Origin of the sequence: Gordonia alkanivorans NBRC 16433 (genome assembly GCF_000225505.1) — a bacterium.
Taxonomy (GTDB): domain Bacteria; phylum Actinomycetota; class Actinomycetes; order Mycobacteriales; family Mycobacteriaceae; genus Gordonia; species Gordonia alkanivorans.
Map to the genome: position 1 here is coordinate 1 of NZ_BACI01000089.1, position 49,022 is coordinate 49,022.

The following is a 49,022-nucleotide window of genomic DNA, read 5'->3' on the forward strand; positions in this document are numbered from 1 at the left end:
CTCCTCGTGAGCAAACCTCGCCAGAGCAACAGCCACCTCAATGTCCGAGCGGTCCGGGAGCGTGCCACTCGCGATTCTCCGTACAAGCAGGTGGTCCATCACCCGCTTCTGGCGGACGGTGCCTTTCCACGGGTCACGGCCGGGCACCGTGCGGTCGGTCCAGAAATCGACCGACCTCATCAGCTACCGGCCGCCGATCCCGGCCTGTTCACGGCCCTCATGCCCCGTCGACCAGCTGTGCAGGCAGCGCGACCTCGACGGTGCGGTCACCGAGACGGGCGGTGATGGTGACGTCGGTGGCGCCGGCGGCGGCCAGGTAGTTGGCCAGCGTCGACAGCAACAGGTCCTCACGTGCCTCCAACCCCGACACCGCAGCCTGCTTGATACCCATCCGCTGGGCCAGCTCGGTCTGGGTCAGCTGCGCAGCCTGCCTGATCGCCGCCAACCCCATCGCATGCGCCCGGTCGGCCTGGGCCATCTCCGCGCGGATCGTCTCGACCCGCGCCGCGGTATCGGGATCGGCCAACAGCTCCGCGATCCGCTCATTGCCGCGCCGGAACGTGGCCCGCTTCTCCTCACTCATCAGCCCTCACCTCTCTCAGTCTCGGTTTGCCGTTTCCACGCCTCGATCGCGACATCCGCGCGCGGTCCGACGCTGTCGTAGAACACATCACCCATGCGCGCCTTGTCCCCGGAAAACAGGGCCACCACCACATGCGCGTCGTCGGGAAACCACACGATCAGCCGCACCGCCACACCCTCGCGATACGGGTGCGACACCCGCCACACCACATACCGCTTCGACTGCCGCACCCGCTTGAGCGTCGCCGATTCCACCACCGGCGGCTCCTCGAGGTCAGCGAGCACCTGCAACTCCGCCAGCAGCAGATCCAGCCGCAGCCGATCCACGGCATTGCCCGCCGCAGCCGACTCCTCCAGCCGGGTCAGGAAGTCGTCGAACTCGCTCGACCAGTCGATCAACACACGCTAGATATTACTCCAAAGCAATATCGCTCACAAGCGATACGGCCAGGCCTCTGGCCTACACAAGTCACGATGCCCCCGGCTCCATTCCCCACCCTGGCTACCAACCTGTCTCACGACAAGGCTGGCAGCCAGCGTGCAAAGGTGAGCGGGAACGGAACTGGTGCGCGGGGAATCGCTTACACACCGTGGACTGAGTGACGTTGGCGTGGATGTCGACGCGACTGTCATCAGTCAGGTGGTGGGACAGGGTGTCGAGGGATCGGTCGTCGCAGGCGGGGAGGCCATCCTGATCGTCGGCGATGGTGTTTCCGATCGTCTGCGCATGTTTCTGTATTTCACGCCTCGACCTTGCCCAGCGTGCCGAGGCGGTCGGCGATGCGGGCGGCGCGGGTGGCGACTGCGGGCGGGAATCCCATCTCGATCAACAGTTTCTTGGTGGTCGACCCGGCTTTTCCGCAACGCCCAGCGAGTCGAGAGTCGCTGCGTGGGTGGCGATCTGGTGGCCGGCGACGTTGCGGATCAGTCGCCAGAACTCCAACTGTGCGTACGTCGTGCGGCCGGTGGGGTCGTCGGAGGGCGCGGTGATCTCGACGAGTTGGTCGAAGTGTGCGTCGAGTGACGTGGTGTCGGTGTCGATCATGACGGCAGCCGTCCCTCTCATGGAGGTAATGCGGTTGGTTGGGACCGTCGTCGACTACTGCTGTGTCATCGAATTCCTGTGTCTTCAGTTGTACCCCGGGGGTCTGACAAACCTGCGGACCGGCTCCGCCAACCGATCTGATCGGCAAAGGGATCCCACTACGGGAAACGAGACGTAGGCCTCAATCGAACCACCGGCCTGCGAACATCGTCGACCCGTGTGAACATGGTTGGAATTACTCGGGAAAGCGCAGGTGACGCCGATGAAAGAACGGTTTGTCGGTTGCATCGTGGGGGGTGCGGTCGGCGACGCACTCGGGGGATCGGTCGAATTCATGTCGCGCTCGGCGATCATGGAGCGGTTCGGCCAGACGGGCATCACTTCCTACGCGCCGGCATACGGCGGAACCGGAACCATCACCGACGACACCCAGATGACCCTTTTCACGGCCGAGGGACTGCTGCGCGCGTGGCTACGGGATTGCGACGGCGGGATCTCGTGCTTTGCGGCGTCGACGGCCCGCGCCTACCTGCGCTGGTTCATGACACAGGGGGAGCACCCCCGGCACGGCGTGCTGCCGATGGGCGAGCGCGCCAGCTGGCTGACCGAGCACCGGGAGCTCCACAGCCAGCGCGCCCCCGGCACGACCTGCCTGAGTACGCTGCGTTCCACGACGCGGCCGGGCACTCCGGCAGACAATGACAGCAAGGGCTGCGGCGGGGTCATGCGTGCCGCGCCGGTCGGGTTGTTCGCCGCTCGCGCGGAGTGGTCAGCGATGGGAACCTTCGATCTCGGAACCGCGATCGCCGCGCTGACCCACGGGCACCCGTCGGGCTCGCTGACCGGCGGCGTCCTCGCCCTGATGGTCCGTGAGCTCGCCGAAGGTGCCCCTCTCGAGGACGCGCTCGCCGCGGCAAAGAACATCCTCCGGACCAAACCCGAGCACGAGGAGACCCTGGCCGCCGTCGAACTCGCCGAGCGGCTCGCCGGTGAAGACGTCGCGCCGGAGGAAGCGATCTCCCGACTCGGCGAGGGTTGGGTGGCCGAGGAAGCGCTCGCGATCTCGATCTATTGCGCGCTCGTCGCAGGCGATTTCGAGCAGGCCATCGTGCTCGCGGTGAACCACGACGGTGATTCGGACTCGACCGGGGCGATCACCGGCAACCTGCTCGGCGCGCGCGAAGGGGCCGGCGTCATCCCGGAACGCTGGCTCGAGCAGCTTGAACTACGCGACGTCATCACCGAGGTGGCGACCGACCTGTACGAGTTCACCGACTGGGAGCTCGACGCCCCGGGCGTCGCCGACAAGTACGTGGGACTTCAGCCGACGGGCTGATTCGAGAGTCTGAGGCCGCCGCCTTCGTGGCTCGTCGCTAACGCTCCTCGCACCTCAGGCAGCAGTGATGCTGATCCCGGCGTGCTCGAGGAATCGTTCGACGAGTCGGTCGCAGCGGGCTGCGGTCTCGGGTGCGGCAGAATCGATCTCAACGGCGAGGGCCCGGGTGTCGATCTTCCCATCGTCGCTGCCCGACCGGGCGCTTGTGAATCCCTTGCGCCACCCGGAGAAGCAGTCCGGTGTGATCTCCGGGTGGAACTGCACGCCCAGATGTGGGCCGGAGACGTAGGCCTGCACCCCCGCGTCGTTGACCGCGATCACCTCGGCGACATCGGACACGGTGATGGTGTCGTGGTGGAATTCCATCCACGGGCCCGCTTCGACCAGATCGGGACGGGTGGTGCTGACGGTGACGAATCCGTGCTCGGGACGCGTGCTCGGCGCCACCGAACCGCCGAGAGTTCGCGCGAGGATCTGGGCGCCGAAGCAGATACCGAAGATCGGGATCTGTCGGCCGACCGTGTGGGAGAGGTACCGCAGTTCGGGTTCGACCCACGGCAGTGCGGCGTCGAAGGCCGAATCCGGGGAGCCGGTCACGCATACCAGGTCGAATCCGGTTGACGGGGGCGGGGGCCCGTCCTCGACGTCGTGGATGACGACGTCGAATCCGCGGTCGACGAAGGCGGGCAGCAACGAACCGAGCACCGTTTCGCGCCACTCCGGCCGCACACCGTGAACCAGTGCGAGAACCCTGCCGCCCACTTGAACTCCTTCCGAACATCTGTGTCCGGTCAGGTTAGTCGTTCGCGCGGCCGAGAAGATGCTCGGGGCGGCCGCCGCAGCGGTCCTGTTCGCCACCTACTTCTTTGCACTCATCGTGATCCTGCTGATCTCGGCTCGCGGTCCGCTGATCCGGCACACGCGCAAGGTCCTGCCCATCGCGTTCATCACGGCGATCGTCGGCGACCTCGTGGAGGTCGTCGGCGCCTGGTACCCGCTGGTGCTGTTCCCCGGCCGGTTGATGACGGGCGCGTCGGTGGCGCTGAGCACCGGTGCGGCGGCGGCGATGATGGTCGCCGACCGAGGTGAGAAGGGCCGTGCGTTCATGGCGACCGGCTCGCTCATCGGTGCCGGTACCGGTCTCATCGCGGGGATCCTCATCGCCGTGTATCTGCCCTGACAGTTGGTGACGGTCTACGCCATCCACGCGGTCGCGATGACGATCTGTCCCGAGTTCCTGTTCGCCGGATTGCGGGCGGCACCGGACCTCCTTGCGCCGGACCATGACCCGGTTCCAGCTATCGTCGAGCCAGGGTTCGCGGACGTACCGTCGGCACGCACCGGTGATCTCGACGTGGTGGTCGAGGAGTCCCGATCCCGCGACCCCGGTGCGTACCTCGTGGGGGCGCTCGGTGTCCGTCGTCTTCGCGCTCGCAGTGGTGTGGAAAGGTGCGACGGGGACCGCAGATCCGCGTCGCCTGCTGATCGATCTCGAGATAGCCTTCGCCGGCGCGGCCATCTGGATTCTGGTGTCCGCGGCGGAATGGACGTGGGTCACGCCGATCGTGCTGACCGTCATGACGGTGGTGCTACTCGACGCCGCACGCATCGCGGCGCGCCCCGCCGACGACGCGGCACCAGGCTGGCTGCGGGTCCTTGGCCGCGTCCTGGTCGGCATCTACGTCGCGTGGGCCACCGCGGCGGTGTTCCAGAACTGGGCGGCCGCGATCGGCACCGACCTCGCCGATTCGCAGTCCCTCGGCTGGCAGCTCATCATTCTCATCGTGTGTGCAGTCTTCGGACTCACTGTCACCGCCGCGGTCGGGTCCGTCCTGGTCGCCTACCCGGCTCACGCTGATCTGGGCGTTCCTCGGCATCCTGGCCACGGCGCAGGGCGAGACGACCGGCATCGTGGGCGTTGCCATCGCAACGATCGTCGCGCTGGTGGTCACCACGGGTGTCGTGTTCGTGTCGCGGCGTCGAGGTGCTGGTGCCGTCTCGACTCCAAAGCCGGTACGGCACTAGTCTTCGCGGGTCCGCCGACTGCCGGCGTGCCAGTCCTCCTGCTCGGGCGTCTCGTCGGCGGTCACGCCGAAGGCGCGCAGTTGCGGCTTCTCCCGCAGGCTCCGCTTGAGTTCGGCGAATCCGGGGAAGCTCGCCAGCCCGATCACGTGGTCCCACAACGTGACTGCGTCCTCGTCGCTCGGCAGGCGGCTGATGACCGGGCCGAAGAAGGCGACGCCGCTCGGCGGCTGGAAGTGGATGATCGGTGTGCCGACGTCACGGCCGGTCAGTGCGAGCGCCTCCTCGGTCTCGGCTCGGATCTCCGCGTCGAAGTCGGTGTTCTCGAGTGCGTCGACGTGATGGGTGGGCAACCCGAGCCCCTCCAGTACCGGGGTGAGGAAGCCGGCGGTGCCGCGGTGGTCGGTGTTGTCGACGGTGTACGTGCCGGTGTGTTCCTCGAAGAACAGCGTGCCGAGGGCCGTGTAGAACGGATCGATGGCGGTGCGGCCGTGCTCGCGACGGATGCTCGCGGCGACGCGGAGCAGCCGGAGACCGGCGGTGTGCCCGGCCTCGTACTCGGGTGGAAAATGCGCGGCGTAGTCGATGTGTGCGTTCAGCAGACGCAGCGAGATGAACCGCCAGTCGACGCTGTAGTCACGTTGCGCCTGGACCTTGCGAACCCATTTGCTCGTCATCCACGCGAACGGGCACACGGGATCGAAATAGAAGTTGATGTCGGCATCGGCCATGGTGTCGACGGTAGTGCCGAAAAACGCCCCGGGTGAACGGATCACCCGGGGCGTTCTCGATCGGTGCGGCGAGAACTAGAGGTCGAGCGAAGCGAGTGCCTCGTTGAAGGTCTTGCTCGGACGCATGACGGCAGCGGTCTTGTCCCAGTCCGGGTAGTAGTAGCCGCCGATGTCGACCTGCTGACCCTGCACGGAGTTCAGCTCCTCGACGATCTTCTCCTCGTTCGCGGCGAGGGTCTCGGCCAGCGGCGCGAACTGCTTGGCCAGCTCGGTGTCCTCGGTCTGGCCGGCCAGCTCCTGGGCCCAGTACAGAGCGAGGTAGAACTGGCTGCCGCGGTTGTCGAGCTCACCGGTCTTGCGCGACGGGCCCTTGTCGTTCTCGAGCAGCTTGCCGGTTGCGGCGTCGAGCGCCTTGGCCAGGATCACCGCACGCTGGTCGTCGAACTTCTTGCCCATGTCCTCGAGGCTGACCGCGAGGGCGAGGAACTCACCCAGCGAATCCCAGCGGAGGTGGTTTTCCTCGATGAGCTGCTTGACGTGCTTCGGTGCCGAACCGCCCGCACCGGTCTCGTAGAGACCGCCGCCGGCCATCAGCGGCACGATCGACAGCATCTTCGCGCTGGTGCCGAGCTCCAGGATCGGGAAGAGGTCGGTGAGGTAATCGCGGAGGATGTTGCCGGTGGCCGAGATGGTGTCCAGGCCGCGGACGACGCGCTCGAGGGTGTACCGCATGGCGCGGACCTGCGACATGATCTGGATGTCCAGGCCCTCGGTGTCGTGCTCGGGAAGGTACTTGTGCACCTTCTTGATCAGCTCGTTCTCGTGCGGGCGGTACGGGTCGAGCCAGAACAGGACCGGCATGCCCGAGTCGCGGCAGCGGTTGACGGCCAACTTGATCCAGTCCTGGATCGGGGCGTCCTTCACGATGCAGAGACGCCAGATGTCACCCTCTTCGACGGTCTGGGTCAGCAGGACCTCACCGGTCTCGATGTCGGTGATGTTGGCGGTGCCGCCGACCGGGACCTCGAAGGTCTTGTCGTGCGAGCCGTACTCCTCGGCCTTCTGCGCCATCAGGCCGACGTTGGGAACGGTGCCCATCGTCGTGGGATCGAACTGCCCGTTGGTCTTACAGAAGTTGATCATCTCCTGGTAGATGCGGGAGAAGGTCGACTCCGGGTTGACCGCCTTGGTGTCCTTGAGGCGGCCGTCGGCGCCGTACATCTTGCCGCCGGCGCGGATCATCGCGGGCATCGACGCGTCGACGATGACGTCGCTGGGGGAGTGGAAGTTCGAGATGCCGCGGGCCGAGTCGACCATCGCCAGCTCGGGACGGTGCTCGTGGCACTTGTGCAGGTCGTCGATGATCTCCTCGCGCTGGGCGCTCGGGAGCGACTCGATCTTGCTGTAGAGATCCGACAGGCCGTTGTTGACGTTGACGCCGAGCTCGTCGAACAGTTCGCCGTGCTTCTCGAAGGCGTCGCGGTAGAAGACCTTCACCGCGTGGCCGAAGACGATGGGGTGCGAGACGCGCATCATCGTCGCCTTGACGTGGAGCGAGAACATGACGCCGGTCTTGTAGGCGTCCTCGATCTGCTCTTCGTAGAACTTGATGAGCGCCTTCTTGCTCATGAACATGCTGTCGATGACGTCGCCGTCGGTGATGTCGACCTCGGGCTTGAGAACCAGGGTCTCGCTGCCGTCGTCCGGGATGAGTTCCATCTTGACCTTGCGGTCGCCCTCGACGGTCATCGACTTCTCGCCGTGGTAGAAATCGCCCTCGCGCATGTGCGCGACGTGGGTACGCGACGCCATCGACCACTCGCCCATGCTGTGCGGGTGCTTGCGCGCGTACTCCTTCACGGCCTTCGGCGCGCGGCGATCGGAATTGCCCTCACGCAGAACCGGGTTGACCGCGCTGCCCAGGCACTTGGTGTACCGGTCGCGGATCGCCTGCTCTTCCTCGTTCTTCGGGTTGCCGGGGAATTCGGGAAGGTCGTAGCCCTTTTCCCGGAGTTCCTTGATCGCGGCGAGGAGCTGCGGCACCGAGGCACTGATGTTGGGGAGCTTGATGATGTTGGTGTCGGGATCCTGGGTGAGCTTGCCCAGTTCGCCGAGGTTGTCGGTGACTTTCTGATCTTCGGGGAGGAGATCGGAGAACTCGGCGAGGATGCGCGCTGCGACCGAGATGTCGCTGGTCTCGACTTCGATGCCGGCCGCTCCGGCGAACGTGCGCACCACCGGTAAAAACGCGTGGGTGGCGAGCATGGGGGCTTCGTCGGTCAACGTGTAGATGATGGTCGGCTTCTGGGTGCTCATGCCTGATGTTCTCGATTCTGTCTGTATTAACCGGTGTCGCCGGCGACCTTGTGAGTCAGGCTTCACCGATACCACGCTTGCGGTGTGCTTGTGTGACAACTACTCCCCGATTCTGCCCCCTGTGATCAGCCTCGCGTTCAGGGGCCTCGGGTCTTGTGGTTTGATGCCGCCGGAGACGGGTCGTCCCGGTGCTCTTGAAACCAGCGTCGATGCAGGTAGTTCACATCCTCTCGCGTTCGACGTGACTTCGCGCGTGGGCGATGGCCTCGTCGAGGGTGTCGACGAGATGGTTGTCGTGGCGCAGGGAGTCGACGACGCCGACACCTTCGAGCAGCGCGAGGTGCTCGGGTTGCACCCCCTTGATGATCACGGTGACGCCGCGCTTCTCGAGATCGGCCACGATCTCGGCGAGCGAGCGGGCGCCGGTGGCGTCGAGCATGCCGAGGTGCGACATCCGGATGATGACGACCGACACCGACTCGTTGCGGTCGGCGCCCGCGGAGATGGTGGTCGAGATCTTCTCGGCAGCGCCGAAGAACATCGCGCCGTCGAGCCGGAGCAGGGCGATGCGCTCGTCGCCGGGTTGCGCGGGACCCGGCAGCGGCTCGCGGGTCACGCTCGCCCGCTGGGCGACCTGGCGCAGCGCGAAGAACGCCGCTACGACGATGCCGATCTCGACGGCCTCGATGAGGTCGAGCGTCACGGTGATGATCGCGGTGACGACGAAGATCAGGGCGTCCGAGCGGGTCGACCGCAGGATCGCGCGGACGGTCCCGACGGATACCATGCGGAACGACGTCACCATGAGCACGCCGGCGAGCGCGGCGAGCGGGATCTCCGACACCGGGCCGGTGGCCAGGTAGACGACGCCCAGGAGCAACAGCGAGTGCACGATCGCGGCGACGCGGGTGCGGGCGCCGGACCGGACGTTGACCGCCGTGCGGGCGATCGCGCCCGTCGCGGGCATGCCGCCGAAGAGACCCGACGCGATCGACGCCAGGCCCTGCCCGGACAGCTCGCGGTCGGGTTCGTACGGGCCGGTGGGCGACATGGTCGCCGCGACCCGAGCCGAGAGCAACGACTCGATGGCCGCGAGCGCGGCGATCGCCACCGCCGCGCTGAACATCGCCCGCAGTGCCTCGGAGTCGACGTGCGGGATGGAGGGCGCGGGCAGCGACGACGGCAGTTGCCCGATCGTCGCCACGTCGAAGACATCGGTGAAGTAGACGATCAGGGTGACCGCGATGACCGCGGTGAGAGATTCGGGAATGGAAGCATGGACACGCGGCAGCACCACCATGATCACCGCGACCATCGCGACGACGGTCAGCGTGGACCAGGCCTGCGACCAGTCGGCGTGGACGACGACGTCGATCGCGGCGTTCAGGGTCCGCATGCCCGCCGGGGCTGCCGTGTTGAACGCGGCCGGCACCTGTTGCAGGAAGATGATTGCCGCGATGCCGAGGGTGAAGCCCTCGATGACCGGCCACGGGATGAATGTCACGGCGCGTCCGAGTCCGAGTACGCCTGCGATCAGCACCAGCAAGCCCGCGAGGACGGTGACCATGGCGATGCTGCTCAGGCCGTGTTCGGCGACGATCGGCGCCAGGATCACCGCCATCGCGCCGGTGGGCCCGGACACCTGGACGTGCGAGCCGCCGAAGACCGCGGCGACGAGACCGGCGACGACCGCGGTGATCAGGCCCGCGGCGGCGCCGACGCCGGAGCTGATGCCGAAGGCGAGCGCCAGGGGGAGGGCGACGATGCCCACGGTCACGCCGGCGAGGATGTCGGTCTTCCAGCTCCGGGGGAGGTCGGCGTAATCGCTGCGTCGGGGGGCGAAGCCCTTGATCCGGGCGAGCGTGCCGGTGACGGCGTCGGTACTCACCGGCGGGTCACCGGTGGAAGTGACGAGATGGCGTCGAGGTGCTCACGCTGAGCGTCGAGGGTGTCTATCAGGAACGTGCGCGCGATGACCAGGAGATCGGAGATCTTCGGGTGGGCGAGTTCGTAGAAGACGGCGTTGCCGACGCGGTTGGCGGTGACCACCCGGTGCCGCTTGAGGACGCCCAGATGCTGCGACAGCAGCGTCGGCTCGAGGTCGGTGGCGGCGAGGAGTTCACTGACCGGCGTCGGATCACCGTTGGCGCTGAGCACCTCGAGGACCCGGATGCGAGCGGGGTGCGCGAGGGCCTTGAACAAGTTGGCCTTGATCTCGTACAGCGGCTTGTCGGGGCCGGGATCGGTCACGGGTCACTCCAACGGCGGTCGGTAGGCAGGCAGTGCCAGTTGATGACTTGACGGATTGAGAAATTCATCAATCCATACTATAGCTCGTCCCTGAACACGGAAGCACCCCGCGGCCCTGGTCCGCGGGGTGCCCCCGATCGATCAGGCTGGATCAGCCCAGATCGAAACGATCGTTCTCGGCAACCTTCACCCACGCCTTGACGAAGTCGTTGACGAACTTCTCGGCGTTGTCGTCCTGAGCGTAGACCTCCGACAGCGCGCGCAGTTGCGAGTGCGAACCGAAGGACAGGTCGGCGGCGGTCGCCGTCCACTTGGTCGCGCCCGACGAGCGGTCGACGACCTCGTAGACGTTCTCGTCGGTGCCCGACTTCCACTCGTAGTCCATGCTGACGACGTTGCGGAAGAAGTCGTTGGACAGCACGCCCGGGCGATCGGTGAACACGCCGTGCTTGGAGCCGCCGTAGTTCACGTCGAGGGCACGGAGTCCGCCGATCAGCACGGTGAGCTCCGGAGCGGTGAGGCCGAGCATGTAGGCGCGCTCGAGCAGCAGCTGCTCCAGCGGGGCCTTCTCACCGCCACGGCTGTAGTTGCGGAAGCCGTCGGCCGCGGGCTCGAGCACCTCGAACGAGTCCACGTCGGTCTCCTCCTGCGAGGCGTCCGTGCGACCCGGGGTGAACGGTACGGTGACCGGGAAACCGGCGGCCTCGGCGGCCTTCTCCACGGCGGCGGCGCCACCGAGGATGATCAGATCGGCCACCGACACCTTCTTGCCGCCGGACGCCGAGTCGTTGAAGTCCTTCTGGATCTGCTCGTAGACCGGCAGGGCCTTGGCGAGTTCGCTCGGCTCGTTGACCTCCCAGTTCTTGATCGGTTCGAGACGGATGCGTGCACCGTTCGCGCCGCCGCGCTTGTCGGTGCTGCGGAAGCTCGCCGCCGACGCCCACGCGGTCTTGAGCAGCTGGGAGGGCGATAGCGCCTCGAGCAGCTTGCCCTTCAGCGACGCGATGTCGGAGTCGTCGACGAGCTCGTGGTCGACGGCCGGCACCGGGTCCTGCCAGATCTGCGGCTCGGCAACCCACGGTCCGAGGTAGCGGGTGACCGGCCCCAGGTCGCGGTGGAGCAGCTTGTACCAGGCCTTGGCGAAGGCCACCTCGAGTTCCTCGGGATGGTCGAGCCAGCGGCGGGTGATGTCGGCGTAGATCGGCGACTCGCGCAGGGCCACGTCGGTGACCAGCATCGTGGGTGCACGTCCCGGTCCGCCGAACGGATCGGGGATCGTGCCGGCTCCCGCACCGTCCTTGGCGACGTACTGCCATGCGCCTGCGGGACTCTTCTGCAGCTCCCACTCGTAGCCGTAGAGGATCTCGAGGAAGCTGTTGTCCCACTGGGTCGGCGTGTTGGTCCAGACGACCTCCAGACCCGAGGTGATGGTGTCCTCCGCCTTGCCGCTGCCGTAGCTGGACTTCCAGCCCAGGCCCTGCTGCTCGATCGGTGCGGCCTCGGGCTCGGGGCCCACGAGATCGGCGTCGCCGGCACCGTGGGTCTTGCCGAAGCTGTGGCCGCCGACGATGAGGGCTGCGGTCTCCTCGTCGTTCATCGCCATCCGGGCGAAGGTCTCCTGGATGTCGTAGGCGGCCGCGATCGGGTCCGGCTTGCCCTCGGGCCCTTCGGGATTGACGTAGATCAGGCCCATGGTGGTGGCGCCGAACGGCTTTGCCAGTTCGCGTTCACCGGAGTAGCGCTTGTCGGTGCCGAGCCACTGGTCCTCGGGGCCCCAGAAGACCTCTTCCGGCTCCCAGATGTCCTCGCGACCGAAACCGAAGCCAAAGGTCTTGAAGCCCATGGATTCCAGCGCGACGTTGCCGGCGAAGACCAGCAGGTCCGCCCACGAGAGCTTGTTGCCGTACTTCTGCTTGATCGGCCACAGCAGGCGTCGGGCCTTGTCGAGGTTGGCGTTGTCCGGCCAGCTGTTGAGCGGGGCGAAGCGCTGCGCACCCTGACCGCCGCCACCGCGGCCGTCGAAGATGCGGTAGGTGCCGGCGGCGTGCCAGCTCATGCGGATGAACAGGCCGCCGTAGTGGCCGTAGTCGGCGGGCCACCAGTCCTGCGACTGGGTCATCAGCGAGACGAGGTCGGCCTTGAGTGCCTCGACGTCGAGCTTCGCGAATTCCTTCTTGTAGTCGAAGTCCTCGCCCAGCGGGTTGGACAGCGGGGAATGCGCATGCAGGACCGACAGATCGATCTGCTCGGGCCACCAGTCCTTGTTGGTCAGCGGCGCATGCGCTTTGGGCTCCGGCGACGGGATCGCCGGGTTCTCGCTCTCGCTGTTGCTCCGGGTGTCTTCTGCGGAATTCGGTGGGCGGCTGTCGGAGGTCACGACATTCCTTTCGATGGTGGAACCGATTGGGCTGCGATCACGGGCGTGATCAAATCGGGGCTGAACTGACGCAATCCGGGCAGAGTCCCCAGTAGATGACCTCAGCTTCGTCGAGGACGAAACCGTGATCGTGGGAGGCGGTGAGGCACGGTGCCTCGCCGACCGCGCAGTCGACGTCCTCGACGGTTCCGCAAGAGCGACAGACGACGTGGTGATGGTTGTCGCCGGTGCGGAATTCGTAGAGCGACACCGAACCCGACGGTTGGATCCGCCGGATGAGACCGGTTTCGGTCAGCGCCCGCAGGACGTCGTAGACGGCCTGGCGGGACACGTTGGGCAGCGTCTGGCGAACGATGCCGTAGATGGTCTCGGTGTCGGTGTGGGGATGTTCGTCGACGGCATGCATGACCGTCACCCGTGGTTGGGTGACTCGAAGGTCCGCGGCCCGGAGTTGCTGGGCATAGTCCGATGTCGATGCCACGCGACCACCTTAGGCACACCGTCTACGCGTTCACGTCGTTTTTCTGGATCTGATCAAAACTCCGTGGGAACAGCGGATTGACGGGTCAGCTGAGAGGGAGCGTGACGCGGTCGTCGTACACGACCACGGGAGACGCAGGGCCGCTGCCGGAATGGTGACAGTAGCTGTCCTAGAGGCCTGGCAGCCTCGTGACGTGACGACGAATGAGAGCAACCCACCCATCATCCTGATCGCCGGACATTGGCTGGGGGCGTGGGCATGGGACGAGGTACTGGAACACCTGACCGCGGCGAGTCGGCGGGCCATTCCGATGACGCTTCCCGGCCTCGACGAGCAGGACTGCGGACGGGCCTCCAGGACGCTCGACGACCAGGCGAAGGCGATCGGACAGACGCTCCTCGGAGCAGGGGCATCCGAGTCCGTGCCGGTGGTGATCGTGGCGCACAGCGGGGCAAACGCGCCGGTGAGTCTGGTGCTCGATCGGCGGCCGGAACTCATACGCCGCGTGGTCTGGGTTGACAGCGGTCCCGTCGCGTCGGGGAGCGTGTTCGCCCCGGATGCGCCGGAGGATCTGGACGAGCTTTCGCTGCCGCCCTTCGATGTACTCGGGGAGCAGGCGAGCTTCGAGGGGCTGAGCACCGAAGCGCTCCAGCGATTTCGGGCCAGGGCCGTTCCGGAACCCGGGCTCGTGCTCCGGCAGCGGGTGGAGCTCACCAACGACGCGCGTCTGGCGGTCCCGACCACTCTGGTGTGCTGCTCGATCCCGAGCGCGCGGATAACGGAGCTGGCCGACGCGGGTCACCCGATGTTCGCCGAGGTGTCGAGGCTCGAGCAGGTCGACTTCGTCGACCTGCCGACCGGGCACTGGCCCATGTGGAGCCGACCCGGCGACCTGGCGCACATCATCACCGAGGCGGCGGGTCTCCCGGTCGGTTGAGTTCGGTGCGTCGGAATGCTACGGCGCGAACGTCTACGGCTGCGCGCAGGCCGGTGCGTCGGCGTCCTCCGACAACGGCTTGCCGGGCGGCATCACGTAGAGGACGTCGAGGATCACCGGAACGGTGCCGAGGTTGGTGCCCTCGTGGGTGTTGACCTTCCCGCCGGGCTCTTCGATGATCTGGCCCGCCCGGTAGACGACCGGCTTGCAGTCCGCTCCCGGGTGGGTGAGAGTGCCCTGCCGGACGAAGCCGTAGATCTGGGCGTCGTGGTAGTGCCAGCCGGTGGTGCCGCCGGGGGCGATGGTGATCTCGCGGACCTCGACGTGAGCGCCCTGGGGGATGAACGGCAGCAGTCCGGCAGGGATGTCGGTGTGGGCGAGGGTGACCGCTGAGATCCCCGACGAGGGAGTCGCATTCGCGAGGGCCGGCCCGAGGAGGCCGGGCGTGAGGAGCGTGGCCGCGGCGAGGGCGGTGATTGTTGCGGTGCGGAAGGTCATCGCGCGAGATTACGACGCGACTGGGCGCGTGAGCTGCGATTTCGACGAATCGGTCGCGATTCTTCGCTCACTTCGTCCGTTCGCGCTCACGCGATATCGATGAGCGCGAACGGATCCCGTGATCGCGACGTCAGACGCGCGCGGTGCGGACACACGACGACGGCCGCCATCCGAAAAGGATGACGGCCGTCGTGTTGTCTTGTGCCAGATCAGCTGTCGATGCCGACCAGTTCCTTGGCGAGCTCGGCGAAACGGATCTCGATGGCCGAGACCACCCGCTGGCGGTTCTTGTGGGTCTCCTCGTAGGCGAGGGTCACCCGCAGATCGGCCGGCGTGGTGAGGTCCTTGACCGCGGCCACGGCATCGCCGACGTTGAGGTCGGTGTAGCCCTCGATCGGCAGGTCCTCGGCCTCGACAGTCCCGGTGATCGCGCGGAGCTGGTGGAGTGCGTCCGCGGCACCCTTGGCGCCGTTGTCGCGGGCACTCTCCTCGACAGCCTCGAGGGCTGCGTCGCGTCCGGCGGCGACGGTCTTCGAGACAGCGGTGCCCGCGTTCTCGATGGCGTCACCGGCGCGTGAGGCGGCAACCGCGGCGTCGTCTACGGCGCTCGCGAAGCGGCTGCGTACCAGCGCGACCGGATCGGGGATCTGTCGGGCGAAGTCGGCGGTCCGGTCGATGGCCCACGAGGCGCCGTTGGCCGGTGCGGCGAGCGCACGCGCGGCGAGTCCGCTGACCCACTGGGTCGGGCCACGACGCAGTGCGGTCGGCCCGCCCAATGCTTCTTCGGCGAGAACGGTGGTCAGCCAGTCGGCCGTCGCGGTGTGGGCGACGATCAGCTTCTCGGCGAGATCGACGAGTGCCTTGTCCTCCTGACCGGTGGCGAGGGCCTTGAGGTACGTCGAACGTGCGAGGAGTCGCTGCTCGAGGGCGAGATCGTCGAGGAGTGCCTCGTCCAGCGGCTGGGCCTGCTCGACGACGGTCTTGGCCAGGGCGCCGACCCGGCCGATCACGGGACGGATCACGTCGACGAGTCCCCCGCGTTCGCGGAGGGCTTCCTCGATCGCGACGGCGCGCAGCCGGGCGTTCTCGGCGTTCTCGGCGAGCTCCTTGCGGATCGCGTCGGTCCGGGCCTGGGCCTGACGCGTCTCGGCGATCTGGATCTCGGTGTGGGTCATCGCGAGGATTGCACGAAGTTGCTGGTGGACGGTGGTGGTCGAAACAGTCATTCGGTCTCGCTCCCTTCTCATCCGCGACGGGATGTGTACGTCCAGAGTGTTGCCACGACGACCGGGTACGTAACCTCCCTCTCGATATCCGCCGCAGTGTTGATCCGAAAACTGTTATGCCACAGTCGCCTACGTGGTTGGTGAGGTGGGTCACAGCCGGGTTTCGTGCACCGGGGGAAAAGCGCGAAGACGACAAAACGCCCCCGGTCGACGCATGGTGCGTCGTCGGGGGCGTTCTGCCGGGATCGTCCCGGCTCGATCAGTAGGAGTAGAAGCCGCGTCCGGACTTGCGGCCCAGGTGACCGGCGTCGACCATGCGGCGCAGCAGTGCGGGCGGCGCGAAGTGCGGCTCGGCGAACTCGTCGTACAGCGACTCGGCGGCGGCAAGGGTGATGTCGAGGCCGATGGTGTCGACGAGGGTCAGCGGTCCCATCGGGTAGCCGCAACCGCCCTTCATTGCGGTGTCGATGTCCTCGGCCGAGGCGTAGCCGGAGTCGTACATCCGGATGGCCTGACAGAGGTATGGGATGAGCAGAGCGTTGACGATGAAGCCCGAACGGTCGCCGGCGTTGACCGGGTTCTTGCCCAGAACGTCCTTCACATAGGTGCTGACCGCTTCGGCGGTCTCCGGCGAGGTGACCAGGGTCGAGATGATCTCCACCAGCGGCATCACCGGGACCGGGTTGAAGAAGTGGACACCCACGACGCGCTCGGGACGCTTGGTCGCGGTGGCGACCTTGATGATCGGGATCGACGAGGTGTTGGTGGCCAAGATGGTGTTCTCGCCGACGGCCTCGTCGAGGCGCGCGAAGATGTCGCGCTTGAGCTGCTCGTTCTCGGGAGCGGCCTCGATGACCAGGTCGCGGTCGGCGAGGTCGGCGTAGTCGAGGCTGACGCGCAGACGGCCGAGCGCGGCGTCGGCGTCCTCCTGGCTGAGCTTGTTCTTGCTGACGGCGCGGGCCAGGGACTTCTCGACGCGCGCACGCGCGGCGTCGGCGAACTCCTGCTTGACCTCGATGATGACGACATCGCTGCCGGACTTCGCGCACACCTCCGCGATGCCAGCTCCCATGGTGCCGCCGCCGATGACGCCGATGTTCTGCACAGTAAAACCTCCGAGTCGAGTTACACGACAAACGGTAGTACGTCGGTTGGGTCCGGCGGAGTCGAGGTCACCCGCGCCCTCGGCCTGACTCGCCCCGCGGACCTGGACGATCGACCAAGCGGTTCCCGTGCGCAATCCCACGTGTTTACGATGACGGAGCGCGGGGCCGTCGGCCCCGGTGCACGCCGAGGTGGGAGTTCCGTATGAAGCGCAAGTCGGGGAATGACGTCACCAGGCCTTCGTGGCTCGTCGCTTTCGCTCCTCGCACCTCAGGCAGCTGGGGGCCGGGCGCTTTCGCTCCTCGCACCTCAGGCAGCTGGGGGCCGGGCGCTTTCGCTCCTCGCACCTCAGGCGGCAGGGCGTCGGTGGGCATCGCGATCTTCTCGGTGTTCGCCGTGGTCGTCGGCCTGCTGGGTATCGGAGCCGGTACCGCGGAGGCCCGCACGCTCGACGGCGTCCGGTACGCACAGGCGAGTCCCGGAGCGCCCTACCGGCAGACCTGGACGTCGCCACGGAATTTCGTCGCCTCGGTGTGGTCTCCGTCGATGCAGACGCAGGTCCCGCTGCTGGTACAGACCCCGGCGAACGGCCACCAGGCCGCACCGGTGATGTACATGCTGAACGGGTCGTCGGGCGGCGAGGAGAACGACGACTGGACCCACGCCACCGACGCGAACGCCTTCTACGCCAACAAGAACGTCTGGACCGTGACCCCGATCGGCGGCGCGGCGACCTACTACGCCAACTGGCGGCGCGTGGACCCGGCGGCGAACTTCCGATACCAGGTGAAGACGTCGCGACCGCTGCGCTGGGAGACGTTCCTGACCTCCGAACTGCCTGCGACGTTCGAGGGGAGGCACGGCGGATACAGCTTCGGGCGGTCGCGTGGCATCGCCGGGATCTCGATGTCCGGCAACTCGGTGATCCGCCTCGCGGAGAATCATCCCGGTCTGTACCGCGCGGTGGGTGCCTACTCGGGCTGTGCCGAGACCGCGACGCCCACCGGGCAGCTCTTGCTGAGGAATGTCGCTTTCGTTCCTTACGGAGCCGACGCGACGAACATGTACGGGCTGCCGGGCGACCCCGAATGGGCTGCGCAGGACCCCGTTGTCAACGCATACAAGCTGGCTCGTCGCACGCCGGCACTGTGGATCTCTGCGGCCACCGGCCTGCCGGGCGGGCACGACAACCCGGCCGACCGCTCGGTCCGCGGGGACGTCGGAAAGCTTGCTGCGCAGGTGACGGCCGGCGGCTTCAGCGAGGCCGCCGCCCGGAGCTGCACGGTCACCCTGGCTCAGCGGCTTGCGGCCCTTCGTATCCCGGCTGTCGTACGGTTCCCGGCGGTCGGGACCCACTCGTGGGGTTACTGGCAGGACCAGATGCACCAGTCCTGGCCCATGTTCGCCAGGGCGCTGGGGGCGTGAACTGCCTGCAGATGCGACGACAGGGCAGGCCGCGTACCTCGTACTTCAGCCGCCTTTCAACTTTCCGGGACTACGTTCGAGATGTGGACCCGGCTGAGCAGCACCGCCGACGATCGCCCGTCGAGGACCCGTCCCGGGGCGAACGGCGATGACGGCGACGCGACGTGCGTTGTGGATGTCCCAGGTCCTTCAACCGGACGTCTCTCACGTCATCGCATTCGGGCTCACCCTGCGTGGGCCGCTCGACGTCCCGCGTCTGGTCGAGACGACTCGTGCGGTACTCGAACACGTCGGGTGGGATGACGTACACATCCCGGCGGGATTCTCCCCGGCCGAGCCCACTACGCCGGATGGCGGTGTCGCCGAACCACTCCGGCGTGCGAACTCCTCACTCGAGTCGATGGTGAGTGTCGATCTCTCCCGGTCCGCTGATCCGGAAGCCGAAAGCGAGAGCCGCGCACAGCAGTTCATCGACGACGCCGACGGCGCAGACCTCACGATGCCGTTGTTCCGCAGTGAGCTGCACCGGCTGGCCGAGGATCGGCACCGATGGGTGATACGTGTCCACCACGTGCTGACCGACGGTGCCGGGGTCTTGCGGGTCATGGGTCATGTCGCCGATGTGTACGGCGGCTCGGCCTCGGCGGCCGATCTTCCGGTGTCAGACCCCGTTCAGCTGGCGGCCGACGAGGACCGGTACGCCGTGTCGCGCCGTCGGGAATCCGATGCGCAACATTGGAAATCCGTTCTCGCCGGACATGAACCGTCGTTGCTGTCTGCAGTGCCCGCGCGGATGACGTCGGAGATCACCCGCGTGACACGACGATTGACGAGTCCACGATCCGCCCGGTCGGAGGAGCTCATCGCGGCGCTGGCCGGTTTGTGCGCGCGGCTCCTCGACACTCCCGACGTGGGGCTCGCGCTCCCGGTCGCGGCGCGTACGTCGGCGGTGCGTCGAATCGCGGTGCAGCCGCTGTCGAATGTGGTGCCGCTCGCCCTGGGCGGGATCGGTGACCTCACGGCCGCGGAGTCGGTCGAAGCAGTGTCGTCGGCAGTGATCGACGTGTTGCGGCACCAGCTCTACTCGCGTGAGGACATGCTTCGTGACAGCCCGCGATCCGCCGCTGTCGGGGTGGTGGTCAACCTGTTGCCCTCGTTCTCCCCGCCGGTCGTCGACGGTCTCCACTGGTCCCTGGAGGTGATGCGGACCGGCCCGGTCGGTGACGTGGCGGTGACGATGCACCCTGCCGATCAGCTCGGGCACCGGGCGGTCACCTGGGAAGCGCCGGCGGTGAGCTTCGACGCTGCGGCACTGGACACTCTTGCCGCGCGATACGACAACTTCCTGACGGCCCTGGTTCGCGAGATCGACGACGAAGCGCCGATCCCCGACGACGCGGTCTTCCTGGAGGGGGAGTGGGATCGCTTCCGACGTCGCAACGGACCGCCGGCACCGCCTTTCAGCCCGACGGCAGCGTTGTTCGCCGACTACTGTGCAGCCGATCCGTCGGCGCCCGCGCTCGTCGACGGCGACATCGAGTGGTCACGCTCCGAGCTCGCGGAACGGGTTGGTCGCGGTGCGCGGCGGCTCGCGGCGGCGGGCGTGCGGGCAGGGGACCCGGTCGTCGTCGCCGTGGAGCGGTCGGCGGCCTCGGTGGTCGCCTTCTGGTCGGTACTGTTGGCCGGCGGCGCCTGGGTACCGCTGGGAGATCCGACGGCCCCGGAGGCGCGAACGCAGACGCTCCTCGCCCGCAGCGGAGCACGGGTCGGGGTGTGTGACCCGGGGGTGGTCGTCGACGGCGGTGTCCGCTGGGTCGACTTGACCGAAGAAGGGGACACCGCAACAACTTCCGTCGACACCCGCGAGTGGAGACCGCCGGGGCTCGACCGCGGTCCCGACGACACGGCGTACATTCTCTTCACCTCGGGTTCGACCGGGCGCCCGAAAGGTGTGGTCATGCCGCACCGCGGGATCCCCGCCCTGGTCGCCGAGATCCGGGAGTCGTATGCGCTGACCTCCCGGTCACGGGTGCTGCACGTCTCGTCCCCGACGTTCGACACCGGCTTCGTCGAGATGCTGTCCGCCGTCGCGACCGGCGCGACACTGATCGTCGCGCCGGCGTCGACCCGCGGCGGCGATCCTCTCGCCGAGCTCATTCGGCGAGCGGGCGTAACCCACATCATCATGACGCCGTCGGTACTCGACACCCTGCCGGTCGACCTCGCGGACGGGCTCACCCAGGTGATCGTCGGCGGTGAGGCCCTGCCGCCCCGACTGGTGGACAGCTGGAGTGGACGTGTGCCCATGCGGAATGCGTACGGTCCCACGGAAACCCGGTGCAGTATCAACATCTCCCGGCCACTGTCGCCGGACGGTGAGATCACCGTGGGCCCGCCGATGGTCGGGGTGACCGAGTCGGTACTGGACCGGCGCGGCCGACCTCAGCCGCCGGGCGCACTCGGCACTCTGTACTGTGCGGGAACGCAATTGGCCGACGGATACCTGGACGACCCCGAGCAGACCGCCGAGGCATTCGTCGAATGCACCATCTCCGACGATACGGTCATGTACCGAACCGGTGACATCGCCACCTGGACCGACGCCGGTGACCTGCGCATCCTCGGCCGGCGTGACGGCCAGGTCAAGTTGCGCGGTCTCCGGATTGAACTCGGCGAGATCGACGCGGCACTCATGCGCTGTGCAGGAGTCCGACGCTGCGCCACGACGTTTCGCGATCTGCCGGCGGGGATTCCCGGGATCGTGTCGTTCGTGGTCCCCGACGACACCTCCCGCCCTCCTGGTTCGCGTGCGCTTCGCCGGGAGCTGGCGCGGATGCTGCCGTCGTACATGGTGCCGACCATGGTCGTCGTCCTCGACGAGATGCCTCGTGCAGCCACCGGAAAGCTGAGTATCGCCGCGCTGCGGGACATCCCGTTGCCGGTCAACGCGCCGTCGCGGGAGGCGGCGGGCCCCCACGAAGCGCTGCTGGTGAAAGTGGTCGGGGAAGTGCTGGGAATCGAATCGGTGGACCCGATGATGGGTTTCGTGGAACAGGGCGGCGACTCGCTGGCCGTCGTGCGGGTGGCTCAGAGACTCGCAGAGGCAGGACACCCGGAGATCGGACCGAACGACGTGTTGACCGCGCCCGATCTCGCGTCCCTCGGCGAATTGATGACGGCGGCGACGACACCGGTGCGCGATGAATCGGCGGGCGACGCGACCGCCGAGCGTTCTCTGACGCCCGCCGAGCTGACCGTGGTGCGCGAGCCGGGTCACCCGTTCGCGCAACTGATCTGCGTCGCCTGGGTCCCAGCGTCATGGGCGCGGCCGGGCACACAGGAGACAACGGCGCTCATCGGCGCCCTCCTCGAACGCCACCCCGCTCTGCGCTCGGTGTATCCCGACACCGCCGCGGGCCCGGTTCGGCGGACGACGGGCCGCGACGTCGTCGACGCGGTCGTGGACCTGGCCGACGTGGTCGAGGTGCCGGATCGGGAGCGGCTGCGCGCAGAGGCGAAAGAGATGGCGGCCGGCCTCGATGTGCGGGTCGCGCCGCCGATCGCGGTGCGTCTTCTCGTCGGTTCGGACGGCGACGTCATGGCCGCGGTCGCGGTGATGCATCACATAGCGGTGGACGGGCGCTCGCTCGGGGTGCTCGCCCGCGACGCCGAGACACTGATGACGGGCGGGGCTCTGGCGCCGGAGAGTGCGTCGTTCGCGCTGGAGACCACGACGCCGCCGGGCGCCGACGAGGACGACCTCGAGCTGCACAATTTCTGGAAGGAATTGCTGGTGCAGCAGAGCGATTCGGTCTTCGAGTGGAACGGGGTCGACCCGGCGTCGCGGAGGAACGATGTCGCGGTCCGACGGCGTGTGTTGATAGACGCCGACACCTATGCCCGTTTCCGGAGCCGGGCGGCGGCCGAACACCTGACGCCGTTCGAAGCCTTCGGCGAGGTGGTGGCCACGGCATTGGCGAACATCACCGGTCAACTCCGAGTCCTGGCCGCGACAACGGTGTCGAAACGGCCCGCGGGTGCGGAGGACGTGGTGGGCAATCATGTGCTCGCGGTCATCACCCCGCTGTCGGCCGGTGATGACCGCGACGCCGCGGTCACGTTGCGACGCACCTGCATTCGAGCCGCGACGGCACCCATGGAGGACGTCCTGGATCTCGCCGGCCGAACCGTCGACGCCGACAATCTGTTTCCCGTACCCGTCCTGCTCGGCTGGACGCCGGTGATCTCGCCCCCGTCGGCAGGGGGAACCCTCTACGCGTTGCCGCCGCGTCGTACCCGGTGGCTGCTGCAGGTGGAGGGATGCCCGACGTCGGCCGGTGAACTCGAGATCGGTGTCACCGGCGCGGCTCAGGCGCTGGGGGCCGAACGGGCCGAGCGGGTGCTGGCGGAGGTCAGTGAGTGCCTACGTCGATGGTGAGATGAGTGCGACCGTGCCACAGCATGACCTGTTCGGGCTCAGATGGCGCAGTGTTCGACTGCGGCTGACGGTTGTCGGGGTGGCGACCCTCTTCGTGGCCTTGGCGGTCGCCGGCGGTCTGGTGTTGATCGTCGTCTACCGATCGCTGACGGACGCCGCCGATGAAGCGACGTCGACGCGGAGCCAGGAGATCGTCGATGCCCTCGCGCGGGGCGGTATCGGAGCGGTGCCACCGACGGAGCTGGAGCCGACCGACTCGATCGGCGTGGTGCAGGTCCTCGCCCGGGACGGGACCGTCCTCGCGGCCAGTCATGAACGGCAGCGGGTACGTCCGCTGGTGACCCCGGTCGACGCAGGAGTGCGGCGGACCGTGAACGACGCGACATTTCCGGGCGACGGCACCGAGTTCCGCGCCGTCGTCCGGGGTGTGACGACGCCGGACGGGACGGTGCTGAACGTCGTGGTCGGCGCCGGCGAAGGACACCTCCACGCGACGGTGTGGACGGTCTTCGGGGTGTTGTGCGTGGTGTTTCCGAGCATTCTCGTCGTGGCGGCCGTGACGACCTACCAGCTCGTCGGTCGCGCGTTGCGGCCGGTCGAGGCGATTCGCGCCGAGGTCGCGGAGATCTCGCGATCAGGCGTCGCGCGGCGCGTTCCGGTCGCCGACACCGACGACGAGATCGCCACCCTGGCGGTGACGATGAACGAGATGCTGGATGCGCTGGCCTTCGCTCGCGAACAACAGATCAGATTCGTCGGCGACTCCTCACATGAGCTGCGTAGTCCGCTGGTCACGATTCTGGGGTTGCTCGAACTCGCCGTCCGGACAGGTGAACCGATCGACTCCGGGACGGTGTCCACTCTTCTCCTGCCCGAGGCACACCGGTTGCGCGACCTCGTCGACGATCTTCTCCTGCTGGCGCGCGCCGACGAGTACGGACTCCGGCCGTCGCTCGACGAAGTGGATCTCGACGACATCGTCAACGACGAGGTCACCCGTCTCGATCTCACGACCGATCTCGACATCTCGGCGACCGTGCTGCCGGTCCGGGCGATCGGCGATCGTGATCAGCTCGGTCGCGTCGTACGGAATCTGTGCGACAACGCAGTTCGTCACGCCCGTTCCGCGGTTGCGGTGACGATGGCCGTCGAGCCGGATCGGGTGACGGTGAGGGTCGCCGATGACGGGCCCGGCATCCCCGCCGACGATCGTGCGCGTGTATTCGGCCGCTTCGTCCGGCTCGACGATTCACGAGATCGTCGCGGAGGTAGCGGACTCGGGCTCTCGATCGTGGACGAGATCGTTCGTGCGCATCACGGCACCGTCACCGTCTCCGACACCGACGGCGGGGGTTGCTCCATCGAGGTGTCGCTACCGCTCCGGGCGGATCAGGTCGACGGGTCACCGCCGTTGTCGGCGAGTCGGTAACCGGCGCCGCGTACCGTTTCGATGGAGCGGCAGCCGAAGGGCGTGTCGATGTGCCGTCGGAGATAGCCCACGTACACCTCCACGATGTTGTCGTCGCCGCGGTAGTGCTCGTCCCACACGGACTGCAGGATGTCGTCCTTGCTGACCACGTCGCCCTTGTGCCGCATCAGGTATTCGAGGACCGCGAACTCGCGGGCGGTCACGCGAATCGGTGTCTCCCCGCGTCGGACCTCCCGTCTCGCCGGGTCGAGGGAGAGCGAGCCGGCCTGCAGGACGGTGGGTCGTTCCGGGGCGCCGCGTCGTGCGAGCGCACGCAGTCGCGCGGACAGGACGACGAAGGAGAACGGTTTGACCATGTAGTCATCGGCGCCGAGGTCGAAGGCGTCGGCCTCGTCGTACTCGCCGTCCTTGGCGGTCAGCATGAGAACCGGCGTCCACACGCTGCGGTGCCGTAGCTCTCGGACGAGTTCGTAGCCGTTGCGCCCCGGCATCATGATGTCGCTGACGATGACGTCGTAGGTTCGGGCACAGGCGGATTCGACACCCTCCACTCCGTCGGCGGCCGTGTCGACGGCCCAGCCTTCGGCTTGCAGGGTCCGACGCAGGGTCTCGGCCGCCCGCGGATCGTCCTCGACGACCAGTACGCGCATGTGTTCCAGTATCTGCCCGGAGTCGGCGGGGTCGAGGAGATTCACACGTTCGTGCGTGTCAGGACCAGACCGACCTGGCACCGGATTCCCCGGTTCGGAACACGATGTACAGCGAACCGAGCGCCACCACGACCAGTGCGACCCCGAGAGCAACTGCCACTGCCCGCTGCGAGAGCTTGGACGACGCCGGGATTCTCGCGTGAACGGCGGTTGTCACCCGCTCGTTGTGCAGCGCCCACCAGACGACGGCGAGCGCGAACAGCGGCCCCACCCAATAGATCACCTGCTCGCCGAATCCGGCATGGCGTTCGATTGCCGCGCTGGGGCCGACCTGCTCCTCCAGTGATTCCCCGGCACTGGTGGTGAGCGGAAGGGCGATCAGCGCGACGAGAGCCACCAGGGGAGTGAGGATCCCCAGGCGGGCGCGAGCGGCGGGCCAGCACACCGCGGCGATCGCCATGAGCGCGCTGAGCGGCACCAGCACGACGACGATGTGTACGAGCAGGGGGTGGAGAGGCAATCCGTTGATGGTGTTCACGCAGTGACGGTAGGCCCGCGATGTTGAAGGGCAGCTGAATCTGTCGGGCAGGTCACCTCCGGTGGAATGACCCGTCGTCGCTGCGCGCGACCTGTCCGTGCCGGATGAGGCGCTCGAGATGGAGCCCGGCCGTACGGCGCTCGACCGCGTTGACGAACGGCATCTGCACATGCGGCCGGTACACGAGACGGTACTCGACGATCTCGTCGAGTGGCCGGGGCCGGTCGAGGAACGCCAGCAGGCGTTCCTCACGGCGGTGGATGACGCCCTCGTACGCAGTCAGGCGTTCCCGGAAGTCCTTGGCGCCCTCCACGACTCCCTTCTGATGGAAGGTTCCGTACCAGCGGGCGTCGACCTCGCGGACGCGCGCGAGGGAGGCCAGGTAGTCGTCGACGCTGCTGCCGACGTCGCCGTACATGGGTCCGAAGGACGTGAGGTCGATGTCGGCGATGTAGAAGAAGCCCGTCGGTTCCACGAGTACACCGCAGTGTCCGCGCGTGTGGCCGGGCAGGTGGACGACCGTCGCGGTGAGGTCGCCGAGGTCGAAGACATGACCGTCGCCTACACCCTCTGCCTCCGGGAAGCCGGGCGGGAGCGCGAAGGTGTCCCCGATCTGGGCGTCGACCGCGGCGCGTTCGTCCGGCGTGAGTCCGTAGCCGTCGAGGAGGACCTGAAGTGAGCGGACTCCGCCGACCTCGTCGTGGTGCGCGTACTTGGCGGTGTCGAAGTGGCGCAGTCCGGCGATGTGGTCCTCATGGGCGTGGCTGATCATGACCGCATCCGCGCCGACGGGGTCGTGATCGACGTCGAGGGAGGGATCGAGGACCAGCGTCGCCTCGCTGCCGTGCACGACGACGGTGGTGCCGCGAGGGAACGCTCCGCCGCCGGCCGGCGCCAGCACCGTGACTTCGTCGAAGCGGGTTTCGGTGAAGCTCGGCGCAGTGGTCACCTCGTCTGCCTACCCGCGCGCCGAGCGAACTGTCAACGGTGGTCGCCGCCCGGGCCCTGGCGAATCGACACGAGCCGGAGGACCATCGGTCCATGGCCACGTCACTGGATGAAGTCACGAAGTCTCAGGTGGATCTGCTGCGGTGGACGGACATGCGCCGTCGGGTCCGAGCATTCGTCGACGGCCAGGCGGTCGTCGATTCCGCCGCCCCGATCCAGGTGTGGGAGCCACACCGGGTGGTCGGGTGCTACGCGGTACCGTCCGCCGACATCGAGGGCCTGCTCGAACACCACCGACCGACGATGCCGCCCGCCGAGCACCCGCCGATCCTGACCCCGGCGCATCCGTTCGCGCTGCACACCGCGTCGGGCGCGACGTACGACATCGTTGCCGACGGGCGGATGCTCGCCGGGGCCGCCTTCCGGCTCGACGACCCCGATCTCGCCGACTATGTGCTACTTGACTGGGACGCGTTCGACGAATGGCGTGAGGAGGAACAGACCGTCATGGGGCACGCCCATGACCCGTACCAACGGATCGATTGCCTGCCCACCAGCAGACGCGTCGTCGTACGGATCGGGGACACGGTACTGGCCGAGAGCCGGAATCCCACGCTGCTGCTGGAGACGCACCTGCCGCCGCGGCATTACATCCCGCGGCAGGATGTCCGGATGGACGTTCTCCAGCGCTCCGACACCGTCACCGTGTGCGCCTACAAAGGTCAGGCGACGTACTGGTCGGCACTCGTCGGCGACGAGATCGTCCCCGACATCGCGTGGACCTACACCGATCCGCTGCACGACGCCGAGCCCGTGCGGGACCTCATCTGCTTCTACGACGAGCGGGTCGACCTGGAGATCCGCTGATCACGAGAACGTCGGCGGACCGGCCGGTCGCTTCAACTGGGCGAAGGTCGGGGTCCCCGCGAGGGTGACGAGCGAGGAGTAGAGCGCCTCGGCCTCGTCGCCGGTCGGGAGGTCGGCGAGCACGGGACCGAAGAAGAAGGTGCCGTCGATGCCGAGGATCGGGCTGCCGCCGTCCTCACCGAGAGCATCCTGACCGCGCTGGTGGGATTCACGCACCGCGGTGTCGAACGACTCGTCGTCCATGGCGTCGGCCAGTTCGGCGGGGAGTCCTGCCGCGGTCAGCACCTCGGCGACGACACCGGGTGTCATCTCGTCGCCGGCGTGGTGGATTCGCTTGCCGAGCGCTGTGTAGAGCGGGTCGATCGCGTCTGCGCCGGCTTTCGCGGTCGCAGCTGCGATAACGCGACCCAGACGGCGAGCCGTCTCGAGTCGGCGGTGCTGTTCGTCGGAGTCGGGTTCCTCGTTCTCGTTGAGGATCGCGAGGCTCATGAGATGCCAGTCGACGTCGGCACCGTGGGCGGCCGCGCGGTCACGGAGCCATCGTGACGCCGCCCAGGCGAACGGACACACCGGATCGAAGTAGAAGTCGAAGTGGGTCATGGACGTGCGTGTACCCAGTTCGGCCGGGTTCGATGCGTGCGGCTCAGCGCAGCGAGTAGCGGATCGGCAGGTGCTTGAGTCCGCCGACGAACACGGTCGCGGCCAACTCGGGCTCGCCGGCGAACTCGATCGAGTCCAGACGTGGGATCAGTTCGCTGAACAGGCTTCTCATCTCCATCCGGGCCAGCGCTGCGCCGAGACAGAAATGCACGCCGTAACCGAAGGCCAGGTGTCTGTTCGGGAAGCGCCCGACGTCGAAGGTGAACGGGTCGTCGAAGATCTCTTCGTCCCGGTTTGCCGAAGTGTAAGCGAGATAGACGGATTCGCCCTTGCTGATGGGTACGCCACGCACCGTGGTGTCCGCGGCGGCGGTGCGCATGAACTCCTTGACCGGAGTGGTCCAACGGATCATCTCCTCGACCGCGGTTCCGATGAGGTCGGGCTCGCGGCGGAGACGGTCGAGTTCGCCGGGGTTCTCGATGAGTGCGCGCAGACCTCCGGAGATCGCGTCCTTGGTGGTGTCGTGGCCGGCGCTGGCGACGATCACGTAATAGGAGGCGGTGTCGACGTCGGAGAGAGGCTCACCGTCGATGCGGCCGTTGGCGATTGCCGACGCCAGGTCGCCGGTGGGATTCGCGCGTCGGGAGGCGGTCAGCGTGCTGAAGTAGTTGAAGAAGTCGAGCAGGGTGGCCATCCGCTCCTCGAGCGTGGCGCCGCGCTGGTACTCCTTGTCGTCGGCGCCGAACATCTCCTGGGTGAGCTGGTGCATTCGAGGGAAGTCCTCTTCGGGCAGTCCCAGCAACGACAGGATCACGTACAGCGGGAAGTGGATGGCGATGTCCTCGACGAAGTCACACTCCGGACCGATCTCAACCATCTTGTCGACGTAACGCTTCGCCAGTGCGTCCACCTGTACTTGCAACTCGCGCAACGCGTTCGGCCGGAACCAATCCTGACCGATCGCGCGCACCTTCTTGTGGTGTGGGTCGTCCATGTGGATCAGGGTGCGCAACCCGGCGCCGGACTCGAGCTGCGACCTGGCGAAGTCATCGGCCACGGCGGTTACCAGCACCGGGCGCGGTTCGCTTAGCCACAGGTTGTTGTCGCGCTCGATGTCCATGATGTCGGCGTGCTTGGTGATCGCGTAGAAGGGCCGGTACGGAGCCTTGTCGACGTAGGCGACCGGGTTGTGCGCTCGAAGGTAGGTCATCGCCGCGTGCAGTCGCGGCTCGTCGGCGTAGGCCGTCGGATCGGCGAATACGTTGGCGGCCTCGTCGGTCATGCTCGCGCTCACCGTTGGCGTCCTTCCGTCGAACGGGTGCTTCTCGCTTCGAGTGTCCGATATCGGCGGGTTCCAGATCGGCAGATTGGTGAACCCGATCGATTTACGCTGGACATATGCCTTATCGGGTCCTGGCCGACGGCATCGCGGTCCTGCATCTGATGTTCCTGCTGTACGTCATGTTCGGCGGGTTCATCGCCTGGCGGTGGCCGCGCACCATCGCGCTGCACCTGGTCGCGGTCGGGTGGGGGATGGCGTCGGTGGTCGTCGGTCTGGAGTGCCCGCTCACCGACGCCGAGAACTGGGCGCGGCGTCGGGCCGGGGAGGCCGGATTGCCGCCGACAGGATTCATCGACAACTACCTGACCGGGGTGATCTACCCGGATTCGGCACTCGGGTTGGTTCGTGGGTTGGTCGCTGCACTGGTTGTCGTGTCGTGGGTGGGGTTGTGGTGGCGAGTGCGGACCGGCTCGCGCCGTCGCAGAATCTCGACTTCGGGGTAGGGGCGCCACCTGCAACCGGCGCTAGTGGGGCGAGGTCGCGATCGTGCGGGGCGGGTCAGTCGGTGCCCGGCGGTAGCGCACGCCGAGGCCTCAACAGGGGCAGCATCCACTCGTAGACGGCGTCATCGTTGAGCAAGGTGAAGTGATGGGCGCCGCCGACGTGGAGTCCATCATCGATCTCGAATCCGAGGTGTCGCCTCCGATCTCGACCGCCGCCGCTGTTCGTCATCACCAATCCGTCGCCGACGATGCGGCCGAAGGGGTGGTCGGGTCGCCGGGTCACGGTCGCTGTCACGTAAAGGTGTCGCGCCCCCTGCATGAGCGGCGGATAGTCGACGGCCGGCTGCCTAAAGGCGTCGGGATCGGTGTCGCGCCAATGATCTTCGGCGATCGCCCCGTGGAAGAGATCGCGAACGCCGGCACTGCGACGACCGAGGAGAGTGCCGAACGGGCGGCTGGTCGGCCGCAGGCGCAGGGCAGCAGTCGCCCAGTGAACCCCTCGTGCCAACGGTGCGCCGAGGTGCGGCGTCCCGAGGCATACGGTCTGTCGAACCAGCTTGGGCCAGTACGGGTCGACGGCCTGATGGCACGCACTGCGGATCACCAGGCCGCCCATCGAGTGGCCGATGAGGGTCAGGTCGGTCACCGGTACCGGCCACGACAACACGAGATCGTCGAGTAGCTGGGCGAGACGGCGGCCGTTGTCACTGATGTGTAGTCCCGAGTTGTACCGGATCATGACCTCGGTGCTGCCGAGGTCATCGGCGAGGCGCGCGCCGTAAGTGGGCTTGCCTCCGCGCTCCCACGCGAACTCGGTCTCCATGAGCCCGTGCAGAAACACCGTGAGGTGTCCGGTGGCCCGGGGGAAGGCCGTGGCCAGGTCGCCCGGGGTGATCGGAACGACGGCGCCGTCGACCCGGACGGCGATCTCCGGAGCCAGCGGTGACCGCTCGGCGGTCAGTTGATCACCGATCAACCCGTCGAGGATGCCGATGGCCGTGGCGCCCCGCTTGGTCTCGGACGGAACGCCGGAGTTGTGAACCGTCAGCGACTCGGCGAGGTCGCCGGCCACGTCGACGGTCGATGTGATCGCCGAGTAGACGGACGTGCTGATCGCGTCATGTATCACCTGGGCCGGACGGACCCTCGTTCCCCACGCCACGCGCAGACCGGCGAACACGGTGTCGGCGACGGATGAGTGGACGGCCGCGATGCCCGAGACCGCTTTGTTCAGCTCGTCGCGGCCCAGTGCCGCCAGTGCCGGCAGTTCGCGGGCGGGGGCGGAATCCACAGACATGATTTCAGTGTACGTGTGTCCACTGAAAGCTGGGTCCGGAACGCCGCGGTTTCGGTCACCCGGGACGGTTGAACGGACTGCTGCTCATCCATCCGGCGACGACGGCAAGGCGGGTGAGGCGCGTGCGAGTTCTCCGGGCTCATCCGACTCGATCGTTCTGGCGGTCAGTCCGGGGCGCGACCCACGAATGCGATGGCCTGACATCCCCCGCGGCGCAAAAGCGCGACCTCGACGACACCCGCGCTACTTCCGGCTAGCGCTTCGGGCGGGAAGCGGCGACTCTGGTAGGAGTGGCGCAGATCACAAAATAGAAAGCCATGAGCGGAATGGACTCAACTTTGTTGGCGTTGCATCCTCCGTATGGCTCATACTTGAGCCTGTTGGACTAAAGAGAAAGGTGCACGCGAGTGGACAGCTTCACCCCCACCACGAAGACACAGCAGGCATTGAGCGCTGCTGTGCAGGCGGCGGCCAGTGCTGGCAACCCCGACGTGCGACCGGCCCACATCCTGGTGGCGTTGCTCGATCAGTCCGACGGCATCGCGTCGCCGCTGCTCAAGGCAGTGGGCGTTGACCCGTCGAACATTCGTGCGCAGGCCCAGATGCTGGTCGACCGCATGCCGACGGTGGCCCAGGCCAGTGCCACCCCCCAGCTCTCCCGCGAATCGATCGCGGCGGTCAGCGCAGCTCAGCAACTGGCCGGTGAGCTCGGCGACGAGTACGTCTCGACCGAGCACATCGTCGTCGGTCTGGCGACCGGTGACTCCGATGTCGCCAAGTTGCTGCACAACGCCGGAGCAACCCCGCAGGCCCTGCGCGATGCGTTCGTCGCAGTCCGCGGGAGCAGGCGTGTCACGAGCGAGGACCCGGAGTCGACGTACCAGGCACTCGAGAAGTACTCGACCGACCTGACGGCAGCCGCCCGCGAGGGCAAACTCGACCCGGTCATCGGACGTGACACCGAGATCCGTCGCGTCGTGCAGGTGCTGAGCCGACGGACCAAGAACAACCCGGTCCTCATCGGTGAGCCCGGTGTCGGCAAGACCGCGATCGTCGAGGGCCTCGCCCAGCGTGTCGTCGCCGGTGACGTGCCCGAATCGCTGCGGAACAAGACCGTCATCTCGCTCGACATGGGTTCGATGGTCGCCGGCGCGAAGTATCGCGGTGAGTTCGAGGAGCGGCTGAAGGCCGTGCTCGACGAGATCAAGAACTCCGACGGCCAGATCATCACCTTCATCGATGAGCTGCACACCATCGTCGGAGCCGGTGCGACAGGCGATTCCGCGATGGATGCCGGCAACATGATCAAGCCGATGCTCGCCCGCGGTGAGCTGCGGCTGGTCGGTGCCACGACCCTCGAGGAATACCGCAAGTACATCGAGAAGGACGCCGCGCTCGAGCGTCGCTTCCAGCAGGTGTACGTCGGCGAACCGTCGGTCGAGGACGCCATCGGCATCCTGCGCGGCCTCAAGGACCGGTACGAGTTGCACCACGGTGTGCGCATCACCGACTCCGCATTGGTCGCCGCCGCAACGCTTTCCGATCGTTACATCACCTCGCGCTTCCTGCCCGACAAGGCCATCGACCTCGTCGACGAGGCGGCGTCGCGGCTGCGCATGGAGATCGACTCGCGCCCCGTCGAGATCGACGAGGTCGAGCGCATCGTCCGCCGGCTCGAGGTCGAAGAGGTTGCGCTGCAGAAGGAAACCGACGCGGCGTCGAAGGAACGGCTCGAGAAGTTGCGCGCCGAACTGGCCGATCAGAAGGAGAAGCTCAACGAGCTGTCCGCACGGTGGCAGTCGGAGAAGACGGCCATCGACGCGGTCCGCGACCTCAAGGAAGAGCTGGATCGTCTCCGAGGAGAAGCCGAACGCGCCGAGCGCGACGGTGACCTCGGACGCGCCGCCGAGCTCCGGTACGGCCGAATCCCGGGTCTCGAGAAGGAACTCGAGGCCGCGCTGGAGAAGACCGGTACCGATCCCGGTCAGGACGTGATGTTGCAGGAGGAGGTCGGACCCGACGACGTGGCGCAGGTCGTGTCGGCGTGGACCGGAATCCCGGCCGGACGCATGCTCGAAGGTGAGACCGCCAAGCTGCTGCGCATGGAGGACGAGCTGGGTAGGCGCGTCATCGGGCAGAAGGCTGCGGTCGAGGCCGTCTCCGACGCGGTGCGTCGTGCCCGAGCCGGTGTCGCCGACCCGAACCGGCCGCTGGGTTCGTTCATGTTCCTCGGCCCGACCGGCGTCGGCAAGACCGAGCTGGCCAAGGCGCTCGCCGAGTTCTTGTTCGACGACGAGCGGGCGATGGTCCGTATCGACATGAGCGAGTATGGCGAGAAGCACAGCGTCGCAAGGCTCGTCGGTGCTCCACCCGGCTACGTCGGGTACGAGGCCGGTGGCCAGCTGACCGAAGCGGTGCGGCGTCGGCCGTACACGGTGGTCCTGTTCGACGAGATCGAGAAGGCCCACCCGGACGTGTTCGACGTGCTGCTGCAGGTGCTCGACGAAGGTCGACTCACCGACGGCCAGGGACGGACGGTGGACTTCCGCAACACCATCCTGATCCTGACCTCGAACCTCGGCGCCGGTGGCGACAAGGACCAGGTCATGATGGCGGTGCGCTCGGCGTTCAAGCCCGAGTTCATCAACCGCCTCGACGATGTGGTCATCTTCGACGCCCTGAGCCCCGAAGAGCTGGTGTCGATCGTCGACATCCAGCTCGGACAGCTCAAGAAGCGGCTGGCCCAGCGTCGCCTCGACCTCGAGGTCTCGCCCAAGGCCAAGGAATGGCTGGGCGCACGTGGATTCGATCCGCAGTACGGTGCCCGTCCGCTCCGCCGCCTGGTGCAGCAGTCCATCGGCGACCAGCTCGCCAAGCAGCTGCTCTCCGGCGACATCCGAGACGGCGACGTCGTTCCGGTGAACGTCAGTGCAGACGGCGAGTCACTGGTTCTCGGCTGATCACGAGTGACACGACCAGGGGCCCATCCTTCGGGGTGGGCCCCTTCGTCGTCTGCGGCGGGTGGCGCGGACCGGTCTGGTAGTGGCGACGCGTCGGTGGGGGCGAGTCGACCGCTCGCAACCCCGCGCGTCCTGGCATCATCGCGGACATGAGCAGGATGGACGCCGTCGAGTTGCCGGCCACCGCGCTCGTCGAATTCCTCGAGTCGGCGGCATTCGCGGAGATGCTCGACCCCGAGGACGAGCGTTCCGCGTCACGGGATGCGCGGTCGCGGAGGGCCGAGGTCGTCGACGTCGTGAATGCGATCGACACCAACGCGGGCCGACGGTTCGTCGACCGTGAGCGTGCCGGCGAGGTGATCATCGGCGGTCTGCGCGGAGGCGGTCTCGGGGTGCGGCCGTCTGTAGTCGACGCGGTCCTCGATCTCCTGCGGCCGGTCGGGGTCGCGGCGCCGGGCGCCCCGAACCCCGTGCCCCTCGAAGTCCAGTCCGTACTCGGCGTCTACATCTACGCATTGGTCGATCCGCGTGATGCATCCGTGTTCTACGTGGGTGCGGGTCGCGGCAACCGGGTCCACCAGCACGCCCGCGCGGCGCTGGCCGGTGTCACGCCGGATGCCGGGGAGGTGGTGGGGGACGCCGAGTCGCCGGCGGTCTGGACTGCGACCGAGGAGCGCATCCGGGACATCGATGCCGACGGATTCGGCGTGGAGCACTGGATTCTCCGCCACGGCGACGACGTCGTCGATTCCGCTGAGATGTTGGCGGCGTATGTCCAGCAGTTCACGGTCGAGTTCGCCGGCCTGGCACGACTCCCGCTGACGAACAGTGCGTCGAGCGGCGCGATCCAACTGGACGAGATGGTGCTGCAGCACGCGGCGCCGCTCGCACCTCCGCTGCCCGAGCCGTGCGTGCTGGTGAAGGTCGACGATTCCGCCCGACCAGACGCCGGTGCCGAGCAGATCTATGAGTGGGCGCGCAGTGGATGGCGGGCCGGACCACATCGCACGGTGCCCGATCTCCCGGTCCTGGTGTTCGCCGACGACATCGTCCGCGCGGTGCACCGCGTCGATTACTGGGAGGCGTATCGGGATGCCGACGGCAACCTCGACCCGAAACGGTGGGTCTACACCGGCTCGCCGGATGCCGAGCTGGAGGCGCGGTACGTCGGTACGAGTCTGCGCGAGGTGCGCGAGCGTCGCGGCGGGAAGTGGAACCACAACGGATGGCACCCGTACGGACAGGTGTGACCGGTCCCGGTGACCGGCTCCTCGACGAGAAACGCCCCTGAGGACAACCCTCCAGAGGTTCGCGGACGACACTGTGTCGCCGGCGGTCCCGTGGAGGGGGTGTTTCAGGGGCGTTTCTCAGGGGTGCTTTACAAGGGGGGGCGAGCGAGGCGGCGGAACCCTAGCCGGTGGCAGCCAAGCCCGGCACGGTCTGACGCAGCCGGATGAGACCGTCGCGAATACGTGACTTGACCGTGGGAAGCGCGACCCCGAGGTGCTCGGCGACCTCGCGGTAGGTGAGTCCGTGGAAGTAGGCCAGTTCGATGGCCTGGCGCTGGATGGGGGTGAGGCTCTCGAGGCCGGTGTGGATCAGGCGAGCGATCTCTCGTCGCTCCACCGACTCACTGACCTCGTCGATCTCTCGGCTCGTGTCGGCGATGCCGTAGGCGACGGTGCGTCGGGTCGCGGCGGACTCCGACCGAACGCGGTCGACGGCCCGGCGGTGAGCCAGGGTCAGAATCCAGGAGAGTGCCGAACCGGAGCGGGGGTCGTAGGTCTCGGCGTTGCGCCAGACGGCCAGGAAGGTCTCCTGCGTCGCTTCCTCGCTGTAACCGGGATCGCGCAACACGCGGAGTGTCATGCCGTACACCCGGTCACAGGTTGCGTCGTAGAACTGGGCGAAAGCGTCCATGTCCCCGGTCGCCACGCGGGCAAGGAGGTTGTTCAGGTCGGATTCATGCATCACGAAACTCCTTGGCGCAGATGTGTTGTCTCGCTTCCGAAGCGGGATTCGGCGTCGGTGCCGGAGTGCTCTCGGTGCGATGTGACCAACGCTATGCGGGCAGCGGCGAGAAGTGACCATCGAGAGACACAACGGGATGCTTTCGCAATCTTTGGTAACGGAACGATAACGGCGGCCATCTGTCGTAGCCGTGCCGTAGCCTCCTCGCCACGAAGGGAGACGTATGTCCGCAGACACGATAGAGGGACCAGACGGTCGGCTGCGTTGCTTCTGGGCGGGCCGCGAGCCGGAAACCGCCTATCACGACACCGAATGGGGATTCCCGACCACCGACGATACGTCGTTGTTCGAGCGGGTGTGCCTCGAAGGCTTCCAGTCGGGCCTCAGCTGGCGCACGATCCTGATGAAACGGGAGAACTTCCGCGCGGCCTTCGCCGGCTTCGACGTGGAGAAGGTCGCGCGCTACACCGACGCCGACGTCACGCGCCTGCTGGACGACGCGGGCATCATCCGGCATCGCGGAAAGATCGAAGCGGCGGTCAACAACGCGCAGCGGGCCGTCGAGCTCATCGACGAGTTCGGCTCGCTCGAGTCGTACTTCTGGGGATATGCGCCCGCCGATGATCACGTGCCGAACTCGATGACGACGTCACCCGAGTCGGTCGCGATGTCGAAAGACCTCAAGAAGCGCGGATGGCGTTTCGTGGGGCCGACCACGATGTTCGCCCTCATGCAGGCGACCGGGATCGTCAACGACCACGCCTACGAATGCGTCATTCGGGACGAGGTGGCCGCGGCACTTCGGCAGCGATTGTAGACAATCACACAATGTGCCATCATCCGGAGCATGAACGCCCAGATCGGCATCGGGATGGTGTGCCCGTTCGACATGGCTCTCGACCGGGAGTTGTGGCGCTGGATGCCGGACTCGGTCTCGCTGTACTTCACGCGGACCGGTTACATCGATGCTCCCGTCGACGTCGAACTGTGCCGCGATCTGAACAATCACGCGGAGATCTCGGCAGCGGTCAGGGCAGTCTCGTCGGTCGGGCCGCGAACGTTCGGTTACGCGTGTGCATCGGGCAGCTTCGTCTACGGGATGGCGGGCGCGGTGGAGATCTCCAACTGCATGCTCGCCGCGGGCGCGGAGCGCGCGGTCACGACGTCAGAGGCCTTGATCCGGGCGCTGGACATGCTGAACGTGGGGACGCTCGCCGTCGCCACGCCGTACACAGCCGCGCTCACCGGACTCCTCTGCGACTTCCTCGCGGAGTCCGGCAGGAGCGTCGTGGCCCAGGCCGGTCTCGGTCGCGATCGCGAGATCTGGACCATCCCGTACCGCGTGACCGCGGATCTCATCCGCGCCGCGAATCATCCCGATGCCGACGCCGTCTTCGTCTCCTGTACCAACCTGTGGACCTACGACATCCTGGCCGACCTGGAGGCGGAGCTCGGCAAGCCGGTTCTCTCCGCCAACCAGGTGACCGCGTGGGCGACGCTGTGCGACGCCGGCGTGTTCGGCGGCGAGATCACCCCGGTGGGCTGGCCGACAACCCATGCGCAATCGCTGTTCGCCCGTAGCATTGCCGCATGACCTCTGACGCCGCGACGTTCGGCGAGGCGGGTACCGCCAAGTACGTGAACCTGACGACCTATCGCAAGGACGGCACTCCGGTCGCGACACCGGTGTGGGCGGTACTCGACGGAGCCCGATTGCTCGTGTGGACCGAAACCGAAGCATGGAAGGTCAAGCGGATCAGGCGGAATCCGAAGGTCCTGGTCCAGGCCACGGATGCGCGGGGCAAGAAGCTGTCCGGCGAGCCGGTCGCCGGCACCGCGGTTGTGCTCGACGCCGAGGGCACCGCACACGTTCGCAAGAAGCTCGGCGAGAAGTACGGGCTGCTCGCGCGGGTACTGATCTTCGCCAGCAAGGTGCGTCGTGGAGAAAGCGGCACCATCGGGATCGCGATCACGGCGACATAGCGGGACCCCCGGTCAGTACGACCGGTGACAAGGGGTCGTCAAGAACTGCCGGCGGCCCGTAAGAACGGCGTTAAGAACTCTCCGGTGCCCCGCGGGGCGCGTGATCCTTCGGTGTGCCCACCGCACGGTGGGCCATCGGTGCGATCAGAGAGTGAGTCATCGTGGCGGATGTGCTGTTCCTGCTGCTTGCCATCGCAGGGTTCGGTCTGTGCGTACTTGCCGTTCGCGGCCTCGATCTGCGGATCAAGTCGTGACCGCGGCCGGGGTGACCAACGTCGTACTCCTCGTGCTCGCGGCGGCGGCGATGGTGTACCTTCTCCTGGCTCTCGTGTTCCCGGAGAGGTTCTGAGAAACGATGGGCACAGTTGCTGCCGGCCTCCTGCAGTTCGGAGCGCTCATCGTGATCCTGGTCGCCGTCTACGTGCCGCTGGGCGACCACATGGCGCGTGTGTACACCGGGCAACGAGACCTCGGCGTCGAGCGCATCCTCTATCGACTGGCCCGTGTCGATCCGCGTAGGCAACAGTCCTGGTTGGGGTATGCCCTTGCCGTACTGGGGTTCTCGGCGGTCTGCTTCGCGGTCCTCTACGCGGTCCAGAGGCTCCAGGGAATCCTCCCGTTCTCCGACGGCAAGGCCGGCGTCTCGCCGGCAACGGCGTTCAACACCGCGATCTCCTTCGTCACCAACACCAACTGGCAGTCGTACTCACCTGAGCTCGTGATGACCAACCTGACCCAGATGGCAGGACTGGCGGTGCAGAACTTCGTCTCCGCGGCGGTCGGGATGGCCGTCGCCATCGCGCTCGTCCGCGGGATCGTCAACCGTGGGGCCACCGGCGAGATCGGGAACTTCTGGGTTGATCTCGTGCGCGGCGTGGTCCGGATTCTGTTGCCGCTGAGCATCATCGTGGCGACGCTGCTGCTGAGTCAGGGGGTCGTGCAGTCCTGGCACAGCGGATTCACGTGGACGACGCTCGACGGTGCGGAGGTGCACAGTGTGGTCGGTCCGTTCGCTTCGCAGGAGGCGATCAAGGAACTCGGCACCAACGGCGGCGGGACGTTGTCGGCGAACTCGGCGCACCCGTTCTCCAATCCCACACCGTTCTCGAATCTGGTCGAGATCTTCGCGCTGCTGGTGATCCCGGTCTGCCTCACCCGGACCTACGGGACCCTCGTCCGAGACCGGCGCCAGGGACTGACTCTTCTCGCCGTGATGGCGGGGATCTGGGCGATCATGCTTACCGTCGTATGGATCTTCGAGAGTCATGCGTCCGGGTCGGCAGCTCGGGCGGCGGGCGCCATGATGGAAGGCAAAGAGGTGCGCTTCGGGATTCCGGGTTCGGCGCTGTTCGCGGTGTCGACGACCGGGACCTCTACCGGTGCAGTCAATGCCGCGCACGACAGCTTCTCCGCGGCCGGCGGGGGTGCGGTCCTGTGGAACATGCTTCTCGGCGAGGTCGCGCCCGGTGGGGTCGGTTCGGGACTGTACGGAATCCTGATGATGGCGGTGATCACCGTCTTCGTCGGCGGGCTACTGGTCGGCAGGTCGCCGACGTTCCTCGGCAAGCGGATCGGACAGCCGGAGATGACCATGGCGGCGCTCTATGTCCTCGTCATGCCGGCACTCGTGCTGGCCGGCACGGCGATCTCGGTGATCCTGGCGTCGACCACGGAGGCGCAGGGGAACGGAGGCGAGCCGGGAACACCCGGTGCGATCCACGGTTTCGGTGAGGTGCTCTACGCCTACGCGTCGGCGGCCAACAACAACGGCAGTGCCTTCGGTGGGCTCGCGGTGACCGGTGACTGGTTCCAGTCCTCTCTGGGCATGGCGATGCTGCTGGGTCGGTTCGTGCCGATCGTGCTCGTGCTCGCACTCGCGGGCCTTCTCGCCCGGCAGCGTCCGCGCGGCACGGCCGACGAGGGCGCAGCCGAGAGCACCGGCATCATCGGTGCCCGCCCGACCGGACCGGTGGGACCCGGTCACGGGCGCGCCGTCCTGGAGGCCGCGTCGGCCCGTCCGGTGGCACGACCGGAGGTTCTCTCCGCCCTGCCCACCCACGGTCTTCTCTACGGAACGCTGCTCATGGCGACCATCGTGCTGGTCGCCGGACTCACCTTCTTCCCGGCCATGGCGCTGGGACCCATCGCGGAGGCGCTGCTGTGACCACACCCCTGATCGACACCGCCCCGGACGCCTCCCACGCCGAACCTGCCGCGGGCGACGAGCCGGAACTGTTGTCCCGCGGCGCTTTCGACGTCCGCTCGCTCGTGACGTCGATGCCGATGGCCCTGCGAAAGCTGAACCCTCGCGATCAGGCCCGCAACCCGGTGATGTTCGTGGTGTTCCTCGGCGCTGTCGTCACCACCGCCCTGGCGGTCCTTCGTCCGTCCTGGTTCGCCTGGACCGTGGCGGCCTGGTTGTGGTTCACCGTCGTGTTCGCCGCTCTCGCCGAGGCGGTCGCCGAGGGGAGAGGGCGGGCGCAGGCCGAGAGTCTGCGAAAGATCAAGCGTGACACCGTGGCCCGTCGACTACGAGCTGACGGTGGCTTCGACGAGGTCCTCGGTGGTGCGCTGCGGGTCGGCGACCTCATCGTCGTGGAGGCGGGCGAGGTCATCGCCGGCGACGGAGATGTGGTCGACGGCATCGCGACCGTCGACGAGTCGGCGATCACCGGCGAATCGGCTCCCGTCGTGCGGGAATCCGGGGGAGACCGGTCCGCGGTCACCGGCGGCACCGTCGTCCTCTCCGACCGGATCGTCGTCAAGATCACGACGGCACCGGGTGAGACCTTCGTCGACCGCATGATCGCGCTGGTCGAAGGCGCGGACCGCAAGAAGACGCCCAACGAGATCGCGCTCGACATCCTGTTGACGAGCCTGACGATCATCTTCCTGCTGGCGGTGGTGGCGATCGGGCCCATGCAGGAGTACGCCGGCCGGTCGCCGGATCCCGTCGAGTTGATCGCACTGCTGGTGTGCCTCATCCCGACCACCATCGGCGCCCTGCTCAGCTCGATCGGAATCGCGGGGATGGATCGGCTCGTCCAGCGCAACGTACTTGCGATGTCCGGCCGGGCGGTGGAGGCCGCCGGCGACATCGACACCTTGCTGATGGACAAGACCGGGACAATCACCTACGGCAACCGCCGGGCCACCGCCCTGCACCCGGCGCCGGGCGTGTCCGTCGACGAACTGGCGCGGGTGGCCTCGGAGTGCAGTCTCGCCGACGACACTCCCGAGGGACGGAGCATCGTCGAACTGTGCCGGACCTCGTACGGGGTGGAACCGGTCGCGGAGGCCCCGACCGTCGGCTCGACGCGCCGCGAGGTGGTCGCCTTCACCGCCCAGACCCGCATGAGCGGCGTCGACCTGCACGGGGCCGACCTGCACGACGCCGACGCGGTGGTCGTGTACCGCAAGGGAGCTGCCGACGCACTCGGACGGTGGGTCGCCGAGTCGGCGGGAACCGTGGAACCGGCGGTCCTCGCGGACGTGGAGCGCATTTCCACCGACGGCGGTACACCGCTCCTGGTCGGCGTGCACGAGGCGGGCCGGCCCGCCCGCGTGCTCGGAGTGATCGCGTTGTCCGACGTCGTGAAGCCGGGGATGACCGCGCGATTCGCCCAGTTGCGCTCGATGGGTATCCGCACGGTCATGGTCACCGGCGACAACCCGCTCACCGCCCGTGCCATCGCGGCCGAGGCCGGGGTCGACGACTTCGTCGCCGAGGCCACCCCCGAGGAGAAGCTCGCACTCATCCGTTCCGAGCAGCAGGCCGGGCGCCTCGTCGCGATGACCGGGGATGGAACCAACGACGCACCCGCGCTCGCGCAGGCCGACGTCGGGCTGGCGATGAACACGGGGACCTCGGCGGCCAAGGAGGCCGGCAACATGGTCGACCTCGACTCCGACCCGACCAAGCTCATCGAGGTGGTCGCGATCGGCAAGCAGCTGCTCATCACCCGCGGGGCTCTCACCACCTTCTCGCTCGCCAACGACCTCGCGAAGTACTTCGCGATCCTCCCGGCGATGTTCGCCGCGGTCCATCCGCAGCTCGAGGCCCTCAACGTCATGGGTCTGCATTCGGCGGAGTCGGCCATGGTCTCCGCGGTGATCTTCAATGCGCTGATCATCGTCGCGCTCATCCCGCTCTCGTTGCGGGGAGTGCGTTACCGCCCGTCGTCGGCATCGAAGCTGTTGGGCCGCAACCTGATCGTGTACGGGCTCGGCGGGGTGGTCGCACCCTTCGTCGGCATCTGGCTGATCGATCTCGTCGTCCGTTTCGTTCCGGGAATGGGGTGAGCACGATGACCACGATCGCGACCGGTCTCCTCCGGCAGTGCGGCGCCGCACTGGGGATGCTCCTCGGACTGACACTCATCCTCGGGTTCGCCTATCCCGCCGCGGTGTGGGCGATCTCGCGGGTGGACTCGTCGAGTGCGGAGGGCTCACGTCTGGTCGACGCCTCCGGGTGTGCGGTGGGCTCCTCGCTCATCGGAGTCGATCCGCAGGTCGAGGCCGGCGGACCGGACCCGTACCTCCACGCGCGTGTCCTCGGTGCCGAGGGCGCGCCGATGGCCACCGGCGATCCGTCCGCATCGTCGGCGAGCAATCAGGGGCCGAACAGCGTCATCCTCCTCGACAACGTCGAGGCCCGGCGTGCGCTGATCGCCGAGCGGGAAGGAGTGTCACCGCAGGCGGTTCCGGCCGATGCCGTCACCGGATCGGGGTCGGGACTCGACCCCCACATCAGTCCGGCATATGCCGCACTTCAGGTGCCGCGACTGGCACGCGAGAACCGTCGCCCGCCGGAGGAGATACGGTCGCTGATCGCCGCCCACACCCAGGGCAGACAGTGGGGGTTCCTCGGTGAGCCGCGGGTCGACGTCCTCGAGGTGAACCTGGCGCTCGGTCACGGGCCGGCCACGTGTCACACCCGTTGACCGGCGATAGAATCGGCGGATGACCTCAGCGGCGGGACCGGCGACGACGCGGGTCACGAGGCCTCAGGCGGCGTCGCGCCGACGCTCGGAAGGTCGCGGCACGTTGCAGGTGTTCCTCGGATGCGCACCCGGCGTCGGGAAGACCTACGAGATGCTGGCGCAGGCCCGGAACCTCAGGGACGAGGGTGCAGACGTGGTGGTCGCGGTCGTCGAATCGCATGGGCGGCCCGCGACCGCGGCCCTCGTCGAGGGTCTGGAGGTGATCCCCAGGATCGCCCTCCCGTATCGGGGGGCGACATTCGACGAGATGGACCTCGACGCCGTCCTGGCGCGCCATCCTCAGGTGGTGCTGGTCGACGAACTCGCCCACACCAACACTCCGGGATCGCGAAATGCCAAGCGGTGGCAGGATATCGAGGAACTCCGTGACGCCGGTATCGACGTCTGCTCGACCGTGAACATCCAGCACCTCGCCAGCCTGAACGACGTCGTCGCCCAGATCACCGGTGTCGTGCAGAGGGAGACGGTGCCCGACGACGTCGTTCGCGGCGCCGATCAGATCGAACTCGTCGACATCGACCCGCAGGCGCTACGGCAGCGACTGTCCGCGGGCAAGGTCTACCCGTACAGTCGGGTCGACGGGGCTCTGGGCAACTACTTCCGGCAGGGCAACCTCACCGCGCTGCGCGAGTTGGCCCTGTTGTGGCTGGCCGACCAGGTCGACGACAAACTCGCCGATTATCGTGCGGCACACTCGATCACCGACACCTGGGAAGCACGCGAACGAGTCGTGGTGGCGATCACCGGCGGGCCGGAGTCGCCCACCCTGTTGCGTCGGGCCAGTCGTATCGCGTCGCGATCGAGCGCGGAACTGCTGGCCGTACACGTGGTCCGCGGGGACGGGCTCAGTGATCGCGGCGTCGATCTCACCGCACTCCGAGAGCTCGCCGCCGGTTTCGGCGCACGGATCCACACGGTGGTCGGTGACGACATCCCGGCCACGCTGCTCGTGTTCGCGCGCGGGGTCAATGCCACCCAATTGGTTCTGGGTACGTCCCGTCGACCGCGTTGGCAACGGATCTTCGACGAAGGTGTCGGGGCGACGGTCGTGAGCGGTAGCGGGCGCATCGACGTGCACATGGTCACGCACGAGGAGACGCCCCGCCGACACCGGCTCGACATCCGTGACACCAGGTTCCATCGACCGCTGAGCTGGGTCCTCGCGGTGGTCGTACCGCTGGTGGCGACCGGTGTGCTGCGGTTGCTCGATCCCTGGCTCGGGTTCACCAGTCAGTCGGCGCTGTTCTTCGTGTCGGTGCTCGCGGTGTCGATGCTCGGAGGCATCGCGCCCGCGGCGTTGTCGGCGGTGGTCTCCGGCCTTCTGCTGAACTACTTCTTCACCGATCCCCGGTTCACCTTCACCATCGATCAACCGGACAACCTGATCACCATCCTGGTGATGCTGCTCATCGCGATCGCCGTGGCCGCCCTGGTCGATTCGGCGACGGTACGGCGTGCTCAGGCGCAGGAGGCCACCCGCGAGGCGGAACTGCTGGCGATGTTCTCCAGCGTCGTGCTCGGCGGCGCCGATGTCCCGGGCCTGCTCGAACGGTTACGTGAGACCTACGACCAGACGGCCGTCGCACTGGTCCGACGCACGTCGAAGACCACTCGGACGGTGGAGGCCTGGGTCGGCGACTGCCCGCTGAACGGTCCGGATGACGCGGACACGACGTGTTCGGTACCGGGTGGGCAGTTCGAGTTGCTGCTCCGCGGGCCGAGACTCGGCGCGCGGGACCGGCGGGTGCTGGCCGCCGTGGCCGGGCAGGCAGCAGGTGCCGTCGAGCGGCACGCCCTGGAGGTCGAGGCGGCCTCTGCCGAGGCGCTGGCCCGAACCGATGAACTCCGGCGCGCGTTGCTGTCCGCGGTCGGCCACGATCTCCGCACACCGCTCGCGGCGGCGAAGGCCGCGGTGTCCAGTCTTCGTAGCGACGACGTCACCTTCAGCCCCGACGACACCGCGGAACTGCTGGCAACGGTCGACGAGTCGGTCGACCATCTGGCGGGTCTCGTCGGCAACCTGCTCGACTCCTCTCGGCTCGCCGCAGGGGCGGTGCGACCCCAGATGCAGCACACGTTCCTGCCCGAGGTCGTGCACCGCGCCGCCGCCGAGGTGCAACGGCTCAACCCGGACCTCGTTCTGACCATCGAGCTCGGCCAGGCGTGGGCGTACACCGACCCCGGTCTACTGGAACGCGCGCTCGCGAATCTCGTCGACAACGCCCACCGGCACGGCGGATCCGAGGTCGAGATCACCGTCAGCGGAACCGGTGATGACCCGCCGCGCTGCGTGATTCGCGTCGTCGACCACGGGCCCGGATTGCCCACGACCGACCGTGAACAGGTGTTCGCGGCCTTCCATCAGGGCGGCGACACTGCGGGGGCGTCGTCCGGGGTGGGGCTCGGCTTGTCCGTGGCCCACGGGTTCATCTCGGCGATGGGAGGAGAACTGTCCGCCGGGGACACTCCCGGTGGCGGAGCCACCCTGGTCGTGGACCTGCCCACAGTGGCTGACCTTCCGCGATCGGAGGAGGGGAGCCGATGAACGCCGACAAGAGCCGCGTCCTCGTGGTCGACGATGAGCCCCAACTGCTGCGAGCGTTGCGGATCAATCTGAATGCGCGCGGTTTCGCGGTCTCGACGGCGGCGACGGGGGCGGCGGCCCTGTCGGCGGCCGCGCGGTTCAACCCGGACGTCGTCGTACTGGACCTCGGGCTTCCCGACATCGACGGGTTGACGGTCCTCGAGGGCCTGCGCGGATGGACGACCGTTCCGGTCATCGTGCTCTCGGCGCGGACCGACGCGGCGGACAAGGTGGTGGCGCTGGATTCCGGGGCCGATGACTACGTCACCAAACCCTTCGGGATGGAGGAGTTCCTGGCCCGGCTTCGCGCCGCGCTCCGTCGCGGCGCGGCGTCGGGGGTGACGACAGAGTCGCCGGTGGTGGACGCCGGGGCGTTCGTCGTCGACCTCGCCGCAAAACAGGTGACGCGTGCGCAAGAGCCGGTCCATCTGACCCCGACGGAGTGGGGAATCCTGGAGATGTTGGTACGGCACGAAGGAAAGCTGGTGTCCCAGAGCGACATCCTGAACTCGGTGTGGGGTCCCGGATATCTGGGGCAGAGCAACTATCTTCGCGTCTACCTGGCGAGTCTCCGACGGAAGCTCGAAGACGATCCGGCACACCCGCGTCACCTGATCACGGAGGCGGGGATGGGCTACCGCTTCGTGCGTGCATGATCGGCCCAGCGGACATCCCTTCGGGTCTGGCAGAGCAGTCCACCCTGGGGCCCGCGTGGCAGGACTGGCTTCGCCGGCTGCCTGCAACCGCGTCGGGGCTACTCGTCGACTGGGAACTCCGCCGCGACGGGCACGAACTGTGGCACGGTTTCGAGTCATTGGTCATTCCGGTGATCGGTCGCGACGGCCGGCGTGCGGTCCTGAAGGTCGCCTTCGACGGCGACGACGAAGGCGCCCAGGAAGCACTCGGGCTGCAGCACTGGGCCGGTCGTGGTGCGGTGCGGATGCTGCGCGCCGACCCTCGGCGACGCGCCCTGCTCCTGGAGCGGCTGGACCGGACCGACCTCACCTCGGTCGACGACGACGAGGCGTGCCAGGTGGTGGCCGACCTGTACGGCGCCCTGCACATACCTGCTCCCGGCCGGATGTCACTGCTCACGGCCCACCTCGAGCGGTGGCTCACGGGGCTGGAAACCATGCCCCGGGACGCACCGGTGCCGAGAAGGTTTGTGGAACAGGCTCTCTCGCTCGGCCGGGACTTCCTCTCCGACGCGGCGACGGTCGGCGCCGTCGTACACGGCGACCTCCACCACGAGAACGTGCTCGCCGCACCCTCCGGCGACCGGCGCTGGCTGGCGATCGACCCCAAGCCGATGTCGGGGGACCCGCATTACGAACCCGCGCCGATGCTGTGGAACCTGCTCGATCGCCGGCACGGCGACCCGCGGTGGGTGATCCGGTCGCGCTTCTACACGATCGTCGACGCCGCGGGCCTCGACCCGGACCGGGCGCGGGACTGGGTCACCGTCCGCATGATCCTCAACGCGCACTGGGCGATCCAGGATGCGGAGAGGGCGTCGCGTGTGCTCACCGCCGACGATCGCGAGTGGATCACCACCTGCATCACGGTGGCCAAAGCGGTCGTCGACTGACCGTCAGCGAGTGAACAGAGTGCCCAATTCCGGTATGACCGCGGAGATCCCGGCGAGACGCAGGCCCTGCCACGCGGTGACCTGATTGGCGGTCAGCACGGGCTTCGCGAACTTCTCCTCGAGTCCGGTGATCCACCTCGCGGTGTGCAGGGCGGTGTCGGGGATCAGGATCGCCTCCGCGTCGGGATGGTCGGCGGCCGCGATCATGTCGAAGAGGCCGTCCCCGTCGAGGAACCCGGCCTCGGAGGCGGTCTCGATGTCGTTGGCGCGCAGCGCGACCACCTCGATGCCGCCGTCGCCGAGGAAGCCGATGAACCGCGAGGCCAGGGGATCGGGGTAGGTCGCGGCGATCGCCACCCGGGCCAGTCCGAGATGGTGACATGCCTCGACGAAGGCCAACGAGGTCGACGAGACGGGGCGGTCGGCCAGTGTGGCGATGTCGGCGACCTGGCGACGGGCGCCGTCGAGGCCGTGGACGAAGCTCCCCGAGGTACAGGCCCACATCACCGATACCGGCTCGTCGGCCTGGGCTCGTCGCAGCCCCTCGGCGAGGCGGTGCTGCTCGCCGGCCGCGGCCATGGCGTCGACGGTGTGGTCGTCGGAATCGATCTCGGTGATGGTCACCGGCAGCCGGACCGCGGCGCCGGAGGCCACGAGTGCGGACTCGATGAGTTCGTAGTCGTCTTCGGCAGCATGACCGGGATAGAGCATCGCGACGGTGGTTGTCACCCGCACACCTCCAAGGTAGATTGTCAACAATCTACCAAGTGCGACAGATGAGGGGGCGCATGTCGGAAACGGCCCGCTGGCTCAGCGCGATCGAACTGGCCGACGCCTACCGGACCGGTGAGCTGACGCCAGAGGCGGTGGCCGTCGAATTGCTCGACCTCGTCGACCGGGTCAACCCGTCCGTCAACCCATTCTGCCTCGTCGACCCGGAAACGACGCTCGCCGCCGCCCGGGACTCCACCGAGCGTTTCCGGGCGGGCGCGCCGCTGGGGCCGCTCGACGGGGTGCCGGTCAGTATCAAGGATCTGCTGCTCACCCGTGGCTGGCCGACGCTGCGCGGCTCGCTGATGATCGAGCCGGACCAGATGGCCTGGGATACCGACGCCCCCTGCGGTCGCGCGACTCCGCGAGGCCGGCGCGGTGATGCTGGGCAAGGTCACCACGCCGGAGTTCGGGTGGAAGGGCGTCACCGACAGCCCGCGCACCGGCGTCACCCGCAACCCGTGGAACACGCTGCGAACGTCCGGTGGGTCGAGCGGTGGTTCGGCCGCGGCACTCGCGGCCGGACTCGGTCCGCTGTCGGTGGGAACCGACGGCGGTGGATCGATCCGGATACCGGCCGCGTACTGCGGGGTCGTCGGGTTCAAGGCGACGCTCGGCCGGGTGCCGATGTATCCGCCGAGCCCGTTCGCCCCGGTCGCGCACGTCGGACCGATGACCAGGACGGTCGGCGACTGCGCGCTGCTCCTCGACGTTCTCAGCGGGCACGATCCGCGGGACTGGGCGGCGCTGGCGACCCCGACCGAGAGCGCCGCCGCCGCGATCGCCGATGTCCGGGATCTCTCCGATCTGCGGATCGGTTACAGCTCCGACCTCGGCTTCGGATCGAACGATCTTGGAGTGCAGGCGAATACGGATCGCGTCGTGTCGATGCTCGAACAGCTCGGGGCGACGGTGGAGAAGGTGGACCTCGGTTGGGATGACCCGGCGTGGGCGTACCACATCATCTGGTTCGCCGGAGCCGACGTGGTGGTGCGAGGACTCGGACCGGGCGCGGAGGAGAAGGTCGATCCGCTGCTTCTCGAGGCGCTCGACAGGCATCGGGACTTCACCGCAGGCGATTTCGTGAGCGCGAACGCGCTGCGCATGGAGATGGGCACCACGATGGGTCTCTTCCACGAGGAGTTCGACCTGCTCGTCACGCCCTCGATGCCCACGGTCGCCTTCGAGGCGGGACGCACCGTTCCCGAGGGATCGGCGTCGCCGGACTGGACGTCGTGGACGCCCTACAGCTATCCGTTCAACCTCACGGGGCAGCCGGC

The 49,022-nt window shown here is 67.5% G+C and carries 42 protein-coding genes and 2 pseudogenes; 22 read left to right on the plus strand and 22 right to left on the minus strand.

Going from position 1 to position 49,022, the window contains the following annotated elements; translation table 11 throughout:
* The 4 genes and pseudogenes from GOALK_RS24300 to GOALK_RS23745 all read right to left on the minus strand — a co-directional run.
* A partial coding sequence (locus GOALK_RS24300) for a hypothetical protein (protein ID WP_040004257.1) occupies positions 1-180 on the minus strand: 180 nt, incomplete at its 3' end.
* 37 nt (positions 181-217) lie between these two features.
* Positions 218-583, minus strand: a complete 366-nt coding sequence (locus GOALK_RS15510) for a helix-turn-helix domain-containing protein (RefSeq protein WP_006359780.1) — start codon at positions 581-583, stop codon at positions 218-220.
* The gene (locus GOALK_RS15515) at positions 583-984 is read right to left on the minus strand and encodes a hypothetical protein (RefSeq protein ID WP_006359781.1); all 402 of its coding nucleotides are present in this window, start codon (positions 982-984) and stop codon (positions 583-585) included. Before GOALK_RS15515 ends, GOALK_RS15510 begins: the two co-directional genes overlap by 1 nt.
* A gap of 190 nt (positions 985-1,174) precedes the next feature.
* Positions 1,175-1,627: pseudogene (locus tag GOALK_RS23745) on the minus strand (HNH endonuclease); the annotation flags it as partial.
* Between the two features lie 262 nt (positions 1,628-1,889).
* Between GOALK_RS23745 and GOALK_RS15530 the strand changes: the two are divergent.
* Positions 1,890-2,963: an ADP-ribosylglycohydrolase family protein gene (locus tag GOALK_RS15530; protein WP_006359783.1), complete on the plus strand. Its 1,074-nt coding sequence runs from the start codon at positions 1,890-1,892 to the stop codon at positions 2,961-2,963.
* Between the two features lie 54 nt (positions 2,964-3,017).
* Here GOALK_RS15530 and GOALK_RS15535 read toward each other — a convergent pair whose 3' ends face one another.
* Complete coding sequence (locus tag GOALK_RS15535; protein ID WP_006359784.1) at positions 3,018-3,725, minus strand: type 1 glutamine amidotransferase; 708 nt, start codon at positions 3,723-3,725, stop codon at positions 3,018-3,020.
* Positions 3,726-3,783: 58 nt separating this feature from the next.
* Here GOALK_RS15535 and GOALK_RS24305 point away from each other — a divergent pair, with 58 nt between their 5' ends.
* Both GOALK_RS24305 and GOALK_RS24310 read left to right on the plus strand, forming a co-directional pair.
* On the plus strand, positions 3,784-4,143 hold the full coding sequence (locus GOALK_RS24305; RefSeq protein ID WP_006359785.1) for a hypothetical protein: 360 nt from the start codon (positions 3,784-3,786) through the stop codon (positions 4,141-4,143).
* A gap of 608 nt (positions 4,144-4,751) precedes the next feature.
* Positions 4,752-4,988, plus strand: coding sequence for a hypothetical protein (locus GOALK_RS24310; RefSeq protein WP_230461840.1), 237 nt, complete (start codon positions 4,752-4,754; stop codon positions 4,986-4,988).
* Here GOALK_RS24310 and GOALK_RS15545 read toward each other — a convergent pair.
* The 6 genes from GOALK_RS15545 to GOALK_RS15570 form a co-directional block, all read right to left on the minus strand.
* Entirely contained in the window at positions 4,985-5,716 is a 732-nt protein-coding gene (locus GOALK_RS15545; RefSeq protein WP_040004259.1) for a mycothiol-dependent nitroreductase Rv2466c family protein, read from the minus strand. The genes GOALK_RS24310 and GOALK_RS15545 overlap by 4 nt on opposite strands.
* A 75-nt stretch (positions 5,717-5,791) precedes the next feature.
* A complete protein-coding gene (locus tag GOALK_RS15550; RefSeq protein ID WP_006359787.1) occupies positions 5,792-8,032 on the minus strand; it encodes an NADP-dependent isocitrate dehydrogenase in 2,241 nt (746 codons plus the stop codon).
* Positions 8,033-8,252: 220 nt separating this feature from the next.
* Positions 8,253-9,920 carry a SulP family inorganic anion transporter gene (locus tag GOALK_RS15555; RefSeq protein WP_006359788.1) on the minus strand — a complete coding sequence of 556 codons (1,668 nt, stop codon included), beginning with the start codon at positions 9,918-9,920 and terminating at the stop codon, positions 8,253-8,255.
* Positions 9,917-10,282 carry an ArsR/SmtB family transcription factor gene (locus GOALK_RS15560; protein ID WP_005198129.1) on the minus strand — a complete coding sequence of 122 codons (366 nt, stop codon included), beginning with the start codon at positions 10,280-10,282 and terminating at the stop codon, positions 9,917-9,919. Before GOALK_RS15560 ends, GOALK_RS15555 begins: the two co-directional genes overlap by 4 nt.
* Positions 10,283-10,433: 151 nt before the next feature.
* Positions 10,434-12,659, minus strand: coding sequence for a catalase/peroxidase HPI (katG, locus tag GOALK_RS15565; protein WP_006359789.1), 2,226 nt, complete (start codon positions 12,657-12,659; stop codon positions 10,434-10,436).
* 49 nt (positions 12,660-12,708) lie between these two features.
* Entirely contained in the window at positions 12,709-13,140 is a 432-nt protein-coding gene (locus GOALK_RS15570) for a Fur family transcriptional regulator (RefSeq protein WP_006359790.1), read from the minus strand.
* Between the two features lie 193 nt (positions 13,141-13,333).
* Here GOALK_RS15570 and GOALK_RS15575 point away from each other — a divergent pair, with 193 nt between their 5' ends.
* The gene (locus GOALK_RS15575; protein WP_035754652.1) at positions 13,334-14,077 is read left to right on the plus strand and encodes an alpha/beta fold hydrolase; all 744 of its coding nucleotides are present in this window, start codon (positions 13,334-13,336) and stop codon (positions 14,075-14,077) included.
* Between the two features lie 33 nt (positions 14,078-14,110).
* Here the strand turns inward: GOALK_RS15575 and GOALK_RS15580 are convergent, their stop codons facing one another.
* From GOALK_RS15580 to GOALK_RS15590, 3 genes are all read right to left on the minus strand, one after another.
* A complete protein-coding gene (locus tag GOALK_RS15580) occupies positions 14,111-14,575 on the minus strand; it encodes a cupin domain-containing protein (protein ID WP_006359792.1) in 465 nt (154 codons plus the stop codon).
* A 209-nt stretch (positions 14,576-14,784) separates the two neighbouring features.
* The gene (locus tag GOALK_RS15585) at positions 14,785-15,801 is read right to left on the minus strand and encodes a hypothetical protein (protein ID WP_035754513.1); all 1,017 of its coding nucleotides are present in this window, start codon (positions 15,799-15,801) and stop codon (positions 14,785-14,787) included.
* Positions 15,802-16,060: 259 nt separating this feature from the next.
* Complete coding sequence (locus GOALK_RS15590) at positions 16,061-16,906, minus strand: 3-hydroxybutyryl-CoA dehydrogenase (RefSeq protein WP_005198135.1); 846 nt, start codon at positions 16,904-16,906, stop codon at positions 16,061-16,063.
* Between the two features lie 203 nt (positions 16,907-17,109).
* On the opposite strand from GOALK_RS15590, the gene GOALK_RS15595 reads away from it, so the two are divergent.
* From GOALK_RS15595 to GOALK_RS15605, 3 genes are all read left to right on the plus strand, one after another.
* Positions 17,110-18,330 carry an alpha/beta hydrolase gene (locus GOALK_RS15595; RefSeq protein WP_139319402.1) on the plus strand — a complete coding sequence of 407 codons (1,221 nt, stop codon included), beginning with the start codon at positions 17,110-17,112 and terminating at the stop codon, positions 18,328-18,330.
* 175 nt (positions 18,331-18,505) lie between these two features.
* Positions 18,506-22,768, plus strand: a complete 4,263-nt coding sequence (locus GOALK_RS15600; RefSeq protein WP_006359795.1) for a non-ribosomal peptide synthetase — start codon at positions 18,506-18,508, stop codon at positions 22,766-22,768.
* 13 nt (positions 22,769-22,781) lie between these two features.
* Positions 22,782-24,197: a sensor histidine kinase gene (locus GOALK_RS15605; RefSeq protein WP_232283182.1), complete on the plus strand. Its 1,416-nt coding sequence runs from the start codon at positions 22,782-22,784 to the stop codon at positions 24,195-24,197.
* Here GOALK_RS15605 and GOALK_RS15610 read toward each other — a convergent pair.
* From GOALK_RS15610 to GOALK_RS15620, 3 genes are read right to left on the minus strand one after another with little or no spacing between them, the layout of a single operon-like run.
* Positions 24,158-24,847 (minus strand): response regulator transcription factor, encoded by a 690-nt coding sequence (locus tag GOALK_RS15610; RefSeq protein WP_035754655.1) that lies wholly within the window; start codon positions 24,845-24,847, stop codon positions 24,158-24,160. The two genes, GOALK_RS15605 and GOALK_RS15610, sit on opposite strands and share 40 nt — an antisense overlap.
* Before the next feature lie 58 nt (positions 24,848-24,905).
* Positions 24,906-25,385 carry a DUF2231 domain-containing protein gene (locus tag GOALK_RS15615; protein ID WP_006359798.1) on the minus strand — a complete coding sequence of 160 codons (480 nt, stop codon included), beginning with the start codon at positions 25,383-25,385 and terminating at the stop codon, positions 24,906-24,908.
* Positions 25,386-25,437: 52 nt separating this feature from the next.
* A complete protein-coding gene (locus GOALK_RS15620) occupies positions 25,438-26,334 on the minus strand; it encodes an MBL fold metallo-hydrolase (RefSeq protein ID WP_006359799.1) in 897 nt (298 codons plus the stop codon).
* A gap of 92 nt (positions 26,335-26,426) precedes the next feature.
* Here GOALK_RS15620 and GOALK_RS15625 point away from each other — a divergent pair, with 92 nt between their 5' ends.
* Positions 26,427-27,200 (plus strand): DUF427 domain-containing protein, encoded by a 774-nt coding sequence (locus GOALK_RS15625; protein WP_035754519.1) that lies wholly within the window; start codon positions 26,427-26,429, stop codon positions 27,198-27,200.
* Here GOALK_RS15625 and GOALK_RS15630 read toward each other — a convergent pair whose 3' ends face one another.
* Together GOALK_RS15630 and GOALK_RS15635 are read right to left on the minus strand one after the other, a co-directional pair.
* Positions 27,201-27,800 (minus strand): mycothiol-dependent nitroreductase Rv2466c family protein, encoded by a 600-nt coding sequence (locus GOALK_RS15630; protein ID WP_006359801.1) that lies wholly within the window; start codon positions 27,798-27,800, stop codon positions 27,201-27,203.
* 43 nt (positions 27,801-27,843) lie between these two features.
* Positions 27,844-29,082, minus strand: a complete 1,239-nt coding sequence (locus GOALK_RS15635; RefSeq protein ID WP_006359802.1) for a cytochrome P450 — start codon at positions 29,080-29,082, stop codon at positions 27,844-27,846.
* A 116-nt stretch (positions 29,083-29,198) separates the two neighbouring features.
* Here GOALK_RS15635 and GOALK_RS15640 point away from each other — a divergent pair, with 116 nt between their 5' ends.
* On the plus strand, positions 29,199-29,585 hold the full coding sequence (locus GOALK_RS15640; protein WP_006359803.1) for a DUF2784 domain-containing protein: 387 nt from the start codon (positions 29,199-29,201) through the stop codon (positions 29,583-29,585).
* Positions 29,586-29,640: 55 nt separating this feature from the next.
* Here GOALK_RS15640 and GOALK_RS15645 read toward each other — a convergent pair whose 3' ends face one another.
* On the minus strand, positions 29,641-30,882 hold the full coding sequence (locus GOALK_RS15645; protein WP_035754521.1) for an esterase/lipase family protein: 1,242 nt from the start codon (positions 30,880-30,882) through the stop codon (positions 29,641-29,643).
* Positions 30,883-31,289: 407 nt separating this feature from the next.
* Between GOALK_RS15645 and clpB the strand changes: the two genes are divergently transcribed.
* Both clpB and GOALK_RS15655 read left to right on the plus strand, forming a co-directional pair.
* Positions 31,290-33,842 (plus strand): ATP-dependent chaperone ClpB, encoded by a 2,553-nt coding sequence (gene clpB, locus GOALK_RS15650; RefSeq protein WP_006359805.1) that lies wholly within the window; start codon positions 31,290-31,292, stop codon positions 33,840-33,842.
* Between the two features lie 158 nt (positions 33,843-34,000).
* Positions 34,001-35,092 (plus strand): GIY-YIG nuclease family protein, encoded by a 1,092-nt coding sequence (locus GOALK_RS15655; protein ID WP_006359806.1) that lies wholly within the window; start codon positions 34,001-34,003, stop codon positions 35,090-35,092.
* A gap of 160 nt (positions 35,093-35,252) precedes the next feature.
* Here the strand turns inward: GOALK_RS15655 and sigK are convergent, their stop codons facing one another.
* Positions 35,253-35,813: an ECF RNA polymerase sigma factor SigK gene (gene sigK, locus GOALK_RS15660; protein ID WP_006359807.1), complete on the minus strand. Its 561-nt coding sequence runs from the start codon at positions 35,811-35,813 to the stop codon at positions 35,253-35,255.
* A 223-nt stretch (positions 35,814-36,036) separates the two neighbouring features.
* Here sigK and GOALK_RS15665 point away from each other — a divergent pair, with 223 nt between their 5' ends.
* From GOALK_RS15665 to GOALK_RS15710, 10 genes are all read left to right on the plus strand, one after another.
* Positions 36,037-36,630 (plus strand): DNA-3-methyladenine glycosylase I, encoded by a 594-nt coding sequence (locus tag GOALK_RS15665; protein WP_006359808.1) that lies wholly within the window; start codon positions 36,037-36,039, stop codon positions 36,628-36,630.
* A 30-nt stretch (positions 36,631-36,660) separates the two neighbouring features.
* Entirely contained in the window at positions 36,661-37,407 is a 747-nt protein-coding gene (locus GOALK_RS15670; protein ID WP_006359809.1) for a maleate cis-trans isomerase family protein, read from the plus strand.
* The gene (locus GOALK_RS15675; protein ID WP_006359810.1) at positions 37,404-37,796 is read left to right on the plus strand and encodes a PPOX class F420-dependent oxidoreductase; all 393 of its coding nucleotides are present in this window, start codon (positions 37,404-37,406) and stop codon (positions 37,794-37,796) included. The genes GOALK_RS15670 and GOALK_RS15675 overlap by 4 nt, the downstream gene beginning before the upstream one ends.
* Positions 37,797-38,046: 250 nt before the next feature.
* A complete protein-coding gene (locus GOALK_RS15680; protein ID WP_081474355.1) occupies positions 38,047-38,145 on the plus strand; it encodes a potassium-transporting ATPase subunit F in 99 nt (32 codons plus the stop codon).
* Positions 38,146-38,151: 6 nt separating this feature from the next.
* Complete coding sequence (gene kdpA, locus GOALK_RS15685; RefSeq protein WP_006359811.1) at positions 38,152-39,960, plus strand: potassium-transporting ATPase subunit KdpA; 1,809 nt, start codon at positions 38,152-38,154, stop codon at positions 39,958-39,960.
* On the plus strand, positions 39,957-42,098 hold the full coding sequence (kdpB, locus tag GOALK_RS15690; protein ID WP_006359812.1) for a potassium-transporting ATPase subunit KdpB: 2,142 nt from the start codon (positions 39,957-39,959) through the stop codon (positions 42,096-42,098). Before kdpA ends, kdpB begins: the two co-directional genes overlap by 4 nt.
* Positions 42,099-42,103: 5 nt before the next feature.
* A complete protein-coding gene (locus GOALK_RS15695; protein ID WP_006359813.1) occupies positions 42,104-42,739 on the plus strand; it encodes a potassium-transporting ATPase subunit C in 636 nt (211 codons plus the stop codon).
* 19 nt (positions 42,740-42,758) lie between these two features.
* Positions 42,759-45,344 carry a DUF4118 domain-containing protein gene (locus GOALK_RS15700; RefSeq protein WP_081474356.1) on the plus strand — a complete coding sequence of 862 codons (2,586 nt, stop codon included), beginning with the start codon at positions 42,759-42,761 and terminating at the stop codon, positions 45,342-45,344.
* Positions 45,341-46,039, plus strand: a complete 699-nt coding sequence (locus GOALK_RS15705; protein ID WP_006359815.1) for a response regulator — start codon at positions 45,341-45,343, stop codon at positions 46,037-46,039. The genes GOALK_RS15700 and GOALK_RS15705 overlap by 4 nt, the downstream gene beginning before the upstream one ends.
* A complete protein-coding gene (locus GOALK_RS15710; RefSeq protein ID WP_006359816.1) occupies positions 46,036-46,971 on the plus strand; it encodes an aminoglycoside phosphotransferase family protein in 936 nt (311 codons plus the stop codon). Before GOALK_RS15705 ends, GOALK_RS15710 begins: the two co-directional genes overlap by 4 nt.
* A 3-nt stretch (positions 46,972-46,974) precedes the next feature.
* Here the strand turns inward: GOALK_RS15710 and GOALK_RS15715 are convergent, their stop codons facing one another.
* The gene (locus GOALK_RS15715) at positions 46,975-47,700 is read right to left on the minus strand and encodes a maleate cis-trans isomerase family protein (RefSeq protein ID WP_005198183.1); all 726 of its coding nucleotides are present in this window, start codon (positions 47,698-47,700) and stop codon (positions 46,975-46,977) included.
* 59 nt (positions 47,701-47,759) lie between these two features.
* On the opposite strand from GOALK_RS15715, the pseudogene GOALK_RS15720 reads away from it, so the two are divergent.
* A pseudogene (locus tag GOALK_RS15720) lies at positions 47,760-49,022 on the plus strand (amidase); the annotation flags it as partial.

Bases quoted from the DNA above. Each gene is read 5' to 3' on its own strand.
- GOALK_RS15510 (WP_006359780.1), bottom strand. From the start codon at position 583: ATGAGTGAGGAGAAGCGGGCCACGTTCCGGCGCGGCAATGAGCGGATC.
- GOALK_RS15530 (WP_006359783.1), top strand. From the start codon at position 1,890: ATGAAAGAACGGTTTGTCGGTTGCATCGTGGGGGGTGCGGTCGGCGAC.
- GOALK_RS24305 (WP_006359785.1), top strand. From the start codon at position 3,784: ATGCTCGGGGCGGCCGCCGCAGCGGTCCTGTTCGCCACCTACTTCTTT.
- GOALK_RS15545 (WP_040004259.1), bottom strand. From the start codon at position 5,716: ATGGCCGATGCCGACATCAACTTCTATTTCGATCCCGTGTGCCCGTTC.
- GOALK_RS15550 (WP_006359787.1), bottom strand. From the start codon at position 8,032: ATGAGCACCCAGAAGCCGACCATCATCTACACGTTGACCGACGAAGCC.
- GOALK_RS15580 (WP_006359792.1), bottom strand. From the start codon at position 14,575: ATGACCTTCCGCACCGCAACAATCACCGCCCTCGCCGCGGCCACGCTC.
- GOALK_RS15585 (WP_035754513.1), bottom strand. From the start codon at position 15,801: ATGACTGTTTCGACCACCACCGTCCACCAGCAACTTCGTGCAATCCTC.
- GOALK_RS15595 (WP_139319402.1), top strand. From the start codon at position 17,110: ATGAAGCGCAAGTCGGGGAATGACGTCACCAGGCCTTCGTGGCTCGTC.
- GOALK_RS15600 (WP_006359795.1), top strand. From the start codon at position 18,506: ATGTCCCAGGTCCTTCAACCGGACGTCTCTCACGTCATCGCATTCGGG.
- GOALK_RS15610 (WP_035754655.1), bottom strand. From the start codon at position 24,847: ATGCGCGTACTGGTCGTCGAGGACGATCCGCGGGCGGCCGAGACCCTG.
- GOALK_RS15625 (WP_035754519.1), top strand. From the start codon at position 26,427: ATGGCCACGTCACTGGATGAAGTCACGAAGTCTCAGGTGGATCTGCTG.
- GOALK_RS15630 (WP_006359801.1), bottom strand. From the start codon at position 27,800: ATGACCCACTTCGACTTCTACTTCGATCCGGTGTGTCCGTTCGCCTGG.
- GOALK_RS15635 (WP_006359802.1), bottom strand. From the start codon at position 29,082: ATGACCGACGAGGCCGCCAACGTATTCGCCGATCCGACGGCCTACGCC.
- GOALK_RS15640 (WP_006359803.1), top strand. From the start codon at position 29,199: ATGCCTTATCGGGTCCTGGCCGACGGCATCGCGGTCCTGCATCTGATG.
- GOALK_RS15645 (WP_035754521.1), bottom strand. From the start codon at position 30,882: ATGTCTGTGGATTCCGCCCCCGCCCGCGAACTGCCGGCACTGGCGGCA.
- GOALK_RS15655 (WP_006359806.1), top strand. From the start codon at position 34,001: ATGGACGCCGTCGAGTTGCCGGCCACCGCGCTCGTCGAATTCCTCGAG.
- sigK (WP_006359807.1), bottom strand. From the start codon at position 35,813: ATGCATGAATCCGACCTGAACAACCTCCTTGCCCGCGTGGCGACCGGG.
- GOALK_RS15665 (WP_006359808.1), top strand. From the start codon at position 36,037: ATGTCCGCAGACACGATAGAGGGACCAGACGGTCGGCTGCGTTGCTTC.
- GOALK_RS15670 (WP_006359809.1), top strand. From the start codon at position 36,661: ATGAACGCCCAGATCGGCATCGGGATGGTGTGCCCGTTCGACATGGCT.
- GOALK_RS15675 (WP_006359810.1), top strand. From the start codon at position 37,404: ATGACCTCTGACGCCGCGACGTTCGGCGAGGCGGGTACCGCCAAGTAC.
- kdpA (WP_006359811.1), top strand. From the start codon at position 38,152: ATGGGCACAGTTGCTGCCGGCCTCCTGCAGTTCGGAGCGCTCATCGTG.
- GOALK_RS15695 (WP_006359813.1), top strand. From the start codon at position 42,104: ATGACCACGATCGCGACCGGTCTCCTCCGGCAGTGCGGCGCCGCACTG.
- GOALK_RS15700 (WP_081474356.1), top strand. From the start codon at position 42,759: ATGACCTCAGCGGCGGGACCGGCGACGACGCGGGTCACGAGGCCTCAG.
- GOALK_RS15705 (WP_006359815.1), top strand. From the start codon at position 45,341: ATGAACGCCGACAAGAGCCGCGTCCTCGTGGTCGACGATGAGCCCCAA.
- GOALK_RS15710 (WP_006359816.1), top strand. From the start codon at position 46,036: ATGATCGGCCCAGCGGACATCCCTTCGGGTCTGGCAGAGCAGTCCACC.